This is a genomic window from Nocardia thailandica NBRC 100428 (assembly GCF_000308795.1).
GTDB lineage: Bacteria > Actinomycetota > Actinomycetes > Mycobacteriales > Mycobacteriaceae > Nocardia > Nocardia thailandica.
In genome coordinates this window covers 57539-113555 of the sequence record NZ_BAGK01000127.1, presented here as the reverse complement: position 1 = coordinate 113555, position 56017 = coordinate 57539, and the positions used below count along the sequence as shown (strand labels likewise).

Annotated in this window: 57 protein-coding genes and 1 pseudogene (2 of these 58 cut by a window edge); 39 read left to right on the top strand and 19 right to left on the bottom strand. The window is 72.6% G+C overall.

Features of this window, described 5'->3' with window-relative positions; all coding sequences use genetic code 11:
• Both ON36_RS13910 and ON36_RS13905 read right to left on the bottom strand, forming a co-directional pair.
• On the bottom strand, positions 1 to 290 hold the beginning of the coding sequence (locus tag ON36_RS13910) for an ABC1 kinase family protein (RefSeq protein WP_043652378.1). It extends 1099 nt beyond the left edge of the window; the window shows 290 of its 1389 coding nt (coding positions 1–290); the start codon lies at positions 288 to 290; its stop codon lies beyond the left edge, outside the window.
• Between the two features lie 51 nt (positions 291 to 341).
• On the bottom strand, positions 342 to 1652 hold the full coding sequence (locus ON36_RS13905) for a lipase family protein (protein WP_281004858.1): 1311 nt from the start codon (positions 1650 to 1652) through the stop codon (positions 342 to 344).
• Between the two features lie 372 nt (positions 1653 to 2024).
• Between ON36_RS13905 and ON36_RS13900 the strand changes: the two genes are divergently transcribed.
• Entirely contained in the window at positions 2025 to 2435 is a 411-nt protein-coding gene (locus ON36_RS13900; RefSeq protein WP_043652609.1) for a helix-turn-helix domain-containing protein, read from the top strand.
• On the opposite strand, the gene ON36_RS13895 is transcribed toward ON36_RS13900, so the two are convergent.
• A complete protein-coding gene (locus ON36_RS13895; protein ID WP_043652376.1) occupies positions 2436 to 3710 on the bottom strand; it encodes a hypothetical protein in 1275 nt (424 codons plus the stop codon). It lies immediately after the preceding gene.
• Positions 3703 to 3930: a hypothetical protein gene (locus ON36_RS13890; protein WP_043652373.1), complete on the bottom strand. Its 228-nt coding sequence runs from the start codon at positions 3928 to 3930 to the stop codon at positions 3703 to 3705. Before ON36_RS13890 ends, ON36_RS13895 begins: the two co-directional genes overlap by 8 nt.
• A 226-nt stretch (positions 3931 to 4156) precedes the next feature.
• Between ON36_RS13890 and ON36_RS36150 the strand changes: the two genes are divergently transcribed.
• A complete protein-coding gene (locus tag ON36_RS36150; RefSeq protein WP_043652370.1) occupies positions 4157 to 4636 on the top strand; it encodes a hypothetical protein in 480 nt (159 codons plus the stop codon).
• Positions 4637 to 4643: 7 nt separating this feature from the next.
• Here ON36_RS36150 and ON36_RS13880 read toward each other — a convergent pair whose 3' ends face one another.
• Positions 4644 to 5930 carry a diaminopimelate decarboxylase family protein gene (locus tag ON36_RS13880; protein WP_043652606.1) on the bottom strand — a complete coding sequence of 429 codons (1287 nt, stop codon included), beginning with the start codon at positions 5928 to 5930 and terminating at the stop codon, positions 4644 to 4646.
• Positions 5931 to 6161: 231 nt separating this feature from the next.
• Between ON36_RS13880 and ON36_RS13875 the strand changes: the two genes are divergently transcribed.
• Complete coding sequence (locus ON36_RS13875) at positions 6162 to 6593, top strand: hypothetical protein (protein ID WP_043652368.1); 432 nt, start codon at positions 6162 to 6164, stop codon at positions 6591 to 6593.
• A 98-nt stretch (positions 6594 to 6691) separates the two neighbouring features.
• A complete protein-coding gene (locus ON36_RS13870) occupies positions 6692 to 8893 on the top strand; it encodes a molybdopterin oxidoreductase family protein (RefSeq protein WP_052313962.1) in 2202 nt (733 codons plus the stop codon).
• A 16-nt stretch (positions 8894 to 8909) separates the two neighbouring features.
• Here ON36_RS13870 and ON36_RS13865 read toward each other — a convergent pair whose 3' ends face one another.
• The 3 genes from ON36_RS13865 to erm all read right to left on the bottom strand — a co-directional run bounded on the left by ON36_RS13865 (position 8910) and on the right by erm (position 11242).
• Positions 8910 to 9509: a YdcF family protein gene (locus ON36_RS13865; RefSeq protein ID WP_083885125.1), complete on the bottom strand. Its 600-nt coding sequence runs from the start codon at positions 9507 to 9509 to the stop codon at positions 8910 to 8912.
• A gap of 33 nt (positions 9510 to 9542) precedes the next feature.
• Positions 9543 to 10052 (bottom strand): pyridoxamine 5'-phosphate oxidase family protein, encoded by a 510-nt coding sequence (locus ON36_RS13860; RefSeq protein WP_043652365.1) that lies wholly within the window; start codon positions 10050 to 10052, stop codon positions 9543 to 9545.
• A 359-nt stretch (positions 10053 to 10411) separates the two neighbouring features.
• Positions 10412 to 11242: an ErmE/ErmH/ErmO/ErmR family 23S rRNA (adenine(2058)-N(6))-methyltransferase gene (gene erm / locus ON36_RS13855; protein WP_083885124.1), complete on the bottom strand. Its 831-nt coding sequence runs from the start codon at positions 11240 to 11242 to the stop codon at positions 10412 to 10414.
• Positions 11243 to 11511: 269 nt separating this feature from the next.
• Between erm and ON36_RS13850 the strand changes: the two genes are divergently transcribed.
• Complete coding sequence (locus ON36_RS13850; RefSeq protein ID WP_043652362.1) at positions 11512 to 12351, top strand: alpha/beta fold hydrolase; 840 nt, start codon at positions 11512 to 11514, stop codon at positions 12349 to 12351.
• On the top strand, positions 12348 to 12884 hold the full coding sequence (locus tag ON36_RS13845; RefSeq protein WP_043652359.1) for a TetR/AcrR family transcriptional regulator: 537 nt from the start codon (positions 12348 to 12350) through the stop codon (positions 12882 to 12884). The genes ON36_RS13850 and ON36_RS13845 overlap by 4 nt, the downstream gene beginning before the upstream one ends.
• Positions 12885 to 12891: 7 nt before the next feature.
• Here ON36_RS13845 and ON36_RS13840 read toward each other — a convergent pair whose 3' ends face one another.
• The gene (locus tag ON36_RS13840) at positions 12892 to 14832 is read right to left on the bottom strand and encodes a heavy metal translocating P-type ATPase (RefSeq protein WP_052313960.1); all 1941 of its coding nucleotides are present in this window, start codon (positions 14830 to 14832) and stop codon (positions 12892 to 12894) included.
• Positions 14833 to 14919: 87 nt separating this feature from the next.
• Here ON36_RS13840 and ON36_RS13835 point away from each other — a divergent pair, with 87 nt between their 5' ends.
• The 8 genes from ON36_RS13835 (at position 14920) to ON36_RS13800 (ending at position 21408) form a co-directional block, all read left to right on the top strand.
• Positions 14920 to 15282, top strand: a complete 363-nt coding sequence (locus ON36_RS13835) for an ArsR/SmtB family transcription factor (protein ID WP_043652356.1) — start codon at positions 14920 to 14922, stop codon at positions 15280 to 15282.
• A gap of 100 nt (positions 15283 to 15382) precedes the next feature.
• Entirely contained in the window at positions 15383 to 15604 is a 222-nt protein-coding gene (locus ON36_RS13830) for a hypothetical protein (protein WP_043652353.1), read from the top strand.
• 10 nt (positions 15605 to 15614) lie between these two features.
• Complete coding sequence (locus tag ON36_RS13825) at positions 15615 to 16442, top strand: NAD(P)H-binding protein (RefSeq protein WP_043652349.1); 828 nt, start codon at positions 15615 to 15617, stop codon at positions 16440 to 16442.
• A gap of 111 nt (positions 16443 to 16553) precedes the next feature.
• Positions 16554 to 17210 carry a TetR/AcrR family transcriptional regulator gene (locus tag ON36_RS13820; protein ID WP_043652347.1) on the top strand — a complete coding sequence of 219 codons (657 nt, stop codon included), beginning with the start codon at positions 16554 to 16556 and terminating at the stop codon, positions 17208 to 17210.
• A gap of 90 nt (positions 17211 to 17300) precedes the next feature.
• Entirely contained in the window at positions 17301 to 18158 is an 858-nt protein-coding gene (locus ON36_RS13815) for an SDR family oxidoreductase (protein WP_043652345.1), read from the top strand.
• Between the two features lie 54 nt (positions 18159 to 18212).
• Complete coding sequence (locus ON36_RS13810) at positions 18213 to 19118, top strand: ADP-ribosylglycohydrolase family protein (protein WP_043652342.1); 906 nt, start codon at positions 18213 to 18215, stop codon at positions 19116 to 19118.
• Between the two features lie 150 nt (positions 19119 to 19268).
• Positions 19269 to 20456: an NAD(P)/FAD-dependent oxidoreductase gene (locus ON36_RS13805; RefSeq protein WP_043652339.1), complete on the top strand. Its 1188-nt coding sequence runs from the start codon at positions 19269 to 19271 to the stop codon at positions 20454 to 20456.
• Positions 20457 to 20466: 10 nt separating this feature from the next.
• A complete protein-coding gene (locus ON36_RS13800; protein ID WP_043652336.1) occupies positions 20467 to 21408 on the top strand; it encodes a sigma-70 family RNA polymerase sigma factor in 942 nt (313 codons plus the stop codon).
• A gap of 15 nt (positions 21409 to 21423) precedes the next feature.
• On the opposite strand, the gene ON36_RS13795 is transcribed toward ON36_RS13800, so the two are convergent.
• Positions 21424 to 21945 carry an OsmC family protein gene (locus ON36_RS13795; RefSeq protein WP_043652334.1) on the bottom strand — a complete coding sequence of 174 codons (522 nt, stop codon included), beginning with the start codon at positions 21943 to 21945 and terminating at the stop codon, positions 21424 to 21426.
• Positions 21946 to 22083: 138 nt separating this feature from the next.
• On the opposite strand from ON36_RS13795, the gene ON36_RS13790 reads away from it, so the two are divergent.
• A complete protein-coding gene (locus ON36_RS13790) occupies positions 22084 to 22545 on the top strand; it encodes a VOC family protein (protein ID WP_043652332.1) in 462 nt (153 codons plus the stop codon).
• Positions 22546 to 22638: 93 nt separating this feature from the next.
• On the opposite strand, the gene ON36_RS13785 is transcribed toward ON36_RS13790, so the two are convergent.
• Positions 22639 to 23199, bottom strand: a complete 561-nt coding sequence (locus ON36_RS13785) for a TetR/AcrR family transcriptional regulator (protein ID WP_043652329.1) — start codon at positions 23197 to 23199, stop codon at positions 22639 to 22641.
• A gap of 99 nt (positions 23200 to 23298) precedes the next feature.
• On the opposite strand from ON36_RS13785, the gene ON36_RS13780 reads away from it, so the two are divergent.
• The 5 genes from ON36_RS13780 (at position 23299) to ON36_RS13760 (ending at position 27835) form a co-directional block, all read left to right on the top strand.
• Entirely contained in the window at positions 23299 to 24192 is an 894-nt protein-coding gene (locus tag ON36_RS13780) for an SAM-dependent methyltransferase (protein ID WP_052313959.1), read from the top strand.
• Between the two features lie 46 nt (positions 24193 to 24238).
• Positions 24239 to 24682: a MarR family winged helix-turn-helix transcriptional regulator gene (locus ON36_RS13775; protein WP_043652327.1), complete on the top strand. Its 444-nt coding sequence runs from the start codon at positions 24239 to 24241 to the stop codon at positions 24680 to 24682.
• A 103-nt stretch (positions 24683 to 24785) separates the two neighbouring features.
• Positions 24786 to 25229, top strand: a complete 444-nt coding sequence (locus ON36_RS13770) for a hypothetical protein (RefSeq protein ID WP_043652324.1) — start codon at positions 24786 to 24788, stop codon at positions 25227 to 25229.
• A 98-nt stretch (positions 25230 to 25327) separates the two neighbouring features.
• The gene (locus ON36_RS36610; RefSeq protein ID WP_043652321.1) at positions 25328 to 25918 is read left to right on the top strand and encodes a hypothetical protein; all 591 of its coding nucleotides are present in this window, start codon (positions 25328 to 25330) and stop codon (positions 25916 to 25918) included.
• 297 nt (positions 25919 to 26215) lie between these two features.
• On the top strand, positions 26216 to 27835 hold the full coding sequence (locus ON36_RS13760; protein WP_043652592.1) for an ABC-F family ATP-binding cassette domain-containing protein: 1620 nt from the start codon (positions 26216 to 26218) through the stop codon (positions 27833 to 27835).
• 40 nt (positions 27836 to 27875) lie between these two features.
• On the opposite strand, the gene ON36_RS13755 is transcribed toward ON36_RS13760, so the two are convergent.
• Positions 27876 to 29012 (bottom strand): epoxide hydrolase family protein, encoded by a 1137-nt coding sequence (locus tag ON36_RS13755; RefSeq protein WP_043652319.1) that lies wholly within the window; start codon positions 29010 to 29012, stop codon positions 27876 to 27878.
• Between the two features lie 165 nt (positions 29013 to 29177).
• Here ON36_RS13755 and ON36_RS13750 point away from each other — a divergent pair, with 165 nt between their 5' ends.
• Positions 29178 to 30395 (top strand): cytochrome P450 family protein, encoded by a 1218-nt coding sequence (locus tag ON36_RS13750; protein ID WP_052313958.1) that lies wholly within the window; start codon positions 29178 to 29180, stop codon positions 30393 to 30395.
• 271 nt (positions 30396 to 30666) lie between these two features.
• Here ON36_RS13750 and ON36_RS13745 read toward each other — a convergent pair whose 3' ends face one another.
• Together ON36_RS13745 and ON36_RS13740 are read right to left on the bottom strand one after the other, a co-directional pair.
• Positions 30667 to 31584 carry an MBL fold metallo-hydrolase gene (locus ON36_RS13745; protein ID WP_043652317.1) on the bottom strand — a complete coding sequence of 306 codons (918 nt, stop codon included), beginning with the start codon at positions 31582 to 31584 and terminating at the stop codon, positions 30667 to 30669.
• On the bottom strand, positions 31581 to 32195 hold the full coding sequence (locus tag ON36_RS13740) for a TetR/AcrR family transcriptional regulator (protein WP_043652314.1): 615 nt from the start codon (positions 32193 to 32195) through the stop codon (positions 31581 to 31583). The genes ON36_RS13745 and ON36_RS13740 overlap by 4 nt, the downstream gene beginning before the upstream one ends.
• Before the next feature lie 87 nt (positions 32196 to 32282).
• On the opposite strand from ON36_RS13740, the gene ON36_RS13735 reads away from it, so the two are divergent.
• Positions 32283 to 33953 carry an FAD-binding dehydrogenase gene (locus ON36_RS13735; protein WP_043652587.1) on the top strand — a complete coding sequence of 557 codons (1671 nt, stop codon included), beginning with the start codon at positions 32283 to 32285 and terminating at the stop codon, positions 33951 to 33953.
• A 127-nt stretch (positions 33954 to 34080) separates the two neighbouring features.
• Positions 34081 to 35007, top strand: a complete 927-nt coding sequence (gene hemC, locus ON36_RS13730) for a hydroxymethylbilane synthase (protein ID WP_043652584.1) — start codon at positions 34081 to 34083, stop codon at positions 35005 to 35007.
• Positions 35008 to 35053: 46 nt separating this feature from the next.
• Here hemC and ON36_RS33520 read toward each other — a convergent pair whose 3' ends face one another.
• Entirely contained in the window at positions 35054 to 35200 is a 147-nt protein-coding gene (locus ON36_RS33520) for a DUF1059 domain-containing protein (RefSeq protein WP_083885122.1), read from the bottom strand.
• 154 nt (positions 35201 to 35354) lie between these two features.
• Here ON36_RS33520 and ON36_RS13725 point away from each other — a divergent pair, with 154 nt between their 5' ends.
• The 8 genes and pseudogenes from ON36_RS13725 (at position 35355) to ON36_RS13690 (ending at position 43259) form a co-directional block, all read left to right on the top strand.
• Positions 35355 to 36827, top strand: a complete 1473-nt coding sequence (locus tag ON36_RS13725; RefSeq protein ID WP_043652311.1) for an aldehyde dehydrogenase — start codon at positions 35355 to 35357, stop codon at positions 36825 to 36827.
• Between the two features lie 31 nt (positions 36828 to 36858).
• Positions 36859 to 37608, top strand: a complete 750-nt coding sequence (locus tag ON36_RS13720) for an SDR family oxidoreductase (protein WP_043652309.1) — start codon at positions 36859 to 36861, stop codon at positions 37606 to 37608.
• Positions 37605 to 38504, top strand: a complete 900-nt coding sequence (locus tag ON36_RS13715; protein WP_043652306.1) for an NAD(P)-dependent oxidoreductase — start codon at positions 37605 to 37607, stop codon at positions 38502 to 38504. Before ON36_RS13720 ends, ON36_RS13715 begins: the two co-directional genes overlap by 4 nt.
• Complete coding sequence (locus ON36_RS13710) at positions 38501 to 38887, top strand: carboxymuconolactone decarboxylase family protein (protein ID WP_043652303.1); 387 nt, start codon at positions 38501 to 38503, stop codon at positions 38885 to 38887. The genes ON36_RS13715 and ON36_RS13710 overlap by 4 nt, the downstream gene beginning before the upstream one ends.
• Positions 38884 to 39065 (top strand): annotated as a pseudogene (locus ON36_RS33515) (FAD-dependent oxidoreductase); the annotation flags it as partial. The gene ON36_RS13710 and the pseudogene ON36_RS33515, both read left to right, overlap by 4 nt.
• Before the next feature lie 416 nt (positions 39066 to 39481).
• Positions 39482 to 40069, top strand: coding sequence for a TetR/AcrR family transcriptional regulator (locus tag ON36_RS13700; RefSeq protein WP_083885121.1), 588 nt, complete (start codon positions 39482 to 39484; stop codon positions 40067 to 40069).
• 156 nt (positions 40070 to 40225) lie between these two features.
• Positions 40226 to 41575 (top strand): lanosterol 14-alpha demethylase, encoded by a 1350-nt coding sequence (gene cyp51 / locus ON36_RS13695; protein WP_043652297.1) that lies wholly within the window; start codon positions 40226 to 40228, stop codon positions 41573 to 41575.
• Between the two features lie 10 nt (positions 41576 to 41585).
• Positions 41586 to 43259, top strand: coding sequence for an FAD-dependent oxidoreductase (locus ON36_RS13690; protein ID WP_043652294.1), 1674 nt, complete (start codon positions 41586 to 41588; stop codon positions 43257 to 43259).
• 67 nt (positions 43260 to 43326) lie between these two features.
• Here the strand turns inward: ON36_RS13690 and ON36_RS13685 are convergent, their stop codons facing one another.
• The 3 genes from ON36_RS13685 to ON36_RS13675 all read right to left on the bottom strand — a co-directional run bounded on the left by ON36_RS13685 (position 43327) and on the right by ON36_RS13675 (position 47009).
• Entirely contained in the window at positions 43327 to 44127 is an 801-nt protein-coding gene (locus ON36_RS13685) for an SDR family oxidoreductase (RefSeq protein ID WP_043652292.1), read from the bottom strand.
• 92 nt (positions 44128 to 44219) lie between these two features.
• On the bottom strand, positions 44220 to 45773 hold the full coding sequence (locus ON36_RS13680) for an aldehyde dehydrogenase family protein (RefSeq protein WP_043652289.1): 1554 nt from the start codon (positions 45771 to 45773) through the stop codon (positions 44220 to 44222).
• Between the two features lie 9 nt (positions 45774 to 45782).
• On the bottom strand, positions 45783 to 47009 hold the full coding sequence (locus ON36_RS13675; RefSeq protein WP_043652285.1) for a cytochrome P450: 1227 nt from the start codon (positions 47007 to 47009) through the stop codon (positions 45783 to 45785).
• A gap of 246 nt (positions 47010 to 47255) precedes the next feature.
• On the opposite strand from ON36_RS13675, the gene ON36_RS33510 reads away from it, so the two are divergent.
• The 3 genes from ON36_RS33510 to ON36_RS13660 all read left to right on the top strand — a co-directional run bounded on the left by ON36_RS33510 (position 47256) and on the right by ON36_RS13660 (position 49982).
• Positions 47256 to 47882: a TetR/AcrR family transcriptional regulator gene (locus ON36_RS33510; RefSeq protein WP_043652282.1), complete on the top strand. Its 627-nt coding sequence runs from the start codon at positions 47256 to 47258 to the stop codon at positions 47880 to 47882.
• Between the two features lie 27 nt (positions 47883 to 47909).
• Positions 47910 to 48851, top strand: coding sequence for an LLM class F420-dependent oxidoreductase (locus ON36_RS13665; RefSeq protein ID WP_043652279.1), 942 nt, complete (start codon positions 47910 to 47912; stop codon positions 48849 to 48851).
• A gap of 66 nt (positions 48852 to 48917) precedes the next feature.
• Positions 48918 to 49982: an NAD(P)H-dependent amine dehydrogenase family protein gene (locus ON36_RS13660; protein WP_043652276.1), complete on the top strand. Its 1065-nt coding sequence runs from the start codon at positions 48918 to 48920 to the stop codon at positions 49980 to 49982.
• A gap of 225 nt (positions 49983 to 50207) precedes the next feature.
• Here ON36_RS13660 and ON36_RS13655 read toward each other — a convergent pair whose 3' ends face one another.
• Complete coding sequence (locus ON36_RS13655) at positions 50208 to 51893, bottom strand: acyl-CoA synthetase (protein ID WP_052313956.1); 1686 nt, start codon at positions 51891 to 51893, stop codon at positions 50208 to 50210.
• Positions 51894 to 52063: 170 nt separating this feature from the next.
• On the opposite strand from ON36_RS13655, the gene ON36_RS13650 reads away from it, so the two are divergent.
• The 5 genes in view from ON36_RS13650 to ON36_RS13630 are tightly spaced (at most 4 nt apart) and all read left to right on the top strand, a layout consistent with a single transcriptional unit that may run on beyond the window.
• Positions 52064 to 52930, top strand: coding sequence for an MlaE family ABC transporter permease (locus ON36_RS13650; RefSeq protein WP_043652270.1), 867 nt, complete (start codon positions 52064 to 52066; stop codon positions 52928 to 52930).
• The gene (locus ON36_RS13645) at positions 52927 to 53778 is read left to right on the top strand and encodes an ABC transporter permease (protein ID WP_043652578.1); all 852 of its coding nucleotides are present in this window, start codon (positions 52927 to 52929) and stop codon (positions 53776 to 53778) included. The genes ON36_RS13650 and ON36_RS13645 overlap by 4 nt, the downstream gene beginning before the upstream one ends.
• A gap of 4 nt (positions 53779 to 53782) precedes the next feature.
• Entirely contained in the window at positions 53783 to 54847 is a 1065-nt protein-coding gene (locus ON36_RS13640; protein WP_043652267.1) for an MlaD family protein, read from the top strand.
• Entirely contained in the window at positions 54847 to 55854 is a 1008-nt protein-coding gene (locus tag ON36_RS13635; protein WP_052313955.1) for an MlaD family protein, read from the top strand. The genes ON36_RS13640 and ON36_RS13635 overlap by 1 nt, the downstream gene beginning before the upstream one ends.
• A protein-coding gene (locus tag ON36_RS13630) for an MlaD family protein (protein ID WP_245558071.1) crosses the window boundary here: on the top strand, positions 55842 to 56017 show its beginning. It continues 865 nt past the right edge of the window; only the first 176 of its 1041 coding nucleotides appear in the window; the start codon lies at positions 55842 to 55844; its stop codon lies beyond the right edge, outside the window. Before ON36_RS13635 ends, ON36_RS13630 begins: the two co-directional genes overlap by 13 nt.

Genomic DNA, 56017 nt, shown 5'->3' with positions numbered 1-56017 from the left:
TCGGCCAGCTTCTGCCGGAACATCTCCCGATGCGACTCGGGCACCAGATCCACATCCAGCACCGACAGCATCTGGCCCAGCTTCATCGCCGCGCCCTTCATGCTGCCCAGCACCGTCGCGATCTGCTGGGCCGCCTGCAACGAGGACCGCTCGGCCAGCGCCCGCCGCGCCGCCTCCGGCTGCCCGATCATCGCCAGCCGGGTCCCCACGCCGCGCGCGGCCTGCCCCGCCGCCAGCCTGCCCAGCCTGCTGCCGCGCGCGACACGGCCCTGCGGCACCCGAGGAGTCATGGTCGATACGCACCTTCCCGGTGGGGGTGAGACATGGGCACGCGGCGACGATCAGGCCGCGCGATCGGCCGGCGACGGCGGCACCGGATCCGGCCGCGAACGCCCACCCAGCGGGCGGCCCGCCGCCGCGGCCAGCGCCGAACCCGCCACACCGAACAGGCCACGCCAATTGGCATCCACCGTACCGATCGAGAGCACCGTGCGCGTCGACGGCGCGGGCAGCGGCGCCCCCGCCAGCCGGTCGGCCAGCCAGTTCAGGCTCGGCGCCGTCGCCAGCGGCAACATCGTGAAATGGTCGCTGAGCCGATCCCGCAGATAGGTGACGTGCGCCCCCGCCGCGCGATACCGCGCCACCTGCGCGTCGACACTCTCGACATGGATGACCTGATCGTTGACCGGCTGCACCACCAGCAACGGACACGCCGGCGCGCTACCGCCCAGACGCAGATCCGCCAGCACCGTCCGCAACCCCGGATCGGTCAGCAACTCCGCCAGCGGGCGGCGCAGGAAGTCGTCCAGGCGCATCCCCGACATCCGCAGCAGGGCGATCAGCGGCGGCGACTGCTCGGCCAGCGCCAGCATCGCCAGCCCCTCCGGCGTCGCGTTGGCCGCGATCAGCTCCTCCACCGCCGGATACAGCCGCCGCAACGCCGCGATCACCATCGCCGGAAACCCCGCGTACCTGCTGCCGTCCAACCGCACCAGCACCGAACCCGGATCACCCACGGGCGCGCCGAGCACCGCCCCGGTGATCCGCAACTCCGGCGCGTACACCGGCGCGGTCTCCACCAGCCACGACCCCGCCATCCCGCCACCGGAATAGCCCCACACCCCGATCGGGGTGTCCGCGCGCAGACCGAGCGGCTCGAACGCCAGCGCCGCCCGCGCACCGTCGAGGCCCCGATACCCCGGCTCGCGCGGCGCCCCGAAATTGCCGTTCCTGCCGCCGTGATCGGCGATCCCCACCGCCCACCCGCGCTGCAACGCGCGCGCGATCAGCAACCACTCGAACCGGGTGATCGAACCGAACGCCTTCGTGTCGCGGCGCAACGCGTACGAGGGCGCGCACCGCTCGGTCACCGCGTCGATCGCCGACTGGAACAGCAGCAGCGGACGATCCGGCTCCGGCGCGCCCGCGGGCAGCACCACCGTCGTCACCGCCACCTCCGGCCGCCCGTGCAGATCGCTGCTGCGACAGGCCAGCTGCCAGGCCCGCACCCGCTGCCGCACCATCCCGAACAACGCCAGCTCCACCGGCCTGCTGCGGATCAGCGCCCCCGGCGCCAGCGCCTCCAGCTCCGCGGGCGCCGCCCAGAACGGATCCGCCGAGGGCAGCAGCGGACGCTGCCTGCCCCGCACCATCGTTCGCGATAGTCGCCCCGCATCGGCTCCGCGCATCGTCTCTCGGCGACCTTCCCGGGATCCCCTCGACCGTGTACGCACCACGGGGTCCCAGCCGCGTCGCGCCGCGAGCTGGACGCCCACAAACTTCTGCCGTGGCAGATCGTAGGCCGCCCCGCGCCCCGCCGCCGAGACCCCCGACGCGGGATTGTGGTACTTCACAGCGGGTTTCACCTTCCACCACCGATTTTGTCAAGCCCCGTCACGGGCCGCGATACAACCCACCTGCGCAGAGTTGGTGAGCGAAACCAGAAGTTAGCCGCCGTCGTTGCGCCATGCCGCGCCGCTATCACACTCTGGTGGTAAGCCCCACCAGCAACACGAGGAGCCGTGGTGACCGAATTCGCCCCCCGCCTGAACAAACTCTTCGAGTCCACCCCCGGCATCCGGCCGCACACCAACCGCCACGTCGCCCGCGCACTGCGCGAAGCAGGCCACTCCATCTCCGCGCCCTACCTCTCGCAGCTGCGAACCGGGCTGCGCACCAACCCATCCCGCCAGACCGTGGCCGCACTCGCGCACTACTTCCAGGTCGAACCCGAGTACTTCTTCGGCGACATCGTCAACGACCCGGTCCCCGACGACCACACCATCCTGACCCGCCTGCACCTGCCCCACCCGCGCAGGCTGCTGCTCACCGTCTACGGCCTCTCCGCCGACTCCCAGGAACTGCTCATCAAGATCTCCGAACGCCTACGCGCCTCCGAGGGCCTGCCCGCCCTGCCCTGCGACACCCTGGTCTGATCACTCGCCACGATGCCGGATCCGGCGGCGCCGATGGAAATACACCTCCTCGAGCGACACCGGAACCAGCGCCTCGGTGATCCGCGCCAGCCGCGCGTCGTAGCCGTGCCGGTGGATGTGCTCGTGCAGCCCGCCGCGCCGCTCCGGCGGCAACTGCGACCACACCCGCGCCAGCCGGTCCTGCAACTGCGGATCCGACTCGGTCAGCAGCTCGAGCAACACCGGCCAGCACTGCGCGTCGGTCGCGTGCGCGGGTAATGCCGCCACGGCCTGCTCGGGCAGCTCCATCAGCAACAGCGCCACCTCCCGGCGCACCGGCTTGCTCAGCCGCGCCGCCAGCGTGAACAACCCACGCCACATCACCGCGTCCGCCTCGCCGTGCAGCGCCGCCACCATCGCCGCCAGCACCCGCCGATCGGCGAAGACCGGATTGCTCGCCAGCGACCAGTGCGCGAACGGCGACAGCATCCCCAGCACCGTCAACAGCTCCGGCACCGCCCGGCCCGCCACCGCCGTGAACACGAACCGGCCGACCGCGGGCGCCGGACCGTGCCCGAACAGGATGTCGCCCACCGCCACCGCCACGTCCGCCTCGAACCGGCAGAACACCGCCAGCATCGCGTGCTGCAACGCCGGCGGGCCCGCCAGCACCGTCTGCATCATCCCGGTCACCCGCGGACCCGCCAGCAGCCGACGCACCACCGCGCTGATCGTCTCGGTCGAATACGCGTAGGCCGCAGTGAAGATCAGGCCCGCGTCATCGGGCACCAACCGCTCCATCGCCTCGATCATCGGCGGCGTCGCCGCGGCCAGGAAGCCCGCCGCCGTCACGTAGTCGCCCCGGCGCAGGATCTCGTTCAGGATCGGCATCAACGGCTCCGGCGGCGCCTCCGAGGCCAGCTGACCGATCACCCGCGGATCCAGATACGGCGCGCAATCGGCCGCGTACACCGGGTCGAGCAGGCTCAGCGCCGCCGCGGCCTTGCGCGGATGATCCACCCCCAGCGCACCCGCCAACCTGCCCGCGATCATCGCCGGCATCCGCCGCTGCATCACCGGGATGCCGATGCCCAACGGCACCAGCGGCACCAGCGAACTCGCCCGCCGGAACGTCGCCAGATGCTGATCGAACAGCGCGCCGACCATCCGGCCCTGCAACTCGTGCAGACCCGCCGCCCCCAGCCGCGCCAACGGCTCCAGATGCCGGGGCGGCACCTGCAGCACCCGCGCCAGCACCGCCAGCTGCGTCCCGGTGACCAGATCCGCCTCAGGCATCGGCGGCCAGGTCACCGAACATGACCCGGCGCGTCAGCGCCCGCAACGGCCGCGGCAACCCGTCCAGGGTCACCTCGATCGAACGCAGCAACGCCGCGGTCTCCCGTTCGCGCGCCGCCCGGAACAGGGCGAGCAGCTCCGTGGCCTCGGCATCGGTGAGCAGTTCCAGCGCGGGCAGCGGACCGCCCAGTTCGCGGGCAAGGTCGGGTCGGGACATCATGTACAGCTCCTCGCGGCATACAACTGCGCCGCACACGACCCTGCCCGCTGTTCGCACGCCCGTCCCGGAAATCGCCGGGTTCTGTGCCCACCTACGATTCCGCCGCCGAAATGTTGTTGCCGCGCAGGAGTCCCTTCCCCCGCTCCCGGCGCGTCCTGCTGCGTCAACACGGCGACGCGGGGTAGACGGAGCCTGGGTCGGTACACAACTACAAGGAGGTAGCACCATGACCGGACGATCCATCCGTCTCGCCGCGGCAACCGCCGCCGCGGCCGCCGCCACGCTCGCCGGCGCCGGCCTGGCCGCCGCCGAGCCCGCCTCGGTCACCATCGACGGCCACCTGCAGGTACTCGGCATGAACATGCTCCACGTCCAGGCCGAAGGCACCGGCGACGGACCCGCCACCGGCACCTACGTCGCCACCGGCGAACTCGCGGGCATGCCGCTGCCGGTCCGCGTCACCGGACCCGTCACCTGCCTGACCGTACGCGGCGACACCGTCTCGCTGGTCTACCCGATCACCACCGCCGAACCGGTCATGGTCTTCGCCCCCGACAGCATGGCCATCCAGATCACCGTCACCCGCGGCACCGACGGCCAGCCCAACCGCATCGGCTACGGCACCCCCATGCCCACCGCCTCCTTCCAGGGCTGCGAACCGGGCGCCACACCGCTGATCTTCGACGGCACCATCGACATCCGCTGAGCCACGCTCAGCGATCACACACCTGGCGGGCCAGCAGATCCGCGGCCACCTCACGGCGGAGCAACACCCGGCTCCGCCCGCGCTCCACCGCGACAAGCGGCGCAGCACCGACCCCGGCGGACACCACCCCAGTCCCCGGCACCGCCAACACCTCACCCACCGCCAGATCCGCGGGCAACCGCACCGCCGCGGCCAGCGTCTGCCCGGCGCCGCGCCGCCCGCCGAGCACCGCCGCCGTCATCCGCGCACCCACCGCATGACGGCCCGCCGCCACCACCTCGTGCGGCCCGAGGCCCGCCACGTCACCGTCGACGGTCACCACCGCGGGCCCGTCCCCGTCGCGCTCCACACCCAGCACCCGATACACCGTCACCCCCGCCCGCTGCACGAGCAACCGGCCCGGCGCCAGCGTCAGCACCGGCCGTGGGAAACGATGCCGCGCGCACCCCGCGTCCAGCGCGTCCTCGAGGATCTCGGCCAGCTCCCGCAGATTCATCTCCGCGTCCCCGGATTGCGCCGCCGCCGCGAACCCCCCACCCAGATCGAGGTGCGTCATCACCACCCCGAACTCCGCGCGCATCCAAGCCATTTCGCCGATCAACCGGCGCACCGCCTCGCCGTAGTGATCCGGATCGCTGACCCCGTGCCCCAGCCGGCAGTGCAGCCCGACCGGCCACAACCGCGGATGCGCCACCAGCCGGGCCATCGCCTCCCGCGCCGCCGAGCCGCCGGGCCCGAAACCGGGCTCCCGCTCCACCGCGTGCCCGCCTACGTCGATGCCCGCGCGCATCCGCACGAGCACCGGCCGCCGATCCGTCGCCGACGCGCCGAGCCGGGTGACATCCGACAGGCAATCCAGCACGATCCGGCCCACCCCCGCCGACACCGCCGCCGCCAGATCGTCGCCGGTCTTGCCCGCCCCGTACCAGACGATGCGCGCCGGATCGGTGCCCGCCGCCCGCGCCACCGCGAGCTCCCCGGCCGAACACACCCCCACACCGAGACCCTCCTCCCCCGCCCAGCGCGCCACCGCCCCGCTCGGCAGCACCGACCCGCCGTAGACGATCTCCGCCGACGGCAGCGCACGCCGCAGCGCCCGGCACTGCCTGCGCACCTCCGCCTCGGCGAGCACCCGCACCGGCGTCCCGTACTCGTCGGCCACCTCGGCCAGCGCGAGCCCGCCCACACAGATCCGGCCCTCGCCGTCGTAGTGGGTCTCGGCCGGCCACACCGCCGGGTCGAGCCGGGGCGTGGTGGTCGAGCGCAGCGACGGAAGAATCTCCAGCAACGTCACGATGGTCTCCTGGCTACCCCCGCTTGTCCTGATCGGCGGGGCCGACTCCACACCTACGCCGTCCCCGCCCGGTTCGACCCGCCCTTGACGCCACCTTGACCACCCCGCCCCGATTCCTGACGCGGCACTGACACCGCGCGATCGAGGACCGAAGACCCCACCGCGCGCGGCGCCGATGCGACATGCTGGCAGGCACCGGCGGCCACCGTCGCCGGTGGAGAGGACCCACCCGTGAGCACCGCCGCCGCCGTCATCGCCGCCACCACCTTCTGCTGGCTCGGCATGGTCCTGGCCATCTCGTTCCTCGAAGCACCCCTGAAGTTCCGGGCACCCGAGGTCACCCTCCGCATCGGCCTCGGCATCGGGCGGCTGGTCTTCCGCGCCCTCAACATCGCCGAGGTGATCCTCGCGCTCACCGTCCTCGCCGCCCTGGTCGCGGGCGAACCGTCCACCGCGCTGACCGTCACCGCCGCGCTCACCCTGGCCGTGCTCGCCGCCCAGCTCGGTGCCGTCCGCCCCGCGCTGACCCGCCGCAGCGACGCCGTCCTCGCCGGTCTGGACGTGCCCCGCTCCCACGCCCATCACGTCTACATCGCCCTCGAGCTCGCCAAGGTGATCCTGCTGCTCGCCACCGGCATCCTCGCCCTGTCCTCGGGCGCCTGACCCCGCTGATAGATTCGAACGAATTTCCTACCAGAGACGGATCCGCCGACACCGCACCCGCGCTAGCGTTGACCCATCGCCGAACCGAAGGTGGGGACATGACCGGCAGAACCGTCGCGCGACAGTGCACCCTGTGCGAAGCACACTGCGGAATCCTCGTGACCGTCGACCACGACCGCGTCACCCGCATCGAGGGCAATCCCGACGACGTCCTGTCCAAGGGCTACATCTGCCCCAAGGCCACCGCCATGGGCGGCCTGCACCACGACCCCGACCGGCTGCGCACCCCCGTGCGCCGCGTCGGCGACACCTTCGAACCCGTCGGCTGGGACGAGGCGTTCGCCGAGATCGGCCGCCGCCTGCGCGCCCTCCGCGCCGAACACGGACCCCACGCCGTCGGCATGTACATGGGCAACCCCGCCGCGCACAGCTCCTCGGTCCTCTACGGCATCCTGCTGCGCACGGCGCTGCGCACCCGCAACTTCTTCACCGCCTCCTCGATCGACCAGATGCCCCAGGAATTCGCCGCCTGGCGCATGTTCGGGTCCAACGTGCTCATGCCCGTCGCCGACATCGACCGCACCCACCGCCTCGTCGTCCTCGGCGCCAACCCCGCCGTGTCCAACGGCTCGATCACCACCATGCCCGGCGCCAAACAACGCATCCGCGACGTCCGCGCCCGCGGCGGACGGGTCGTCGTCATCGACCCCCGCCGCACCGAAACCGCCCGCCTCGCCGACGAACACATCGCCGTGCGCCCCGGCGGCGACGTCTTCCTGCTGCTGGCCGTGCTCCACGTCCTCCTCACCGAGAACCTGTGCGACACCACCGCCGTCCGCGCCCAGAGCGCGGGCTTCGACGACCTCGCCGCCCTCGTCGCCGACACCACCCCCGAAGCCATGGCCCCGCACGCCGGCGTCGACGCCGACACCCTGCGCCGCCTCGCCCGCGACCACGCCGCCGCGCCCTCGGCCGTTGTCTACGCCCGCATCGGCGTCTGCCAGCAGACCACCGGCACCCTCACCCACTGGCTGGTCAACACCGTCAACGCCGTCACCGGCAACCTCGACCGCCCCGGCGGCCAGATGTTCACCACCCCGCCCGTGGACGCCGCCCGCTTCGGCAAGTACCTGCCCGTCGGCCACGGCTCCTGGACCGACCGCTCCGGCACCCACAAGTCCTTCCGCGGCGAACTGCCCGTCGCCGCGCTCACCGACGAGATCACCACCGAGGGCCCCGGCCGCATCCGCGCCATGATCACCTACGCGGGCAACCCCGTGCTGTCCACCCCGCAACGCGGCCGCCTCGCCGACGCCCTGCGCGGCCTGGAACTCTTTGTCGCCGTGGACATGTACGTCACCGAGACCACCCGCCACGCCGACTTCATCCTGCCGCCGGTCTCGGCCCTGGAACGCGAAGAACTCAACCTGCTCTTCCCGATCTTCAGCGTCCGCAACAACGCCCGCTTCGATGCCCGCGTCTTCGAGCCGCCCGCGGGCGCCCTCGAGGACTGGCAGATCCTGGCCCGCCTCGTCACCGAGATCACCCGTCTCCCGGCCCGCCGGCTCACCGGCCGCGTCCTCGACGCGCTGTTCGCCCAGCTCACCCCCTTGCGCCTCACCGCGGCCGCCGTCGCCACCGGACCCTACGGCCTGCTCCGGCGCGGCCGGCACGCCGTCACCATCCGCCGCCTGCGCGCCACACCCGGCGGCATCGACCTCGGACCCCTGCGCCCCCGCCTGCCCCGACTCATCGGCACCCGCGACCGCCGGGTCCACCTCGTGCCGGACGACTTCCGCGCCGCCCTCGCCAGGGTCCTCGCCGAGGCCGACCAGCCCGGCACCGAGGGCTACGACCTACAGCTCATCGGCAGGCGGCACCTGCGCAGCAACAACTCCTGGCTGCACAACATCCCCTCGATGGTCAAGGGCCGCGACCGCTGCACCGTGCTCGTCCACCCCGACGACGCCGCCCGGCGCGGCCTCACCGAGGGCGCCCGCGCCACCGTCACCTCCGCCGTCGGCACCGTCACCGTGCCGGTCGAGATCAGCACCGACATCCGGCCCGGCGTCGTCGCCATCCCGCACGGCTGGGGCCACGACGACCCCGGCGTCGGCTGGACGGTCGCCGCGGGCCATCCCGGCGTCAACGTCAACCTCCTGCACGACCCCGCCCGCACCGACTACCTCTCCGGCGCGTCCGCGGTCAACAACACCTGGGTCCGCCTGGCCCTGGCGCCCACCGATCCCGGCCCCGCCCCCGTCCCGGCCGACGAGCCCGCGGGACAACCGGTGTCGTGACCGAGCCCGCCGCCGCTCAGGATTCCCGCCGGTGCTTCCAGGCGTCGAGCAGGGCGACCACCGGCTTCAGGGGCATGGACTCGCCGAAACGGTAGTCCTCGCCACGGACCAGCCGGGCGGCCAGATCGGGACGCCGCCGCAGCAGATAGCGGCGGGCACGCGCCGCGTGCGGCGCGTCCGAGACGATCTTGATGCGGTCGGCGGACTCGAGCAGGGGCTCGACGTTGGCGATGTTCTCCCACGTCGACCGCGACTCCGTCTCCGTCTCGACCGGGCCCGTGTAACCGAGCCTGCGCGCGTAGCCCGCCATCAGCTCGGCCTCGCTGACCTCGCCCGCGACCGCGCCGCCGGTGAAGATCAGCCGGCTCGTCCGCGCGCCCGGGTCCCGCGACCGGAGTCCCGCGCGGACCCGCCCGCGGTTCACCAGGTTCGCGCGGGGCGCCTGGTTGCGGAACCCGAGGACCACGACCACCTCGTCCGGCCCCTCGGCCGCGCCCGTCAGCCTGCGCGAGGCCCGCCAGCTGGCGTACTCGCCCCACAGCAGAAGCGCCGTCACCCCCGCGACGACGGCGGTGACGGCGACGCGGGACGGCGAGCTCGGCGATGACCAGGCCATGTCGCCATCATGCCTGTTCCAGGACGTGCGCGCTCAGCGCAACGTCCACCGGGTGGCGCCGTAGGGCTCGGCCGTCGCGACACCGACGACCGATTCCGGGGTGATGAAATACAGGTGCCAGGGCGCGGGTCCGGCGCTCGGCGCGCTGTAGGGCGCGGTGAAGGCGCCGTCGCGCGCCTCCACGGGCCAGCCGTTGTCCCGGTAGTAGCGCGCGACCCGTTCCAGGGTCTCGCCGTCACGGACGACGGCGGCCGTGCCGTCGACCACCACGTCCAGATCCGCGAGCGCGAACGCGACCGTGCAGGCCGGGTTCGCCGCCAGGTTCCGGGACTTGCGGGTCTTCAGCCCGCTCACCACGTACACACCGTCGTCCAGCCACACCGCGCCGACGCCGGTGGTGTGCGGCCGCCCGTCCGGCCCCACGGTGCCGAGGAACACCGATTGCTGCGGCTGCGCGACGAAGCCGTGCAACGCCGCCCGCGCCCGCGACCACTCCAGCGGCGCGTTCCCGTAGATGTCCAGGTTCGTGGTCTCGACAGCCATGATCGTCCTTCCGTTCGCTCCGATATCAGTTCCGACGACCTCCCGCGGCGAAACTCATCGCAGGCCCGGGCTCCCCTGTCCTGAGCCGTTTTTGGGCAGGGGTGTGTTTGTGGCGGCGGCAGGTTGGTGAGAGAACTATATAGTTAGATGCGCATATCTGAGTATCAACATGGAATTTACCGAAGCGTCTTCGGTGGAGCTTTGCCGATCGCGGTACGGGCTGCGGGACGCGGGTCCGGGGTGCGCGATCCCCCTGCCCGGCATCCCGATCGCGAGCCGGCGCCCCACTCCCCCGGTTCGGCGAGGGTCGCCCCGGTGGCGCTCCTCCCCTGCCGGGAAGGAGCGCCACTTCGGTGGAATCACACCGTCAAGACCTCGGCGAGGCGAACCCACTGCTCGGGGTGTACGTGGCCGACGACCGCGTGCGGGGCGATGCCGGCGTGGGCGAGCGCCGCGTCGACGCCGCGACAGCGGGTCCGCAGGGAGGCCCGCACCGATCCCCCGATTCCGGTGAATCCGAGCCGGACCAGGCCGGTGTAGGCACGCCGGTCGGCCACCAGCGGTCGCGGCCGCCTGGTCAGGCGCAGGACGCCGGAGTCGACCGACGGCACCGGCCGGAAGCAGTCCCGGCCGACGCGGCCCGCCAGTTCCCAGTCGAACCACGGCCAGGTCGCGACCGTGCGCAGGCTCCAGCGGCCGTAGTCGCCGGTGCGCTTGCGCGCGTACTCGAGCTGGGTGACCAAGGTCGCCGAGGTGAGTCCCGGTGCGGCCAGGCACCAGTCGACGATCCCGGCCGTCGCCGAGAACGGGATGTTGCCCACCACCGCGAACGGCTCGCGCGGGGGTCGCGCCCGCAGGAAGTCGCCGCGGATCACCCGGATCCGCTCGTCCCCGCGACACCGTGCGGCCAGCGTCGCCGCCAGCCGGTGGTCGATCTCGTAGGCGGTGACCGCCGCACCGCGCCCGGCGAGCGCGCGGGTGAGGATGCCCGCCCCCGCGCCCGGCTCGAGCACGCGGCCGCGCGGATCGGCGGCCCGCACGATCAGGTCCACGGCACGGCGGTCGACGAGGAAGTTCTGGGACAGTTCGCGGCGGCGGTCGCGCGGTGCGTGACGGCCCCCGGCGGCCCCGGCCCGGGTGTGAGCGTGATGTCCGTACCCGGACCTGCGGGAGGAATGGTTGTGCGCCATGGCGGCAGCCCTTTCGGGTCTTCGAGAGGAAACAGGTCTCGAAGGGCCCTGGGCGCGCCCGCGAACGCGGGGAGAGGTGGAGTCGCCTGCGTCCGCTAGCGGGCCAGAGCCCGGCGGGTCCGCAAACGCTGGAAGCAGCTACACGACGACATGCGGACACCGTAGAGCCCGCTCCCCCGGCGCCGCCATCGATTTATCGGCGATCGCTTGACCGACCGGTCGGTCATCCGTACCCTCGGAGTGGGGACCGCACTTCTCGGGAGGCACGAATGCGGATAGTGGTGGAGACCGAACTGGGCTCGGTCGCGGTACACCTGAGCGGTCGCACGCCGGGCACCGCGCCCGGAGTGTTGCTGCTGCACGCGAATCCGGGCGACCACCGCGACTTCGCGCCGATCCTGCCCGCGCTCGGCGCGGAGTGGTCGGTCGCGGCGCTCGACTGGCCGGGCTTCGGCGACTCGCGCGTCCCCGATCCCGAGGCCGTGACCTCGCCGGCCCTGCCGGGCGTCGCGGCGCTCGTCCTGGCGGCGCTCCAGGACGAGCACGGATTCGGGCCGGTGACGGTCGTCGGCAACAGTGTCGGCGGCTACGCGGCCATCCGGCTCGCCGAGCGGGAACCACATCGGCTGCTCGGCGCGATCCTGGTGCAACCGGCCGGGTTCGTGCCGCACGGGCCGCTGGTCCGGGCGATGTCGCGGTTCATGTCCGCGGAGGCGGTGGCGAAGCGGGCCGTGGTACCGGCCGCCCGGCTGTATCTGGGCCCACCCGACCGCGGCGGGGTGCGCGACGCGCTGGCACGGGCCGGGCGGACCGCGGCCGACCCGGTGCGGCTGGCGGTGTATCGCGCGCTGTGGCGCACGATCGCCGATCCCGACCTCGATCTCGCCGCGCGGGCACCGCTGCCGGTCACGGTGCCGGTGCAGGTGGTGTGGGGCCGCCGGGATCCGATCAACCCGTGGCCGCTCAACCGCCGGGGCGTCGCGCGGGCGCTCCCCCGCGCCGAGGTCGCCGTGCTGGCGACGCGCCACGAACCCTTCTGCGAGGCACCGGATCTGTTCCTGGATACGGTGGTGCCGTTCCTGCGCGCTCGTGGAGAGGTACGTCGATGAGATCCCCCGAACCCGGCAGGCGGGCCCTGCTCGACGCGGGCCGCGCCCTGCTCGGCACGGAGAACCTCGGCAAGGTCTCCGTCAACGCCATCACCGCGGGCGCGGGCATGGCCAAGGGCAGCTTCTACCAGCACTGGCCCAGCCGCGAGGACTATCTCCTCGCCCTGCACCGGGAGTTCCACGACACGCTGTTCGCGCGGGTCCGCGATGCGATCGACGGGCTCCCGCCGGGCGCGGGGCGCCTGCGCGCGGGCATCGAGGTCTATCTCGACGGGTGCCTGGGCGACCCGGCCACCAAGGGTCTGCTGGTGCAGGCGCGCACCGACGCCGGACTGGGCGCCGAGGTGGCCTCGCGCAACGCCGCGGCCGCCGAGCTGGCCGCCGCGGACCTGGCGGCCATCGGCTGGTCCGACCCGGCGCCGGTGGCCGTGCTGCTCGTCGCCGCCGTCGCCGAGACCGCGCTGCTCGAACTCGACGCGGGCGGCGTCCGCCCGGACCTGCGCGCCGCGCTGCTGCGCCTGGCCGAGCGGTGACGAGACCCTAGTCCGGCGTCCACGCGCGGCGGCGCAGCAGGCGAAGGCCGTTGAGCCCCACGATGACCGTGGAACCCTCGTGTCCGGCGACGCCGAGCGGCAGCGGCAGGTGCCCGACGAGATCCCAGACCGACAGCACGGCGATGAACACCCCCGCGATCACCAGGTTCGCGTCGACGACGCGACGGGCGCGGCGGGCCAGGGCCAGGACGGCGGGGACGGCGGTGAGGTCGTCGCCCAGGACGACGGTGTCGGCGGTCTGCCGGGACAGGTCGGCCCCGGTGCGCCCCAGGGCGATACCGGTGCCCGCCGCGGCCAGCGCGGGCGCGTCGTTGACCCCGTCGCCGACCATGGCGACCCGCCTGCCCTGCTCCTGGAGCTCACGCACCAGCGCGACCTTGTCCACGGGCAGGAGATCCGCGTGTACCCGCGCGATGCCGACCGCCGCGGCGACGCGCGCCGAGCTCGCCGGGTTGTCCCCTGTCAGCAGGACGGTGCCGGTGATCGGCGGCCGGGCCGTCGCGGCGACCGCCCGCGCCGCGTCGGCGCGCAGCGTGTCGACGACGGACAGGATCGCCGCGGGCCGGCCGTCGCGGTGGACGACGACGGCCGTGTGACCACGCGCCGCGAGGTCCGCCACGACCGGGGCGCCTACCGGGCCGGGCGGGTACTCCCGTGGGGCGCCGACGGCGATGACCCGGCCCTCGACCGTACCGTGGACGCCGCGGCCCGGTCGGGCGGCGAAGTCCGTGACCTCGGGCAGAGTGAGCCCGCGGGACCGTGCGGTCGCGGTGATCGCCCGGGCGACGGGGTGCTCGCTGTACCGCTCGACGGCCGCCACCGCCGCCAGGAGCCGGTCGGTGTCCGATTCCGGTGCGAGGACGTGGACCTCGCCGAACGCGGGCGTCCCGTGGGTGAGGGTGCCGGTCTTGTCGAAGGCGACGGTGTCGACGGCGGCCAGGCCCTCCATCACGACGGCGGACTTCACCAGGACACCGTGCCGTCCGGCGTTGGCCATCGCCGCGAGCAGCGGCGGCATCGTCGCGAGCACGATCGCGCACGGGGAGGCCACGATCATGAAGGTCATGGCGCGCAAAAGCGCGTCGGTCACCGTCGCCCCGAAGACCAGGGGTACGGCGAAGACCGCGAGAGTCACCGCGACCATGCCGAGCGAGTAGCGCTGTTCGATCTTCTGCACGAACAGGTGGGTGCGCGACTCGGTCCGTGCCGCCTCCTCGACCAGCGCCGCGATGCGGGCGACGACCGAGTCCTCGGCCCGGCGGGTCACCCGCAGCCGCAGCGAGCCGGTGCCGTTGAGGGTGCCGGCGAACACCTCGTCGCCCGCGGTCCGGTCGACCGGCAGGGACTCGCCGGTGATGGTCGACTGGTCGACCTCGCTGCCGCCCGCGACGACACTCGCGTCGGCGGCGATGCGTTCGCCCGGCCGTACCAGGATCAGGTCGCCCACCGCGAGATCCCGTGCGGGAACGGTCTCCTCGCGGCCGTCGGGGCGCAGGCGGGTCGCGGTGTCGGGCGTGAGGTCGAGCAGGCCGCGTACCGCGTCCTCCGTGCGGGCGGTCGCGAACGCCTCGAGCGCGCCCGAGGTCGCGAAGATGACGATCAGCAGCGCGGCGTCGGTGATCTGCCCGAGCGCGACCGCGCCGGCCGCGGCCACCACCATGAGCAGGTCGACGTCGAGGGTCCGCTGCCGCAGGGCCCCGATGCCCGCGGCCGCGGGCTCCCATCCACCCGCGGCGCAGCAGCCGAGGTACAGCGCCCACCACGACCACGCGGGGGCGCCGGCGAGCTGCGCGACGCCGCCGAGCGCGAACAGGCCGAGCGCCAGCAGCGCCCAGCGCACCTCGGCGAGGGCCAGGAAGCGGGCACGCCCCGGCGGCGGCGCCGGCGGGGCGGTGCGGTGGTGGGCGACCTGCGTCGCGACTGACATCGGAACCTCCCCGGACGTGATCGACGCGGCCGACCATACCAGAACACATGAACACGTCTTCATTCGTTACTCGAGTATGCTGCCCCCATGGGACACGGAACGACCGGGCGCGACGAGGCGCTCCCGCGTCTGGACGCCGAGGCGTTGTCCCGCGTCGCCACCACCCTGCAGGCACTGGCCACCCCCAGCAGGCTCATGATCCTCATCGAGCTGGCGCGCGAGCCCATGGCGGTGTCGACCCTGGCCGAGACCATCGGCATGGAACAGTCCGCCGTCTCGCACCAGCTGCGGCTGCTGCGCAATCTCGGCCTCGTGGTCGGCACCCGCGCCGGCCGCAGCATCGTCTACAGCCTCTACGACAACCACGTGGCACAGCTGCTCGACGAGGCGATCTACCACAGCGAGCACCTGCGGCTCGGGCTGTCCGACCGGCCGGATCAAAGCGCCTGAGGCGCGCTCCCGCCCACGAAACCCGTTCTGCCGGTTAACCTTCTCTCGGTCCGAAGGATCGACCACCGTGACCTGTGACCCCGCACCGAGACGAGCCGGCATGACCACGCGCACCCGCACCGCCCTCGCGGTGCTCACCCTGTCCCTGCTCGCGGCGGGCGGCGCGACCTCGTGCGCCCGCACCGAACGCTGGTGCGAACTCGACCGCGGCGACGTCGTGGTCGACAACAGCTACTGCGAGCGCAACGTCCCCGGCTACGAGTGGGAACCCGACCACGACAAGCCGAAATACAAGAAGAAGCCCAAGAAGTCGAGCCACTGACGGAGGCCCCATGACCATCCTGGTGACCGGAGCGACCGCGAACATCGGCCGCCGGGTCGTCGACCACCTGCTGGCCGCCGGCGCCACGGGCGTGCGCGCGCTGACCACCGATCCGCGCCGGGCCGCGCTGCCCGCCGACGTGGAGGTCGTGACGGGCTACCTGCGTCGGCCGGACAGCCTGCCCGCCGCGTTCGCGGGGGTGGAGCGGGTGTACCTGGCGCCCACGCCGGACACGATCGAGGAGGTCCTCGCGGCGGCCGTGCGTGCGGGCGTGCGGCACGTGGTCGACCTGTCCGGCGAGCCCGAGAGCTGGTGGGGCACCGTCTCGACGGCGGTCGAGGCGAGCGGGATCGCCTTCACCCACCTGTGGCCGGCCGACTTCATGGAGAACACGCTGTTCTGGTCCCGGCAGATCGCCGACACCGGCGCGGTCCGCGAGCCACGCCCGGACGCGGCGAGCGCGCCGGTGGCCATGGACGACATCGCCGCGGTCGCCGCCACCGCGCTGCTGTCCGACGACCATCTCGGCCGCGCGTACCCGCTGGCGGGCCCGGAGGTCCTGCGCCGCGACGAGCTCGTCGAGCAGCTCGCGCAAGCGCTGGGCCGGCCGATCCCGTGCCTGCCCGCCACCCGGGACGAGGCGGTGGCCGCGTTCGCCCCCGCGATGGGTGACCGCGCCGCCTGGTACGTCGACAACGTGCTGCTCGGCTTCGATCCGGACCCCGACCTGCTCCCGCTCACCGCCGTCGCCGACATCACCGGCGCGCCCGCGACGACCTTCGCCCGCTGGGCGGCGGACAACGCGGGCCGCTTCACCGTCCCGGCGCCGGCGAGCTAGCGCGTAGGGGTCGCGGGACCTGCGGGCGCGGGCGCCCCGCTCGGCGCGGGCGGCGCGGAGGCCGTGGCAGAGTGGTGCCGACGTGTCCCGACCGGAAGGACCTCCCGACCCATGGCAGCCGCAGGCGGTTCCGGCACCGGACGGCGCTACTCCGGCATGTCCGCCGAGCAGCGCACCCGCGCCCGCCGCGCGGCGGTGCTCGAGGCGTCGCTCGAGCTGTTCGGTACCCAGGGCTTCGCGGCGACCTCGGTCAAGCAGATCTGCGACGCGGCCGGGTTGACCGAGCGCTACTTCTACGAGTCGTTCCGCGATCGGCGCGCCGCCCTCGCCGCGCTCTACTCCGAGCTCGTCGCCACCCTGCGCGCGGTCACCGAGGCCGCGATCACGGCGGCGGGCGACGACGACGCGGCCGCCGCCCGCGATGGTCTCGGGGCGTTCATCGCCCAGCTGACCGAGGATCCGCGCCGGGCCCGGGTCGTCCTGATCGAGGTGGTCGGCGTCTCCCCCGAGCTCGAGGAGTTGCGCCACGGCGTCCTTCGCGCGTTCGCCGATCTCATCGTCACCGTCTGGGCGAGCCGGCCGGGCATCGACGCGCGCGACGAGCAACCCCAGCTGACCGCGGTCGCCCTGTCCGGCGCGGTGAACAACCTGCTGGTGGACTGGCTCATGACCGGCATGCGGCAGTCGCCGCGGGTCCTCACCACGGTGTGCGCGCGCCTGTTCCTGGCCGCTTCGGCGAGCCTGCGCGCCCCCGGCGATCGCGACTGACCGCGCCCGCTCCCGCCCCGGCTGTGCCATACTCGACGCAACTTTTGACATGCCGACATGTCAGATAGTTCGCCGACAGGAGGAGACCCGATGGGTCGATCGGAACAGCCGCGCGGGCGGGTGATCGCCGTGACCGGCGCCGCGCGAGGAATCGGGCTGGCCGTCGCCGCGCAGCTCGCCACGGCCGGCCACCGGGTGGCCCTCGGCGACCTCGACGCGGCGGCGGCGTCCACGGCCGCGGCCGGATTGCCCGGCGAGACGGCCGGATTCGGGCTCGACGTCACCGACTCCGGCTCGTTCCGCGCCTTCCTCGACGCGGTCGAGGCGCGGTGGGGGCCGATCGACGTGCTGGTCAACAACGCCGGGGTGATGTGGGTCGGCCCCTTCGACGAGGAGTCCGACCAGGCCACGCACCGGCAGCTCGAGGTCAATCTGCACGGGGTCATCCGCGGGGTGCGCCTGGCCGCGCCGCGGATGCGCGAGCGCGGACGCGGTCACATCGTCACGGTGGCCTCGGCGGCGTCCAAGCTGGCCCCGCCCGGCGAGGCCACCTACGCCGCGACCAAACACGGGGTGTACGGCTACCTGTCCGCCGTGCGGGCCGAACTGCGCGGCAGCGGCGTCGAGCTCTCGGTGGTGATGCCGACCGTCGTCGAGACCCGGCTCGCCGCGGGGACCTCCTCCGGCGCCGTCGCGCGGCTGACCCCCGAACAGGTCGCGAGGGCGGTGGCGGCGGTGATCGAGCGGCCTCGCTTCGACGTGACCGTCCCCGGCTATGTCGGCCTCCTCGTCCGCGCCGCCGGCCTGCTGCCCGACCTGCTGCGGTCCGCGGTGTACCGCCGGATGGTGCCCGATCAGGTCGCGGCCCTGGGCACGAACAGGTCAACGCGCGCGGGCTACGAACGCGACGCGCTGCGCGATCCCGAGGATCCCAGCCAACCGCGATGACAACCGACCCGGGGCGGTGCCGTCCGCGCGCGGATATGGCACGATGACGCGGACATGCCGCGTCATCGCTCCGCCGCCCGCGACAGTCTCGACGGTCTCTCCGTCGGTGACGCGCTGGGCGCCCAGTTCTTCGTCCCGGGCAGTTCCGTGCCCGATCTCCTCGCCGGTCGTCCACCCGCCGCCCCCTGGCCGTGGACCGACGACACCGAAATGGCCGCGTCGGTCTACACCGAACTACACGATCGCGGGTCGGTCGACCGCGACGCGCTGGCTGCCGTGTTCGCCGACCGCTGCGAGCCGTATCGCGGCTACAGCGGCGGGACCGTCGCCGTACTGCACCGCATCCGGGACGGTCTCCCGTGGGCCGAGGCGGCGGGCGCGCTCTTCGACGGGCGCGGGTCGTGGGGCAACGGGGCGGCGATGCGGGTCGCGCCGCTGGGTGCCTGGTTCGCCGGGGAGCCGGATCGCGCGGCGGCCGAGGCGGCGCGCTCGGCCGAGATCACGCACCGGCACGCGGAGGCCGTGATCGGCGCCATGGCGGTCGCGGTGGCCGCCTGTCACGCCGCCGCGACCCGCGAGAGCGGATGCGACGCAGCGGAATTGCTCGACGCCGTCGACCCCTGTCTGATCGACGGCCGCACCGCGTCGGGCATCCGCCGCGCCCGGGCACTGCTCGGGGCGACGGTCGCCGAGGCCGCCTACGAGCTCGGCAACGGCGCGCAGGTGAGCGCCCAGGACACGGTGCCGTTCACGCTGTGGGCGGCCGCGACCCATCTGCGCGACTATCCGGCCGCGGTCACCGCGTGCGTGGAGGCGGGCGGGGACGCCGACACCACGGCGGCGATCGTCGGCGGGATCGTGGCCGCGCACACCGGCGTCGGCGACCGGGCGGGCGCGCGCGGAGTGCCGGCCGAGTGGCTGGCCGCGCGGGAACCGTTGCCGGACTGGTCGTTTCGCTGATCTCGTCGGCGCGGCGGCCGGGTCCGCGATCGCGCGCCGCACCGCGCCGGCCGGCGCCGATCGACCTGTGACCCACATCACGCCGAGGCGCTGTCAGGAATTCGCGCGCCGCCCCGTTCAAGGTGCACGCGAACCAGACAGGAGCGAACCATGAAGCACCGCATCGTCGTCCTCGGGGCCGGTTACGCCGGGGCCTACTCGGCCGGTTACCTGGCCCGCCGGCTCCACGCGGACGATTTCGAGATCACGGTCGTCAATGCCGATCCCGACTTCGTGGAACGGTTGCGCCTGCATCAGCTCGCCGCCGGACGCGACCTGCCGCGCAGGCCGCTGGCGGACATCTTCGCGGGCACCGGCATCCGGTTCCGGGTGGCGCGGGTGACCGGCCTCGATCCCGACCGGCGGACCGTCGCGATCACGGGCGGGCACGGCCCGGAGACCCTCGGCTACGACGCGCTGCTGTACACCCTGGGCAGCGCCGCCGCCGGGCACGACGTTCCCGGCGTGGCCGAGCACGCCTTCCCGGTGGCCGCGCGCCCGTCGGCGCTGCGCCTGCGCGCCCGCCTGGACGGCCTGCCCGACGGCGGGCGGGTCCTCGTGGTCGGCGGCAACCTGACCGCGATCGAAACCGTCACCGAGATCGCCGAAGCCCGGCCGAACCTGCGGGTGGACCTGGTGACCAGCGGCGAACTCGGGGGGTGGCTGGGCGAGCGGGCCCGTCGCCACCTCGCGCGCGCCGTCGACCGGTTCGGGATCACGGTGCGCGAGCACACCGCGATCACCCGGGTGGGCGCACACGGCGCGATCGCCGCCGACGGCACCGCCCTCGCGGCCGATGTCACGGTGTGGGCGGCCGGTTTCGCCGCGCACCCGATCGCCGCGGCCGCCGGGCTCGCGGTGGCCGAGGACGGCCGGATCCGGGTCGACCGGCAGATGCGGTCGGTCTCGCACCCCGACGTCTACGTCGCCGGGGACGCCGTGTTCGTCGTCGGCGACAACGGGCGCCCGCTGCCGATGTCGTGCGCGTCGGCCGGTTTCACCGGCATGCAGGCCACCGCCGCGATCATCGGCGACCGGACCGGCCGGACCGTCCGTACGACCTCGCTGGCCTACGTCGGCAACCACATCTCGCTCGGCCGCCGGGACGCGATCTTCCAGCTCGTCGACGGCGCGGCGGAGTCGACGTGGTCGCTGCGCGGCAGGCCCGCGGCGTGGGTGAAGGCCGCGATCCTGCGCGGCGCCGCCTGGAACGTGGGGCATCCCGGCGTCGGCACGCTGCGGCGCGCCCATCGCCTCGACGCCGCGGCGCCTGCCCGACCGGGCGCGGTCGCCGCCTAGAGTCGTGCGCGTGGACACTGCCACCGTGGCGCGTTTCGAGGCCAGCCGGCACCGGCTGGCCTCCCTGGCCTACCGTCTGCTCGGCTCGGCCGCTGACGCCGAGGACACGGTCCAGGACGCGTTCCTGCGGTGGCAGGCCGCCGACCGTGAGCACATCGCGGTCCCCGAGGCGTGGCTGACCACGATCGTCACCCACCTCGCGCTGGACCGGCTCCGGTCGGCCCGCGCGCGGCACGAGCGGGCCGTCGGCGCGTGGATGCCCGAACCGCTGCTCGACGGCGACCCCATGCTCGGCCCCGCCGACACCGCCGAACAGCGCGAGTCGGTGACCCTGGCCGTGCTGCTGCTCATGGAACGCCTCACCCCCACCGAGCGGGCGGTCTACGTTCTGCGCGAGGCGTTCTCGTACTCCCACGCCGAGATCGCGGCCATCCTCGGCATCACCGAGTCGGCCAGTCAGCAGCACGCGCACCGGGCCCGGCGTCGCGTCGCGGCCGCCCGCCACGACACCGATGTCGACCGCGCGGAGGCGCGGCGCATCGTCGAAGCCTTCGTCGCCGCCGCGTCCTCGGGCCGCACCGACCGCCTGGTCGCCCTGCTCACCGAGGACGCGACCGGCACCTCCGACGGGGCCGGTCTCGGCGGGCTCCGCCGGCTGCTCCGCTACGACACCCCGGGCCGGATCGCTCGCGCCGTCCGCGCGGGCTTCGCCCCGACCCCCGCCAAACGCGCGCTCGCCGGCGGCACCGCGACGATGCACGCCGCGCTGGTCAACGGTTCGCCCGCGATGATCGCCCTCGTCGACCGGCGCGTCCGGGGCATCCTCGTGCTCGAGACGCGGGCGGGCCGGATCGCCGCCGTCCGTGGCATCGCGACCCCCGCCCGCCTGCACCGCCTCACCGAGCGGTGGGACCTGCACGACCCCGGCACGCCGATCATCGAGGCCTGGTGACGGCTGCCCGGGCGCCTATCCCGCGACGATCTCCAGCGGCACCGCGTGCCGCAGCGTGTGCCCGACCGGCGAGCTGGCCGCGACCTTGGCGTGCAGGTCGGCCAGCTGCTCCGGCGTCGCGTCGGAGTCCAGGCGCACCGTGGCCGTGATGGTCTCGAAACCGGCGTGCCCCTCGGACAATCCGAGGAAGACCTGCAGGTCGAGGTCGCCGCGCAGGTCGATGCGCAGGTCCTCGATCGCGATCCCCGCGACCGTGGCGTTCGCGGCGTAGCCCACGGCGAGGCAGTTGCCCAGCGCGGCGAGCAGCTGCTCGACGGGGTTGGGCGCGGTGTCGCCGCCGCCGAGGGCGGGCGGCTCGTCGGACGGGACGGGGTCGAACGAGCGGATCGTCGCCGAGGAGGCGAACGCGCCGTTCCACCGCACGTGCGCCGCCCAGGTGGTGTGTCCCTTGGCCGGATCGGTCCGGACGGCCTCGATCAGGCCGCCCACGGCGTCGATGTCGACCTCATTCAGGGTGGTACGGGTTTCGGTGGTCATCGCGCGTCTCCCTCGCGTCAGTGACGAACTCTCCAACGCGGGCCAGTGTGCGGACGCGAAGGGCCGGCGAACACCCTTCGGCTCACCGTGAGCGGGACCGTCCGGGATCTGTCGGACCGCGCGCCTAGCATCACGAGCATGAGCCGAGAGATCCAGATCACCTTCGATGCCCACGACCCGCGGGCCCTGTCGACGTTCTGGCGCGACGCCCTGGGATACGTGCACCCGGGCCCGCCCGGCGTCGACGTTCCCGAGGGCACCGACCCCCTCGACGCCTGGGATCGGTTCCTCGCACAGGTCGGCGTGCCGCCCGAGCAGCGCAACACCAACTCCGCGGTGGAGGACCCGGAGGGCCGGGGGCCGCGCCTGTTCTTCCAGCAGGTCCCCGAGGACAAGGTCGCCAAGAACCGCGTGCATCTCGACGTCCGCGCCGCCCCCGGCCTGCACGGCGAGGACCGGATGGCCGCCCTCGAGGCCGAGTGCGCCCGCCTCGTCGGCCTCGGCGCGTCCCGGGTGCGCCGCTTCGAACCGGCGCCGCCGATGAGCGCGGGCTTCATCGTCATGGCCGACCCGGAAGGCAACGAGTTCTGCCTCGACTGAACCCGTTCGGGCCCTGTCCGTCCTCGACACCGGCACGCCACCGCCTGTCGTCCGCACGACGACCGGGCCGGCCCCTTCGTGGAGGACCGGCGGTCACTCGCCGGGTGATCCGAGGATGCCGGTGCCGATCCGCACCGCCTCCCGGTGCAGGACGTCGTCGTCGAGCTCGAGATCGCCCATCATCGACAGGCTCCAGCTGATCGCCAGCAGCGCCTGCCGCGCCCGGTAGATCGCCAGCGGGTCCCGGCTCGGGGCGACCATCAGGTCGGCGAGGACCCGGAACTGGTAGCGCAGGCTCGTCCCGAAGCCGAGGTCGCGGAACGCGGGCTGGTTCTCGTGCCAGAAGCGGATCATGTCCCGGCCGAGCCCGTGCAGCAGCGCGCTGTAGCGCAGCAGGATCTGCCGGGCGCGGTCGGGACCGGGTGGCGCCTCCTGCGCCCAGGTCACGATGTCGTCCACGCCCCGGCGCAGGTCGTCGGACAGGCTCGCGACGATGTCCTCCTTGGTCCGGAAGTGGTAGTACAGCGCCGCTTTGGTGACGCCGAGGCGTTCGGCGATCTCGCGCAGCGAGGTCTTGTCGTAGCCGCGCTCGGAGAACAGCTCCATCGCGACGGCGCGGATGCGCTCCCTGGTGTCACTGCGACGTCCGTCCACGCCTCTTCCTTTTACTTGACGACCGGCTAGGAGAAGCATAGCGTCGTGGCCGTGACCGGAATCACTAGCCGGTCGGCAAGTCAGTTTGGGGAGGCAATCATGACCGAGTCCAGCCCGTCGGGCACGTCCGGCACGTCCGGCACGTCCGGCACACACGTTCCCGTCGCCGGGGTCGCCCTCACCGCGGTCGGCGTCGCCGTCATCCGCGCGACCGAGTCGGCCCGCCCGGATCGCCTCTACGACGATCCGCTCGCCGCGGCCTTCGTCGCGGCGGCCCGCACCGACTTCGCCCGGCTGCCCGGCGGCCCCGAACGCTGGGCGCGGGTCGAGGCGCTGGCCGAGCAGTTCTTCGCCGGGCGCAGCGTCGGGGTGCGGCTGGTCGACGACCGGGTCGCCGAAGCGGTCGAGCGGGGGCTGCGCCAGATCGTCGTGGTCGGCGCGGGACTCGACACGCGCGCCTTCCGCATGGGGCTGCCCCCGGAGGTCACCGTCTTCGAACTCGACCTGCCCGAGCTGTTCGCGTTCAAGGAGCCCGTGCTCCGCGCCGGCGGCGCCGTGCCCACCTGCGCCCGCCGGGTGATTCCGGTCGACCTGCGGGCCGACTGGGTCGAGGCGTTGCGGGCGGCGGGTTTCCGGGACGATCTGCCGACGCACTGGGTCGACGAGGGCGCGCTCCCCTACCTGCCGCCGGCGCACCGCCTGCGGGTGTACGCGGACCTCACCGCATGCTCGGCGCCCGGAAGCCGTTTCGGCACCGGACGGTTCGCGGTCGATCCGCACTCGCCCGCCTACACCGAACTGCGAGCGCTGGTCACCGGCGACGGCGCCGCGCCGATCGCGCCGGAGGAATCCGCCCCACCGCTGGAGACCTGGCTGGCCGAACACGGCTGGCGGACCGGTTTCCATGCCTGGGACGATCTCGTCGCCCCGCTCGGGCGCCCCGTCCAGGTGGGCGATCCGGCCGTCGGACTCGTCCTGGCCGAACGCACCTGACGGCCACCTTCCCCGCCCGCGCGCCGCGGTGCGGGAAAATGGGCCGGTGACCGCCGACCGAGAACGCCCCGCCCCGCCTCCCGTCAGCGCGTCGGTCCTGGTGCTGACGCTGGCGCATCGCGTGGAGGCCGAACTGGGCGCGGCGCTGGCCCCGCTCGGCCTGACGATCTCGCGGCTGGCCCTGCTCGGGCACATCGCCAGCGTGCCGGGCGCCTCGTTCAGCGACCTGGCCCGCATGGGCGCGATCAGCGTCCAGAGCGTGCACACCGGCGTGAAGTCGATGCTCGCCGCCGGCCTGGTGCGCGACCGCACGGCACGGGCGGGGTCGGCCTCGACGATCGAGCTCACCGCGGCCGGTCACCGCCTGCTCCGCTCCGCCGAGGGGGTCATCGCCGAGGTCGACGCGCGCCTGTTCGGGCCGGGCGCCGATCCCGTCCACCGCGAGATCGGCACGGCGGTGACCGCCGCGTTCACCCGCGTCCGCCGCTGAGCCGGGCGGGCTCCGGCCGCGCGCACCGGTGATGTCACCCACAACCTTCAACACAACTGAAGCTCGCCGCTATGCTTCAACCACACTGAAGGTTGGAGGAGTAGTGGAGAAAATCCTGCTGTCGGCGCACGTCCTGGCCGGCATCGTCTTCATCGGCGGGTCGGCGGTCGCGGCCAGCCTGTTCCCGCGCTACGCGCCGGTCACCACGGCGCCGGGAGCCGGCGACGTGCGCGACGCCGCGGCGGCCAGGGCCTTCCACCGGATCACCGGGAGCTACGCGCTGCTCGCGGTGCTCGTCCCGGTGCTCGGGATCGCTCTGGCGACGATCCAGGGCCGCATGAGCGAGATCTGGATCTTCGCCGCGATGGCGCTGACCTTCCTGGCAGGCGCGCTGCTGGCCGTGGTCATCCACCCGCTGCAACGCGAGGCCCTCGACTCGCCCGACGACGGTGCCCGGCTGCGCAGGCTGTCGATGCTGGCCGGGATCTACAACCTGCTCTGGACCGTCGTGGTGATCCTCATGATCGTGCGACCCGGGGCGCGATGAGTTGTCCCGCGCCCCAACGGGATCCGGCGGAGTAACCTGTCACACACGACAACCCGAAATTGCGAATCCCGTTGGTTTCACAATGGTTGAATGTCGCGATGCAGATGCACCCGATCGGGATCCATGCCCGGACGACCGGCCTGATCCGGCAATGCCTGACCGTCACCGAGCGGCTGTCGGCGGGCCTGCGACATCTCGATACCGCGGTCGACGGTCTCCTCGCCGCCGACCCCGACGCCACCGGCACCTTCGACACCTACCTCGACGCGGCCCGGCGCTGGATCACCGCCGTGGAGATCGGCGGCGGGCGCGTCCTGGCCGACCTCGACGGGTTCGCCGAGCGCGTCGAGGCCGACCTGCGCTCCCCCGCCACACCGCCGTCCGCGCCCGCCGCCCTCGCCTCGGGCATCGTGCTCGACCAACGGCACCTCGACGCCGCGACCACGTTGCGCGGCCGCCTGGCCGACCACCTCACCGACCTGGTCGCCCTGCGCGACCGCAGCTCCGGCGCGGGACTGGCGGCCGTCCGGGGCGCGGCGCGGGGAGCCGCGGACGGCAGGCTCCTGCGGGCACGGATGGCGGACACCCGGGCCCTGGCCGAGGAATACCGGGACGTGGCGGCCGGCCTGCTCTCGGTCGCCGACCGGATCCGCGCCCGAGGCTGCCGCCCGGGCACCGTCCTCGCCTGAGCCCCGCCGGGCCGCGGCGCGCCGGGGGCCACCGGTCGCCGCGGCCCGGCTGGTACCGTGGCCGATGTGCTGATCGAGGTCGACAGAATCTAGCCACCGAACCCCGGTGGCTTCCCGTCGGTGCGCGCCACCCGGCCCGCACCGGCCGTTCCGACCGCAATCTCCGACTGCGTGTCCCCCACCGGCGTGTTCGTTCCGCGTCGGCCCGCCCCTCCCGGTGAGGATGTGCTGTGGCCGGAAGTCACCCGAACCACCGTGACGCCCGTCGCCGCGACGGGCGGAAGGAAGACGACCAGCATGTCCACCAAACCCACTGTCACGCTGCGCGATCTGAGCTACGAATGGCCCGACGGCACCGTCGCGCTGTCCTCGGTCGACGGCACCTTCACCACCGGCCGCACCGGACTGGTCGGCCGCAACGGCGCGGGCAAGTCCACCCTGCTGCGCCTGATCGCCGGCGAACTGCGGCCCACCTCCGGACGGATCGACACCGAGGGCGAGGTCGGCTACCTGCCCCAGACGCTCACCCTGCGCCGCGACACGACCGTCGCCGCGCTGCTCGGCATCGACCCGATCCTGCGCGCGCTGGCCGCCATCTCGGCGGGCGATGCCGACGAGCGGCACTTCGAGACCATCGGCGACGACTGGGACATCGAGGCCCGCGCCGAACAGACCCTGCACCGGATCGGCTTCGGCGCGGGCGATCTCGGCAGGCGGGTGGCCGAGCTCTCCGGCGGCGAGGCCATGCTGGTCGCCCTCACCGGGCTGCGGCTGCGGCGCACCCCGATCACCCTGCTGGACGAACCGACCAACAACCTGGACCGGCCGACGCGGGCCCGGCTGGCCGAGTTCGTCGACGACTGGCCCGGCACCCTGGTGGTGGTCAGCCACGACCTCGAGCTCCTCGAGCACATGGACACCACCACCGAGCTGCACGCGGGCAGCCTCACCGCCTTCGGCGGCCCCTACAGCGCCTGGCGGGCGCATCTCGACCAGGAACAGGCCGCCGCCGCGCAGGCCGCCCGCGCGGCGCAGCAGACCCTCAAGGCCGAGAAACGCCAGCGTGTCGAGGCCGAGACCACCCTGGCCCGCCGCGAACGCACCGCCCGCAAGACCGCGCGCGACGGCGGGATCCCGAAGATCCTGGCGGGCAACCGGGCCAGCCGCGCCCAGAACTCGGCGGGCGCGCTGCGCGGCACCCTCGACGAGAAGGTCCGCTCGGCACAGGCCGCGGTGGATGCCGCCGACGCGCGGGTGCGCGCCGACGAGCACATCCACCTGACCCTGCCCGACCCGGACGTCCCGCGCGGCCGGCGGCTGGCCGAACTGCGCGGGGGCGGGCACACGGTGGTGATCCAGGGGCCGGAACGGGTGGCGCTGGTCGGGCCGAACGGGTCGGGCAAGTCGACCCTGCTCGCACAGCTCGTGCACGGCCGCCCCGCCGAGCCGGGCAGGCCGTCGGGGACCCTCGAGACCGACCGGGTCGGCTACCTGCCCCAGCGCCTGGACGGGCTCGACGACCACGCCGGCGCGCTGGACAACGTGCGCGCGGTGGCGCCCGGCGCCACGCCCAACACGGTCCGCAACCAGCTGGCCCGGTTGCTGCTGCGCGGCGACGCCGCCGACCGTCCGGTGGGCAGCCTGTCCGGCGGCGAACGGTTCCGGGTCGCGCTGGCCAAGCTGCTGCTGGCCGAACCACCCGCCCAGCTGCTCGTCCTCGACGAGCCGACCAACAACCTCGACATCGCCAGTGTCGAGCATCTGGCCGAGGCCCTCGACGCCTACCGGGGCGCGCTGCTCGTGGTCAGCCACGACCACGCGTTCCTCGCGCGGCTCGGGATCGACGTCGTCCTCGAGCTCGACGCCGAGGGCCGCCTGCACAGGCACGCGAGCCTGGACGACGTCACCGCGCGCTGACCGGCGGCGGGGCCGGGTCGCGACGCCCCGGCCCCGCCGCTCAGCGCAGGTCGCGGAAGAACGCGCGGATGTCGCCGACCAGCAGGTCCGGCGCCTCCATCGCGGCGAAGTGCCCGCCGCGACCGAACTCGGTCCAGCGCACCAGGTTGTTCTGTTTCGCGGCGAGCCCGCGGATGGTCGAATCGCCGGGGAAGCGCGCCACCGCGGTCGGCACTCCCGAACTCGGCAGGTCGGCGCCCCACTGCCCGGACTCCTTGTACAGGCGCAACGAGGACCCCGCGGTACCCGTCAGCCACAGGACCGTGATCTCGGCCAGCAGGGCGTCGCGATCCAGGGAGTCCTCGGGCAGCGCGGCGGCGGGATCCTTGTAGGTGTTGACCACGTCGACGATCCAGGCCAGCAGCCCGGCGGGCGAGTCGGTGAGGGCGTGCGCGAGGGTCTGGGGGCGCGTGCCGTGCACCGCGGCGTAGGCGGAGGTGTCGCGGCTGCTCCAGTCCCGCAGGGCGGCGAGCTGCTCGCGGTCGGCGTCGCTGTACCCGGCGCCGTCGTCGTCCCAGGCGGGAATGGTGAGGGCCGCGTTGAGATGCACGCCCGCGACGCGCTCGGGGTCGAGGCGGCCGAGCTGGGGCGCCACGAAGGACCCGGCGTCCCCGCCCTGGGCGCCGTAGCGCGCGTAGCCCAGCCGCCGCATCAGCTCGGCGACGAGTTCCGCGGCGTGCTCGGTCGCCGCCTGCCCGGCCCGCCGGGTCGGCCCGGAGAACCCGAACCCGGGCAGCGTGGGCACGACCACGTCGAAGGCGTCGGCCGGATCCCCGCCGTGGGCGCGGGGATCGGTGAGCGGGCCGATGGTCGCGCCGAAGTCGGTGAAGGGCCAGCCGTGCACCAGCACCAGCGGCAGCGCGTCCGGCTCGGGCGAGCGGACATGGGTGAAATGCAGCAGCTGCCCGTCGATCACGGTCCGGAACTGGGGCCGGGCGTTGCGCGCGGATTCGGCGGCGCGCCAATCGAACCCGTCGCACCAGTACCCGGCGAGCGCGCGCAGGTACCCGGTCGGCACCCCGTAGCTCCAGCCGGTGTCGGGCAGGTCGGGCGCCCACCGGGTACGCGCGAGCCGGTCCCGCAGGTCGTCGAGCTCGGCCTGCGGGACATCGATACGGAAGGGCTGGATATCGCTCATGCCGGCCACCCTAGGAATCGATGCGGCCAGTTTCCGTCCGCGATCGGCCGTGCACGCGGTGTGCCCTCCGGAAGACCTCTCCCTGAACGCGGCAGAGACACCAAACATGGTGCACTCCAGGAATATTCATCTCCTGGTCACTTCCGGCGGCAGTAGCCTGGAGGAATGGTGGCGAACAACTCTGTCCTCGGCACGGTCCGGACCATCGACGACGACTTCTTCGACGACCCCCACGCCTACTATCGCCGCTGGCGGGAGGACGGCATCGTGCACCGGGTGCGCTTTCCCGACGGCACCGTGCGGTGGGTGGTCGTCGATCACGCGGCGGGGCGGGCGGTGCTCGCCGATCCGCGGCTGCACAAGAACGCCGAGGAGCTCGCCGCGGCCACCGCCGCGCACACCGGGTGCCCGGTGGATCCGCGGGCCATGGCGCTGTCGGATCACATGCTCAACACCGACGAGCCGGGTCACACCCGGCTGCGCAAACTGGTGAACAAGGCGTTCACCAGCAAGCAGGTCGCGGTGCTGCGCCCACGCATCCAGCAGATCACCGACGAACTGCTCGACGCGCTGTCGGGCGAGGAGGCCGATCTGCTCGCCGAGTTCGCCAATCCCCTGCCGGTGGCGGTGATCTGCGAACTGCTGGGCATCCCGTTCGATGATCGCGACCGCTTCCAGGCCTGGACGCGGCTGCTGGTCGGCGTGCACCGGCTGAAGGAGGACGGCGCCGTCGCGGCGTCCTCGATGCACGCCTATCTCACCGACCTGGTGCGCGCCAAGCGGGCCGAGCCCACCGACGACCTGCTCTCGCAGCTCGCGCTGGCCGACGTCGACGGCGACCGGCTCACCGAGCAGGAACTGGTCTCCATGGCCTTCCTGCTGCTGGTCGCCGGGCACGAGACCACCGTCAACCTCATCGCCAACGGCACCCTGGCCCTGCTGCGCGCCCCGGGCCGGTGGCAGGCGCTGGTGGCCGATCCCGGCGCCGTCCCCGCCGCGGTCGAGGAACTGCTGCGTTTCGACGGGCCGGTCAACATGTCGACCGAGCGGGTCACCGCCGCGCCGATCACGGTGGGCGAGGTCGAGATTCCGGCGGGCGAGTTCGTCTATGTGGCGCTCATCGCGGCCAACCGCGACCCGCGGCGCTTCCCCGCCGCGGACGACCTGCGGTTCGACGACGCGTCCACCGGCCACCTGGCCTTCGGCCACGGCATCCACTTCTGCGTGGGCGCGCCGCTGGCCCGGCTCGAGGCCGAGATCGCCTTCACGGCGCTGACCGGCCGGTTCCCCGGCCTGTCCCTGGTGCCGGAGGCACGCGAGCCCGGCTACCAGGCCAGCACGCTCATCCGCGGACTGAACGCGTTGCCGGTGCGGCTGGGCTGACCCCGGTCGGGGATGGCTGGCAGTTGCCGGAGGCGGGCGCCTGGACCGCGCCCCTACCGATGAGCACACGCTCGCCTCCGGCAACCGCCGTCCCGTCGGTCCGGAAGAGACGTCATCCCGTCCCCGGCGGTTGGTGGTCCGCCCGAACGAGCGGAACCCGATGCCTGGTTACCCCCGGGCGCACCCACCAAACACGGACCCGCGCCGCCGGCGGCGCCGCAGGGGCATCGCCCGGCCGGACGGCACCGAGCGGCAACCGGCCGGCGTCCACTCAGGGGAAGGCGGCCGGGGAGGTCGCCACCCACGGCACCGGCAGCTGGAGTTCCACGCCCTGTTCCCCGGCGAGGACCGTCAGGCGCGCGAGGGTGCGGCCCAGGTCGTCCATCGGGTAGCGCAGCGGCCGCAGCGGACGGTCGAGGGAGACGAAGAAGTCGTCCCAGTGCACGAGGACGACCCGCCGCGCGCCGGTCGCGGTCACCACCTCGCGCCAGTAGTCGGCGACGAACGCGTCGTCGCGCCTGCCCAGCGCCCCGACCCCGAGATACACGACGTCGGCGCGCAGGCCGGCCAGGGCGCCGGGACGGTGATTCGCGCTGGCGTGCACCAGGATCCGGCCCCGCGGGTGCGCCACCAGCACCGAGTAGCAGGCCCCGGTCCGCCAGGCGCTCGCGCGCGCGGGCGGGACCACCGGCTCGGCGATGTCGCCCGGAAAGCGGTCGCCGTGACTGTGCGGCATCTCGACGAAGGTGAGCGTGAACTCCCCGTAGGTCAGCGGCGTGCCCTCGGCCACGACCCGAAGGGACGACTCGGGAACGTCGAGACCGCGCCCCACCGCCGCCGTCGAGGGCGAGCCGATCAGGTCGGCGCCGGTCTGCAGCGCCCACACCGGCGCGTCGAGCGCGTGGTCGAAGTGGCTGTGCGCGCAGAACACCGCGGCGAGGTCGGTGGCGTCGAGCCGGGCGTGGGCCGCGGCGACCCGGTCCCGGTCGGGGGCGATCCGCCCGAGCAGGACCCGGGCGAGGCCGGGGCGGGTGACGAAGCCGTCGGCGAGCACGGAGGTCCGGCCGTCGCGGATCAGGAGCGAGGAGACGCCGAGGAAGTGCGCGGTGAGCCCGGCGCCCGGCGCCGCGGGCGGCTGGAACAGGGCCCGGTGGCGGTCGAGCGCCGGGCGGGTGAGCGGGAACCTCATCGGCCGGTCACGCCCAGCTGGAGGATCAGGCGCGCCAGCCAGTCCCGCGCGGCCGCCTGATCGCCGTCGAGCAGCAGCTGGACGGTCACCCCGTCGTAGGCGGCCACCACGGCGTGGGCCGCGTCGGCGATGGAGCCCAGTTCCGCGGGCAGCCGGAACGCCGCCTCGGTCAGCTTGCCCTCGATGGCGGTGCGCAGCTGCGCGCGGTGCTCGATCAGGCGGGCCGCGACCTCGGGCCTGCGGGCGGCGTGGGTGAGGAAGTCGGTCTTGACCAGCAGCCAGTCGCGGTCCAGCAGCAGGGTGGCCGAGAGTCGTTCGACGAACGCGGACAGGTCCGCCGGGTCGGCCACCGCGTCGAGGGCGGCCCTGACCTGCTCGGTGATCAGGGTGGCCCGCTGGTCGTAGAGCACGAAGAACAGTTCCTCGAGGCTGGCGAACTGCGAGTAGAACGCGCCGCGCGTGTAGCCGGCGGCGGCGCAGACGTCCTCGATGCGGACCTGCCCGAATCCCTTCTCGGCGAACACCCCGAACGCGGCCTCGAGCAGGCGCGCGCGGGTCTCGGCCCGGCGGCGGGTGACGCGCGGCGGCTTGGTCGTCTCGGTCGGTGGCACCCGATGACCATACCTCCGCGCATTCGATGCACTAATGTATCCGATACAGAGTTGAAGCCGTACGAGGAGAATGTGGAGGTCGGCGCTATGGATGCCGATGTCATCGTGGTCGGCGCGGGCCTGGCGGGCCTGGTCGCCACCCACGAACTGACCCGCCGCGGCAAGCGGGTGATCGTGGTCGACCAGGAGAACGCCGCCAACCTCGGCGGACAGGCCTACTGGTCCTTCGGCGGGATCTTCCTCGTGGACAGCCCCGAGCAGCGCAGGCTCGGCATCCACGACTCCGCCGAACTCGCCTGGAACGACTGGTCGGGCAGCGCCGCCTTCGACCGGCTCGACGACGAGGACAGCTGGGCCCAGCGCTGGGCGCGCGCCTACGTCGAGTTCGCCGCGGGCGAGAAGCGGTCCTATCTCACCGGTCTCGGCATCGGCTTCCTGCCCTCGGTCGGCTGGGCCGAGCGCGGCGACCTGCGCGCCGACGGGCACGGAAACTCGGTCCCCCGCTTCCACATCGCCTGGGGCACCGGCACGGGGGTGGTCGGGCCCTTCACCGACTCGGCACTGGCCGCGGCGCGGACGGGGCTCGTGAGCTTCCGGCACCGGCACCGCGTGGACGAGCTGGTGCGCACCGACGGCGCCGTGACCGGCGTGCGCGGCACGGTCCTTGCCCCCGACGACGCCGAGCGCGGCGCGCCGTCCAACCGCCAGGCCGTCGGCGAGTTCGAGCTCTCGGCCGCCGCGGTCGTGCTGGCCACCGGCGGCATCGGCGGCAACCACGACCTCGTGCGCAGGCACTGGCCCGAACGCCTCGGCACCCCGCCGGCCGAGATGATCACCGGCGTGCCCGCCTACGTCGACGGCCGCATGCTCGACATCGCCGCCGACGCCGGGGTCCGCCTGGTCAACCGGGATCGCATGTGGCACTACACCGAAGGCATCCAGAACTGGAATCCGGTCTGGCCGCGCCACGCCATCCGCATCCTGCCCGGCCCGTCCTCGTTCTGGATCGACGCGCTGGGCCGCCGGCTGCCCGCGCCCTACCTGCCGGGCTACGACACCCTGGGCACCCTGCGTCATCTGCGCACCACCCCGGACCTGGCCGCACACGACCACTCCTGGTTCATCACCAATCAGCGGATCATCGCCAAGGAATTCGCCCTGTCGGGCTCCGAACAGAACCCCGACATCACCGCCCGCGACCGCAAGGCCATTGTCACCGAACGCGTGTTCGGCCGCGGCGCGCCCGCCCCGGTCGAGGCGTTCACGCGCCACGGCGCGGACTTCGTCGTCGCGGGCACTCTCGAGGAACTGGTGGCGAAGATGAACGCGCTCACCCCCGAACCGCTCCTCGACCCCGCCGACGTCCGCGACCAGCTGCGTGCGCGAGACCTGCAGGTGGACAACGCCTTCAGCAAAGACGCCCAGATCCAGGGCATCCGCAACTCGCGCCGCTACCTCGGCGACCGGCTCATGCGCACCGCCGCACCGCACCGGCTGCTCGACCCGGCCGCCGGCCCGCTCATCGGCGTGAAGCTGCACATCCTGACCCGCAAGTCCCTGGGCGGCATCCAGACCGACCTCGGCTCGCGCGCCCTCGGCCACGACGGCGCGCCGATTCCCGGTCTCTACGCGGCGGGCGAGGCGGCCGGTTTCGGCGGCGGCGGCGTGCACGGCTACAACTCGCTCGAGGGCACCTTCCTCGGCGGCTGCGTCTTCTCCGGCCGGGCGGCCGGGCGGGCCGCCGCCGACGCGGTCTGACCGGGCCGCGTCCGAAAAGCCGCCGGGCGCCGTCGATTTCATGATCGGCGCGCCCGGCGGGTGTCCACACGGCGACACGCCGCCACCGCCGGAACACGTCCACGGCGGCGCGCGTAGAGTGCCGGACATGCCAGAGCGCGTCATCCGACTCTCCACGCGGTCCAGCCCGATGGCCGTCCACCAGGCCGAGCAGGTCGCGGCGGCCCTCGAACGGCTCGGTGCCGCCACCGAACTGGTCAAGCTCACCACCGCGGGCGACCGCTGGATGGGCGACCTCGCCGCCCTCGGCGGCAAGGGCGCGTTCGTCAAGGAGATCGATGCCGCGCTGCTCACCGGCGAGGCCGACCTGGCGGTGCACTGCCTCAAGGACATCCCCGGCGACATCCCGATCCCGGCCGGGCTGGCGTTCGCGGCCTACCTCGAACGCGAGGACGTCCACGACGCGGTGATCAGCCGAACCGGCACGCCGCTGGCCGAGCTCCCCGCGGGCGCGATCGTCGGCACCAGCTCGGTGCGCCGGGCCGCCCAGCTGCGCCTGCACCACCCGCAGCTCGACATCAAGCCGCTGCGCGGCAACGTCAACACGCGGCTGGACCGCCTCGACGCCGGGCACTTCGACGCCATCATCGCCGCGGTCTCGGGCCTGCACCGGGTCGGGCACCAGCACCGCATCACCGAGACCCTGTCCGTGGAGCGGATGTGCCCGCCGGTCGGCGCGGGCATCATCGTCCTGCAGTGCCGCGAGGACGACACCGAACTCCTGGAACTGGCCGCCCGGCTCGACCATCCGGGCACCCGCCGCCACGCGGCGGCGGAGCGTGCCATGCTGCACGCGCTGCAAGGTCACTGCAACTCCCCCATCGCGGGTTTGTGCACCGACGCCCCGGGCGACCGGCTCGTGCTGCGCGGCACCGTGTTCTCCCCCGACGGCACCCAGTGGCTCGACGCACAGGACTGGGGCGTCGCCGACGATCCGGAGGCCCTCGGCTTCTACATCGGCGCCAACCTGCTGCGCCAGGGCGGCCGCAAACTCATCGACAGCATCCCGCACTGAGTTCGCGGCGCCCCGGCGCCGCCCTCGTCTCCCCTCCGGCCACGGCTCAATACGCGAAGAGCAGGATCTCCTCCCGCGTGTAGTCGTGGCCGGAGTGGTTCGCGGCCAGATGTTCCTGCGTGCGCGCGACCAGATCGTCCTCGTTCTCGCCGACGATCAGATCCCCACAGGGGCACCGCAGCCTGGTCTTCATCTCCCACGTCCTCTCCCGGCCGGATCCCCGGCCGCACTGGCGATCTCCGCACCCGCCGAGGCGGGCATGGACACGTGTCCGAACAGTACCCTTGCCGAGTCCAGCCGCGGTGAAATATAGTCCAGACACCTGTCCAGACATCGAGGGAGACGCGGTGACGAGCGACCTACGGCCCAGTGACGGCACCCCATTGCTCATCGACGGAAAACTGGTCGGCGGGTCGGCGGGCGTCTTCGCCACGACCTCGCCCACCACGGGGGAACGGATCGGCTGGGCCGCCGACGGGTCCGCCGAGGACATGGGCGCGGCCATCGCCGCGGCCCGCACCGCCTTCGACGAGACCGGCTGGTCCACCGACCCCGGCCTGCGCGCGCGGTGCGTCCGCCAGCTGCGCGACGCCATGCTCGACCACATCGAGCAGCTGCGCGAGATCACCATCGCCGAGGCGGGCGCCCCACGCCTGCTGACCTCGGGCCCCCACCTCGAGGGGCCGGTGCACGACCTCGGCTGGTTCGCCGAGCTGGCCGAGAACTACGCCTGGCGCACCGACCTGCCCATCGCCGAACCGCTGGGCATGCGCACCGCGCGGGTGCTGCGGCGCGAGGCGGCCGGGGTGGTCGGGGCGATCACGCCCTGGAACTTCCCGCACCAGATCAACCTCGCCAAACTCGGCCCGGCCCTGGCCGCGGGCAACACGGTGGTGCTCAAGCCCGCCCCCGACACGCCGTGGTGCGCGGCGGCCCTCGGCATCCTCGCGGCCGAGCACACCGATATCCCGCCGGGTGTGCTCAACGTCGTGACCTCCTCCGACCATCTCGTCGGCGCCCTGCTCGCCGAGGATCCTCGGGTGGATCTGGTCTCGTTCACCGGATCGACCCGCACCGGCAAGTCGGTCATGGCCGCGGCGGCGAACACGGTCAAGAAGGTGTTCCTCGAGCTCGGCGGCAAGTCCGCGTTCGTGGTCCTCGAGGACGCGGACCTGCGCGCGGCCTGCTCGATGGCCGCCTTCTCGGTGTGCGTGCACGCGGGCCAGGGCTGCGCCCTGTCGACCCGGTTGCTGGTGCCGCGCTCGAAGTACGAAGAGGCCGTGGCCATCACGGCCAAGACGATGGGCGGTGTGCGCCCCGGCGACCCGAACGACGCCGGCACCGTGTGCGGGCCATTGATCTCCGAACGGCAGCGGCAGCGGGTCGAGAGCTACCTCGAGCTGGCGCGGCGCGACGGCGGGGAGATCCTCGTCGGCGGCGGCAGACCCGCGGGCCGCGACGAGGGCTGGTTCGTCGAACCCACCCTGATCACGGGCCTGCCGACGACCTCGGCGGTCGTGCGGGAAGAGATCTTCGGCCCCGTGCTGGTCGTCCTGCCCTACGACGACGACGCCGACGCCGTCCGCATCGCCAACGACTCCCCCTACGGCCTGTCCGGCGCGGTCTGGGGCACCGACCCCGAGCGCGTCGACAAGGTCGTCTCGGGCATCCGCACCGGCACCCTGTCGGTCAACGGCGGCACCTGGTACTCGGTCGACGCGCCGTTCGGCGGCTACAAGCAGTCCGGCATCGGCCGGGAGATGGGTGTGGCCGGTTTCGAGGAGTACCTCGAGACCAAGCTCGTCGCCTACCCGGCCTGACACTTCCCACCCGCTTCACCCAGGAGTTCCCATGACACGTTTCACCGAACGGACCGCCATCGTCACCGGCGCCGCGCAGGGCATCGGCGCCGCCTACGCCAAGGCCCTCGCCGCCGAAGGCGCCCGGGTCGTCATCGCCGACCTCAACACCGAGGCGGGTGACACCGTGGTGAAGGAGATCGCCGAGGCGGGCGGCATCGCGGCATTCCACCGGACCGATGTCGCCGACCCGGACTCGGCAACGTCGCTGGCCGAGTTCACCGTCGCGGAGTTCGGCGGCATCGACCACCTGGTCAACAACGCCGCGATCTACGGCGACATGAAGCTGAACCTGCTGCTCACCGTGCCGTGGGATTACTACAAGAAGTTCATGGGCGTCAACATGGACGGCGCGCTGAACGTCACCCGCGCGGTCTGGCCGCACATGCGCAAGAAGGGCGGTTCGATCGTGAACCAGTCCTCCACCGCGGCCTGGACCTACTCCAGCTTCTACGGGCTGGCCAAGGTCGGCGTCAACGGCCTGACCCAGCAGCTGGCCTTCGAGCTGGGCGGCAACAACATCCGCATCAACGCCATCGCCCCCGGCCCGATCGACACCGCCGCCACCAAGGCGGTCACTCCGGACGAGATCGTGGCCGATATGGTCAACCGGCTGCCGCTCAAGCGCATGGGCACCCCGCAGGACCTCGTCGGCGCCTGCCTCTATCTCCTCTCCGACGACGCGAGCTGGGTCACCGGCCAGATCTTCAACATCGACGGCGGGCAGGTGTTCCGCTCGTGAGTGCTCGCGAACCGCGCCTGGGATACATCGGCCTCGGCAACATGGGCGCGCCGATGGCGCAGCGCCTGCTGGACTGGCCCGGCGGCCTGGTCGTCTGCGACGCCAGGGGGACCGCGACGGCCCCGTTCGCCGACAAGGGCGCGAGCGTGGCGGCCACGCCCGCGGACGTCGCCGCCGACGCGACGGTCATCTCGATCACCGTCCTCGACGACGCGCAGGTGCGCGACGTCGTCACCGGCGACAACGGGATCCTGCGCACCGCGCGCCCCGGCACGGTCGTCGCCGTGCACTCCACCATCTCCGACGCCACGGCCGTCGAGCTCGCCGAACGGTGTCGCGCGCAGCAGGTCGACCTGGTCGACGCACCGGTCAGCGGCGGCGCGCCGGGCGCCGAGCAGGGCAGGCTCGCGGTGATGGTCGGCGGCAGCGACGACGCCTTCGCCGCGGTGAAGGCGCCCTTCTCCCGCTTCTCCGATCTCGTGGTGCACGCCGGCCCCGTCGGCGCGGGCACCCGGATGAAGCTGGCGCGCAACCTGGTGCACTTCGTCGCGTTCACCGCCGCGACCGAGGCCGCGCGACTCGCCGAGGCGGCCGGGCTCGATCTGCGCCGTCTCGGTCAGGTCGTGCGGCACTCCGACGCGGTCACCGGCGGGCCCGGCGCCATCCTCTGGCGTGAGACCAGCGCGCGGATCGAACTCGGCGATCCCTGGCTGCCGATCATGTCGCACGTCCGGGATCTCGGTGAGAAGGACCTCTCCCTCGCACTGTCCCTCGGCGACGACCTCGGCGTCGAACTGCCGCTGGCGCACCAGGCTCTGCGGCATCTGGCCGCCGGCCTCGGACTCGCCCACTCCGCCGTGACCGCCACGGCCGACACCGACAGGAGCCGTTCATGACCGACGACGCCCGCACCCGTGGCCTGGACCGTATGCAGGAGGTCTACGGCTGGCGGCCGCCGGAGATCGACTCCGCGCATTTCGCCACCACCGTCGACCATCTCTTCGCCGACATCTGGACCCGCCCCGGACTCTCCGACCGCGACCGGCGGCTGCTGCTGATCGGCGCGCTGACCGCCCAGGGGCGGATGGAGACCATCGAGATCCAGCTCCAGGGCGCCCTCCACAACACGGAGTTCACCGAGGAGCAGCTGCGGGAGATCGCGTTGTTCCTGTGCCACTACGTCGGCTGGCCCAACGGCACCCGCCTCGACGCGGCGATCAGCACGGTCACCCAGCGTCTGAGCGCCGACGGCGAACCCAGGATGCGCAGGCTGAAATGAGCGACACGACCGACTACCGGCCCATCGAGGCCGCGCTGTCGACCGGTGGGACCTCGAGGCCGACGTGGTGATCGCCGGTTACGGCGTCGCGGGCGCGGCCGCCGCGGTGGAGGCGGCCCGCGCCGGGTCCCAGGTGCTGGTGCTCGAACGCACCGGAGGCTGGGGCGGCGCGGCCGCACCTGGTCGGGCGCCCCGGCGCACGATGCTGCGCGAGTACCTGGCGGCCGTGCGGGCCGCACCACGTGTCATCGCGCTCGACGGCACGCCCGTCCCCGAACGCCTGCGCGCCTGGGCGGAGGTCGGGGTCACCGATGTCCTCTACGGACCGCCCGACGACTCCGAACAGACCCTGGTCGCGTACCTCGGGCGACTGCGCGGCGAGCTCGCCGCCACCGGCCTGCTCGACGACGCGACGCCGGCGGTCGCCGCGCCCTGACGGCCGAGGTCCACGACAACGGAACGACGCCACGGCGGTCGTCCGCGTCCCGACGAGGCACCGGACGACGGCCGCCGTTTCGTGCCGTGAATTGTGGAAATTCGACACACATTGCGTGAATGTTGCTGTATTCTACGCGCTCCACGTAACATGGACTGGTGTCCGAAACCAATTCTGATTCCGCGATTCTCGAAGCCACTCGCCGTCGCCTGACCGAGAAGCAGGCCGACACCGTGGACCGGCTGACGAAGGCCGCGGTCGAGGTGATCACCAGGGAGGGCTACGCCGCAACCACCGTGCGGATGGTCGCCGCGGCCGCGGGCGTGGGCACCGCAACGGCCTACACGTACTTCTCGTCCAAGGAGCACCTGGTCGCCGAGGTCTTCTGGCGCAGGCTGGTCCAGCTCCCCGCCGCCGAACTCGCCGAGGACCAGACCACCGCCGAGCGCGTGGTCGGCACCCTGCGGCAGGTCTCGCTCATCGTCGGCGGCGAGACCGAACTCGCGGGCGCGGTCACCAGCGCATTGCTGGGCCAGGACCCCGATGTCGCGCATCTCCGCCTGCGCATCGGCCTGGAGATCCGCAATCGCATCGCGCGGGCACTCGGCCCCGATCCCGACCTCGACATCCTCGAATCCTTCGAGATGCTCTACGCGGGCGCGCTGGTGCGCGCCGGCATGGGCTACGGCACCTACGCCGAGATGGCCGACCGGATCGAGAAGTCTGTCCATCTGATCCTCGGCTGACCCGGACCGCAGACGAGGCCGACCGCTCCCAGTTCGGGGGCGGTTTTCTCGTTTCCGGAGCCGGTCGTCTCATTGCGACGCGCGCGGCAACTGTAGTACCGTCTGGACACGTGTCTATACACGCGGCCAGCAGTGGCCCGGATTGAGAGGTCTTCGATGACACTTCTGAAGCCACGGCGGGTTTCCGGCGGCGAGCACGAGCACGGCCACCTCGAGGAGATGCGGACCGACCCGATCGCCCTCATGCGCCGGGTGCGCGCCGAGTGCGGCGACGTCGGGGTCTTCGAGCTCGCCGGCCGCGACGTGGTGCTGCTGACCGGAGCCGAGGCCAACGAATTCTTCTTCCGCGCCGCCGACGAGGATCTCGACCAGCAGGCCGCCTACCCGTTCATGAAGCCGATCTTCGGCGAGGGCGTGGTCTTCGACGCCAGCCCCGAGCGCCGCAAGGAGATGCTGCACAATCAGGCGCTACGCGCCGATTACATGCGCGGACACGCGGCGACGATCTCGCACGAGGTCGACCGGATGGTGGCGGGCTGGGGGGAATCCGGGGAGATCGATCTCCTCGACTTCTTCGCCGAGCTGACCATCTACACCTCCTCGGCCTGCCTGATCGGTCCCAAGTTCCGCGAGGAGCTCGACGTCCGGTTCGCGCACCTCTACCACGACCTCGAGCGCGGCACCGACGCCCTGGCCTACGTCGATCCGTACCTGCCGATCGAGAGCTTCCGCAAGCGCGACGAATCCCGTGCCGAACTGGTCGGGCTCATGGAGCAGATCATGGCCGGACGCATCGCCGCCCCGCCCACCGGCAAGGAGGAGCGCGATCTCCTCGACGTCCTGGTCTCGATCCGCGACGAGCAGGGCGAGCCCCGCTTCTCCGCCTCGGTGGTCACCGGCATCTTCATCTCCCTGATGTTCGCCGGCCACCACACCACCTCGGGCACCTCGGCCTGGACGCTGATCGAGCTGCTGCGCCACCCCGAACACCTGAGGAACGTGGTCGACGAGCTCGACCAGCTGTTCGCCGAGGACACCGAGGTGAGTTTCCGCGCGCTGCGCCGGATCCCGCAGCTCGAGGCCGCACTCAAGGAGACGCTGCGGCTGCATCCGCCGCTGATCGTGCTCATGCGGGTCGCGCGCGGCGAGTTCGAGGTGTGCGGACATCAGATCACCGACGGCGACATGGTCGCGGCCTCCCCCGCCGTCTCCAACCGGCTGCCCGAGGACTTCCCGAACCCCGACCTCTTCGATCCGGGCCGCTACATCGACCCCGAGCAGGCCGATATCGTCAATCGCTGGACCTGGATCCCGTTCGGCGCGGGCCGCCACCGCTGTGTCGGCGCGGCGTTCGCGCTCATGCAGATGAAGGCGATCTTCTCGATCCTGCTGCGCGACTGGGAGTTCGAGATGGCCCAGCCCGCCGAGAGCTACCGCAACGATCACTCCAAGATGGTCGTCCAGCTCCAGCAGCCGTGCCTGGTGCGCTACCGCAGGCGCAAGTGAGCGGCCCGCCATGACCTATGTGATCACGCAGCGCTGCTGCAACGACGCGAGCTGTGTCGCCGAGTGCCCGGTCGACTGCATCCGGCCGCGCCCCGAGGACCCCGAGTTCGCCACCGCCGAGATGCTCTACATCGACCCCGGCACCTGCATCGACTGCGGTGCCTGCTTCGAGGCGTGCCCGGTCGACGCCGTCTACGCCGAGGACGAGCTCCCCGCCGGGCTCGAGCAGTTCAGCGCGATCAACGCCGGCTGGTTCCAGCGGCATCCGCTCTCCCTCGACATCACCCCCGTCGCCACCCCCGCCCGCCTCGAGCGCGGCCGGGGGCCGCTGCGGGTCGCCATCGTCGGCACCGGCCCCGCCGCCTGCTACACCGCCGAACAGCTCCTCGCGCGCGGTGAGGTCGAGATCGACATGATCGACCGGCTGCCCACCCCGTGGGGCCTGCTGCGCCACGGTGTCGCGCCCGACCACGACCGCACCCGCGGCGTGGCCGAGACCTTCACCGCGGCGTTCGAACGCGACGCGGTCCGCTTCCACCTCGGCGCCGAGGTCGGCACCCACATCACCCATGCCGAACTCGCCGAGCGCTGCCACGCGGTCGTCTACGCCGTCGGCGCCTCCGGAAACAAGGCCCTCGGCATCCCGGGCGAGAACCTGGCGGGCAGTGTCGCGGCGACCGAGTTCGTCGCCTGGTACAACGGGCATCCCGACTACGCCGACCGGAGCTTCGACCTGAGCGCCGAGCGGGCCGTGGTGGTCGGCAACGGCAACGTCGCCCTGGACGTGGCCCGTATCCTCACCCTGCCCCCGGACCGGCTGGCCCGCACCGACATCGCCGATCACGCCCTGGAAGCCCTGCGCGACAGCGCGATCCGCGAAGTCGTCGTGCTGGGCAGGCGCGGACCGCTGCAGGCCGGATACACCGGCGCCGAACTGCTCTCGCTCGGCGGACTGCCCGGCGTCGACCTCGTCGTCGACCCGGCCGATCTGGTCCTCGACCCCGCCGACGAGGAATTCCTGGCGAGCGAGGACGCCTCCTATGCGGCACAGACGAAGTGGCGCATCCTCACCGAGCTCGCCGGGCGCCCACCGCGCGAGGGTGATCGGCGCATCGTCCTGCGCTTCTGGACTGCGCCGACCGCCCTCACCGGCCCCGACCGGGTGACCGGCCTCGAGGTCGTGCGCACCGAAGCGGTCCGCACCGACGGCGTTGTCGGCGCACGGGCGACCGAGGACGTCGACAGCCTCGAGACCGGCCTCGTCCTGCGAGCCGTCGGCTATCGGGGCAACCCCGTTCCCGGCCTCCCGTTCGACACCGAGCGCGGCGTCCTGCCCACCGACGGCGCCCGAGTCCTCGACGACGCGGGCACCCCGCTCCCGGGCGTCTACGCGACGGGCTGGATCAAGCGCGGCGCCCGCGGCGTCATCGGCACCAACCGCACCGACGCCACCGACACCGTCACCGCCCTGGTCGACGACTTCCGGGCCGGCCTGCTCCCGCCCCCCGCGGCCCCGGCCGGTGCGCTCACCGAGCTCCTGCGCGAACGCCGCCCCGACCTCGTCGACCGCAGCGGCTGGGCCGCCGTCGACCGCGCCGAACGCGCGGCGGGCGCGACCGACAAGCGGTCGCGCCGCAAGTTCACCACCGTGGCGGAGGTCGTCCGGGCCGCTCGAGGTGAATGACCTCGGCAGGAGAACCGGTGTGGCATCACCGTTCGGGATGCCACACCGGTTTCGCGTCCCGGGACGGCTACTGCTGCGTGGGCGCCGGTTTGGGATGGCGCAAAGGCGCCTCGGGCTGGACCTCGCTGATGATGATGTGGGCGCCGCGGGGAGTGCTCACCACGGCGGACACGGCGGCGGCCATATCGGAGGCGCGCAGCATATAGGGGTGGCGGGCGAAACCCCAGCGGGACCAGTCCTCGAGGAGGGGGCCCACGTCCTCGACGGTGGCGTCGGTGCCCATCTCGGTCTGGGTGGGGCCGGGGCGCACCATCGAGACGCGGACGCCGGTGCCCTCGAGTTCCTGGCGCATCTGGACCGACAGCGCCTCGAGGCCGGACTTGGCCGCGTTGTAGGCGCCCATGCGGGGCCGCGGAGACAGCGCGCAGTCGGAACCGATGAGGACCACGTCGCCGCGCTGACGTTCGACCATGCCGGGAACCAGGCGGCGGACCATGCGGTGCGGGCCGGCCAGGTGCAGGTCGAGCTGGCGGACGAAGTCCGGTGAGGACATCTCGTGCGCGGCGCCGAACCGCACGACACCGGCGGCCGAGACCAGGATCTCGATATCGCCGAGTTCCTTCTCCGCGGCGGTGACGAATTCCTCGACCGAATCGTCGTCGGTGACATCGAGCCGGTGCGCGAAGGCGACGCCACCCTTGTCCCGGATGCGCGCGGCCAGTGCCTCGCACGTGGGCACCCGGCGCGCGCCGAGGGCCACCGGGTGGCCCAGCTCGGCCAGCGCGACCGCGGTGGCCGCGCCGATGCCGGAGGACGCTCCGGTGACGATCGCGGGCCGTACCACCGGATGCGGTTCGAATCGTGGCATGGTCGTCCCTTTCCAGCTCGCCCAGATCTCATTTCTGGACACCTGTCTGGACAATACTACGGACGTCGCCTCGGCAACAGGGACCCGGGGACTCAGGCCAGCAATCTCCGCAGGATCCGGCGGCCGAAACCGACCCGGACCAGCCGATCGAGCTGCTTCTCCTGCGCGTCGGTGTAGGGGTAGCGGATGGTCTGACCGCGACCGAGCCGCCGGGCAAGCAGCAGCGGCTGGGCATGGGTGAACCCGCGCAACCCCTCACGGCCACCGTTGACGCGGCCGAGTCCGCTGCTCCTGCGGCCGCCGAAGGGCGCTTCCGGAACGCCGTAGACGACCGCGGCGTCGTTGTGCACGACCGACCCGGTGACCAGGCGCGCGGCGATCTCCCGCATCCGCGCCGGGTCGGCGGTGAACACCGATCCGCTCAGGCCGTACGGGCTGTCGTTGGCGAGGCGGATGGCCTCGTCCTCGTCGCGAACCCGTTCGATCGCCACGATCGGGCCGAAGGTCTCCTCGGTCATGACCGCCATGTCATGGGTGACCCCGGTGAGCACGGTGGGCGTGAAATGCAGTCCACCACCGCCGTTCTCGCCGCCGCCCACCAGGACCGTCGCGCCGCGGGCGCGCGCGTCGTCGAGATGGCGGCGCACGATCGCCCGCTGCCGTTCGGAGGTGAACGGCCCCATGTCGACCTCGGCACCCGGCCCCGCCACGGACCGGTGACGCACCGCCGCGGCGATCTCGGCGACCCGCGCCTCGAACGCGTCGGCCACGCTGTCGACGACATAGACCCGTTCGACGCTCAGGCACACCTGCCCGCAGTTGAACATCGACAGGTAGACCGCGCCCGCCGCCGCTTCCTCGAGATCGGCGTCGGCACACACGATCATGGCGTCCTTGCCGCCGAGTTCGAGGGTGCACGGGATGAGCGCGGCCCCGCAGGCGGCGCCGATCACCCGTCCGGTGGCCACGCTGCCGGTGAAGCTGATCTTGTCGACGCCGGCATCGACCAGCGCGGCGCCGGTCTGTCCGTCGCCGTGCACGACGGCGACGACGTCGGCGGGCACCCCCGCCTCGCGCAGGATCCGCACCGCCCACTCCCCCGAACGCGGCGCCACCTCGGACGGTTTGAGCACCACGGCGTTTCCGGCCAGCAGGGCCTGCACCAGCGGGTTCAGCGCCAGCACGAACGGCCCGTTCCACGGCGTGATCACGCCGACGACACCGAGCGGCCGGTACGCCACGACCAGCTTCTTCGACGGCCGCAGATAGCCGTGCAGCGCACGGCGTTCCGCCCGCAACGCGCGCGGGGCCAGGGCGGTCCAGTAGTTGAGGAAGTCGCAGGAGGGCACGATCTCCATGGTCAGCGCTTCCACGGGCGGCTTGCCGGTCTCGGCGTGGAGGGTGTCGATGACCTCCGCCCGGCGCCGGACCAGGACGTCGAGGGCGCGCGCGACGATCCGCGCGCGTTCACGGACCGGGCGGGCCGCCCACGCCGGTTGCGCGGCCCGGGCCCGGTCCACCGCCGCCCGCACGTCGTCGGCGGTGGCGACGACGATCTCGCCGAGAGGCTCGTTGTCGACCGGTCCGGTCAGGGCCAGTCGGCGCCTGCCCTCCTCGGTCTCGGGCAGCGCCGCGATGACGGCCATGGGTGCTCCTCACTCGTAGCGGACGGGCCAGTGCTTGATGCCGTTGATGAAACTCGAGCGCAGCCGTTCGGGCTCACCCAGCTGGCGCAGGTTCGGCATGACGTCGGCGATGGCGCCGAAGATCAGTTCCAGTTGCAGGCGGGCGAGATTCGCGCCGAGGCAGTAGTGCGGTCCGGTACCGCCGAAGCCGAGGTGCGGATTGGGATCGCGGGTGATGTCGAAGGTAAACGGGTTCTCGAAGGCTTCCTCGTCATAGTTGGCCGAGCTGTAGAACATGGCCACCCGCTCGCCCGCGCGGATCATCTGCCCGCTCAGTTCGGTGTCCTCGGTCGCGGTGCGCTGGAAGGCGATGACCGGGGTCGCCCAGCGCACGATCTCGTCGGCGGTGGTGCGCGGACGGGTCTCCTTGAACAGCGCCCACTGTTCGGGGTGGTCGACGAACGCCTTCATGCCGTGGGTGGTGGCGTTGCGGGCGGTCTCGTTGCCCGCGATGGTGAGCAGGATGACGAAGAAGCCGAATTCGTCGGGGGTCAGCGATTGCCCGTCGATGTCGGCGGTGACCAGCGTGGAGACGAGGTCGTCGCCGGGGTCGGCGCGGCGGGTCTCGGCCATCTGCCAGGCGTAGCCGAGCAGACCCGCGGTGGCGCCGATCGGATCGCCGTATTCGGGATCGTCGAAGTTGAGCATCTGGTTGGACCAGTCGAACAGGCGCAGCCGGTCCTCCTGGGGGACGCCGAACAGTTCGGCGATCGCCTGCAGCGGCAGTTCGCGCGCGACCTGGTCGACGAAATCGCCGCCGCCGGTGTCGCGGGCCGCCCGCACGATGGCCTCGGCGCGCACCGCGAGCGCGCCCCGCAGGGCCTCGACCGCCCGGGGCGTGAAGCCGCGCGCGACGATGCGCCGGAGCTGGGAATGCTTGGGCGGGTCCATGTTCAGCAGCAGCGCCTTGGTCGACTCGAAGGCGTCGCCGGTGACCATGGCGGGAAAGCGCACCACCGCGCCCTTGGCGTTGGCGGAGAACAGGCCGGGGTCGCGGGAGATCTCGCGCACGTCCTCGTGCCGGGTGACGACCCAGAAGCCGCCGTCGGCGTGCGGGACGCACATGTCGTCGGCCTGGCTGTTCCACCACACCGGCGCGGTCTTGCGCAACACGGCGAATTCCTCGACCGGAGTGCGGTCGGCCCACAGGCCGGGATCGGAGAAGTCCAGTCCGGCGGGCAGCGCTGTCGGGGACACGTTTACCTCCTGATGCCCGGTCACGGGCGGGGTGTCGTGGGAGAGCCAACGCGTGCGACGACCACTGACGAGCGCGGGGAGCACACCGGCGCAAGACACAGCCTGAGCTGCAACACGTTCCAAACAGTGCCCAGTACTCGCTGGTACACAGGCTTCAATCATACATTCGAGCCAAATGTGTATGACGGATTTCGCAGGATCGCTCCGCCCGGGACAGCGGCGGCGCCCGTCCCGCACACTGGAGGGATGAGACGACCGGCGTGGCACGGCACACCGCCGCGGGACGCGCGCGAGGCGCGGGCCCGCATCATCGATACGGCCATGCGCACCATCGACACCCGCGGCGCGGGCGGCACCAGCATCAGCAGCGTCGCCCTCGCCCTCGGCGTCACCCGCCAGACCGTGTACCGCCACTTCCCCAGCACCGAGGAACTGTTCACCGCGGTCGGCTACGCCGCCGTGGACCGCTATGTGACCGCCCTGCTGACGCATCTCGGCGACGTCGACGATCCCGCCGACTTCGTCGTCGAGGCCATGGCCTACACCATCGAGCGGCTGCCCGACGACCGGTACCTGACGGTACTGCTGGCGGCGGGCGAGGCGGCGGCGTTCTCCCGCCGCGCGACGACCGAGCAGGCCTTCGCCGCGTGCCGGGCGGTCCTGGAACACTCGCGCGTCGACTGGCCCGGGCGTGGCTGGACCGGCGCCGACCTCGACGGTCTCAGCGAATTCCTGGTCCGGGTGATGCTCTCGTTCCTCGCCGAGGCCGCACCCACCCGCCACGATCCGGCCGCGCTGCGGGTGTTCCTGCGACGCTGGGTCGGACCCGCGATCCACGTGGCGGCCGATCCGGTCGCCGTGCGCCACGATTGACCCATCCGCACCGAACGAGGAGGACCCTTGCGTATCGGCATCATGCTCAACGACCGGCCCGGCCCCGACGCTCTCGATCGGCTCACCGACGATCTGGCCGAGGTCGCGGCCGAGGGCTTCACCTCGGCGTGGCTGTCGCAGATCTTCGCCCTCGACGCGCTCACCGCGTTGACGGTGATCGGCAGCCGGGTACCCGATATCGAACTGGGCACCGCCGTGGTCCCGAGTTATCCGCGCCATCCCGCCGTGCTGGCCCAGCAGGCCAGGACCACCGCGCTGGCGATCGGCCCCGGCCGCCTGACCCTCGGCGTAGGGCTGTCGCATCAGCGGGTGGTCGAGGACATCTACGGCTACGACTACGGCCGCCCGGCCCGGCACATGACCGAGTACCTCTCGGTGCTGCTGCCGCTGCTCGACGGGGAGAGCGTCTCGTTCCGTGGCGAGACGCTCTCGGCCGAGATCGGGCTCACCGTGCCCAACACCGACCGGGTACCGGTGCTGCTGGCCGCGCTCGGGCCGAAGATGTTGCGCCTGGCGGGGCAGCGCACCGCGGGCACGACCCTCTGGATGACCGGTCCGCGCACCGTGGCCGAGCACATCACCCCCACCATCACCGCCGCCGCGAGCGAGGCGGGCCGCCCCGCGCCGCGGATCGTGTGCGCGCTGCCGGTGTGTGTCACCGACGATCCCGACGACGCCCGTGCCCGCGCGACGAAGGCGTTCGGCTTCTACGGCGGGCTGCCCTCCTATCGCGCCATGCTCGATCGCGAAGGGGTCGAGAGCCCGATCGATCTGGCGATCATCGGCACCGAGGACCAGGTGGCCGAGCGCGTCGCGGCGGTCGAGGCGGCGGGCGCGACCGATTTCGTCGCGGTGCCCTTCACCCGGGGCGACAGCGCCAAGCGCACCCGCGCGCTGTTGATGTCGCTGGGCCGAGCGGAGCGTCCTTGTGCCGCCGGTCGCGACTGAACTATTGTCCGAACACCTGTCCAGGTAGGGTCGCACGGGGCGATCCGGTGTCGACGGAGGTGTCTCGTGCACAAGGTGATCCAGTGGGCGACCGGCGGTGTCGGCCAGGCCGCGATCCGGGCGGTTCTCGACCATCCCGATCTCGACCTCGTCGGGTGCTGGGTGAGCTCGGCGGCCAAGCGCGGCACCGACGCCGGGGTGATCGCCGGGCGTGACCCGATCGGCGTCCTCGCCACCGACGACGTCGACGCGCTGCTCGCGCTCGACGCCGACGCCGTGATCTACGCGCCGCTGGTCGCCGATCCCGGTGTGGTCGCCCGGATTCTGCGGTCGGGCAAGAACGTGGTGACCCCGGTGGGCTGGTTCCGGCCCGGCCCTCGCGACGAGCCGCTGTGGCAGGCGTGCGCCGAGGCCGGAGTCACCCTGCACGGCATCGGGATCAATCCCGGCGGGGTGACCGACCTGCATCCGATCGTGTTCTCGGCCATGACCTCCGGGGTGCGCGGGGTCCGGGCCGAGGAGTTCTCCGACATGCGCACCTACAACGCCCCGGACATGCTGGGCCTGATGGGTTTCGGCGCCACCCCGGACGAGGCCGCGCGGAGCCCGATGTTCGCGATCCTGTCGGCCGGTTTCCGCCAGTCGGCTCGGCTGTGCCTCGAGGCGCTCGGCGCCCCGGCCGACACCCCGATCGAGTCGGCGCAGGAGGTGGCCGTGGCCACCGCCCCCATCGACTCGCCCATGGGGGTCATCGCCCCGGGAACCGTCGCCGCGCTGCGGTTCCGGTGGGACGCGATCCTGGCGGGCCGGCCCGCGGTCCGGATCGCGGTCAACTGGCTCATGGGCACCGAGAACCTCGATCCGCCCTGGACGTTCGGCGCGGGCGGAGAACGCTACGAGATCGAGATCGACGCCGAACCGCCCACCCTGGTCACCATCACCGGCTGGCAACCCGAGACGGTGGCCGAGGGCATGGTCCGCAACCCGGGCGTGGTGGCGACCGCCGCGCACTGCGTCAACTCGGTGCCCGCGGTGTGCGCGGCCGAGCCGGGCATCCGCACCTGTACGGAACTGCCGGTGATCGCGGGCCGTTTCCACCCCGATCTCATCGGACCGCGGCCGGATCACTGACCTCGGTGTCGTGCCGGGAGCGAGCTCCCGGCGCAGAGCACACCGTCGCCGGCGGCCGGCCCCTGCACCTGGAGCGTGCGCTCGGGGACCTCATCGGTCGCCGTCGCGGGCAGGTCGGGTGGCGCCGGTGTCGACGAGCTCCCCGATCGCTGCGGCGGGGTTGGCGAGGGTCCCGTCGGCGTCGAACACGGCCGGGGTACCCCTTGCCGACCGAGCCGGTCCTCCTCAGGCTTCGACCGCGCGGTCGTGGGCCCACCGGTAGTCGGCCTTGCCCGCGGGCGAGCGCAGGATCTCCGGGCAGCGCACGATCAGTTTGGGCAGTTTGTAGCGGGCGATGTGGACAGCGCACTCGGCGAGGAGTTCCTCGTCGCTGATGGTGTCGTCGCCGAGCTGGACCAGGGCGACCACCTCGCTGCCCCACCGTTCGGACGGTCGGCCGACGACCACCACGTCCAGCACGCCGGGATGGGCGGCGACCGCGCGTTCGACCTCCTCGACGTAGATCTTCTCGCCACCGGAGTTGACGGTGAGGTTGTCGCGGCCGAGCAGCTCGATCTGCCCGTCGGCGCGGACATTCGCGCGATCGCCGGCCAGCGACCAGCGCACGCCGTCCACGACCGGGAAGGTCCGCGCGGTCTTCTGCGCGTCGCCGAGGTAGCCGAGCGGGATGCGACCCTTGCGGCCGAGCCAGCCGTGCGCGCCCGGCTCGTCGAGGACCCGGCTCAGGTCCTCGTCGATGACGGCGGTGTCCCCACCCGCGGGCACGAAGTCGCCACCGGCGGAGTCGGCACCGGTGAACACGCGGGTCATCTGGATGCCCGATTCCGAGGAGCCGACCGAGTCGACGACCAGGACCGGTTTGCCGAAGGCGGCGACCAGGCGCTCGCGCACCGCCGGGGTCAGCGGGGCGCCCGCGTTGTGGACGGCGGCCAGGGATTCCAGGCGGTAGGACCCCCGTTCGAGCTCGGCGGCGACCGGACGCGCCATCGCGTCACCGACCAGCGGCAGGGCGATCACGCGCTCCCGATCCACGACGTCGAGCAGCGCCGCGGCGTCGAAGCGGTCGACCACCGGCGCCAGGACCAGGGTGCCGCCGTTGGTGACGGTCTGGAACAGCAGCCACTGCGCGGCGCCGTGCATGAACGGGGCGGCCACCGCCAGCCGGTACATGCCCGCGGTCGCCGTGGCGGAACCGGCCAGTTCCTCGTAGGAGGCGATCTCGTCGGCGGTACCGAAGCGGGTGCCACCCATCGCGGCGAAGTACACGTCCTCCTGCCGCCACAGCACCCCCTTCGGCATACCGGTGGTGCCGCCGGTGTAGAGCAGATAGAGATCCTCGCCGCGCGTGGCCGGCAGCCCGCCCTCGGGGGCGGGGGTGGTGACGACGTCCTCGTAGCGGACCGCGCCGGGCAGCAGCGCGTTGCCGCTGTTGTCGGCCACCTGGATCAGCAGGACCGGTCCGGTCAGGTCGGGCAGGACCGCGGCGACCCGAGGGGCGAAGTCGTCCTGGTACACCAGCACCCGTACCCGCGCGTCGCGCAGCAGGTAGCTCAGTTCCTCGGCCACGTAGCGGTAGTTGACGTTGAACGGGACCGCCCGGGCCCGGTAGGCGCCGATCAGCACCTCGGGGTACTCGGTGCAGTTGCGCAGGTAGACGCCGACATGGTCCTGTCCCGACACGTAGCCGGCCAGCGCACTCCGCTCGATGTGACAGCCGATTCCCCGGCGCGCCAGGTAGTTGGCGAAACCGCTACTGCGACGGTCGGTCTCGCCATAGGTCACCCGCCGGTCGCGCCACACCAGGAACTCCCGGTCCGGATTCGCGGCGGCCACCGTCGCGAAGACGTTCGACAACGTGAATGTCACTGTTCCCACACCTCGATCACTCGGCCCGGTTCCCGTCGGCGGCATCCAGCGGCCGGGGCTCGCCCGGCAACCCGGATAATCGTCCAGACAGGTGTCCACTATACGAACTCCGCGCCGGTGCGTGGCCGAATCCGCCGTCGCGCCTCGCGTGCTTGTAGTACCGTCCAGACTCGTGTCCAGATTGCTGATCGGACATAGATACCGAGGGGTTCGCGATGACGCCGGACATATCCGTGCGTCCGCCGGAGACACCGGCCGACGACGCACCGACCGCGGGCGCGATCCTGCGCCGCAACTTCACCGACACGATCCTGGCCGCCCTGGCCACCTTCGGCCGCGCGCTGCGCATGGGCGCCGCCGCACTCCGCATCGGCCTGCGCGATGCGGTCACGCTGCGATTCCGGCTGCGCGAGACCCTGGAGCAGGCATGGTTCCTGCTCCGGGTCACCGCGATCCCCGCCGTGCTCATGGCCATCCCCTTCGGGGTGATCCTGTCCGCGCAGGTCGGCAATATCGTCTCCCAGCTCGGCGCCACCTCGATGATCGGCGCGGCGGGCGGGCTCGGCGTGATCAAACAGGGCGCCCCCATGGCCGCCGGCATCCTGCTCGGCGGCGCGGGCGCGGCGGCCATAGCGGCCGACCTCGGCGCCCGCACCGTCCGCGAGGAGGTCGACGCGCTGCGGGTCATGGCCATCGATCCGGTGCAGCGCCTGGTCGTCCCGCGCATGGCGGCGATGATGCTCGTCGCGCCGATCCTCGACGTCGTCATCATCGTCGTCGGCATCGCCGCGGGATACGCGGTCGCCGTGGCCGCGCTCGACGTCACCCCGGGCAGCTACTGGGATTCGTTCGGGTCCTTCACCACGTCGCTCGACGTGTGGATGTCGCTGGTGAAATCTCTCCTGTTCGGCTTCCTCGTGGTGATCATCGCCTGTCAGCGCGGACTCGAGGCCGGTGGCGGGCCGCGCGGGGTCGCCGACGGAGTCAACGCCGCGGTCATCATGTCGGTGGCGGCCATCACGGTCCTCAACACCGTCGTCACCCAGGTGGTCACCATGCTCGTGCCGATGCGGGCGGCCTGATGGCCACCCGCTACCTGCCCTACGGCCTGCGCTGGACACGCAAGTCCCCACCCCTCGCCCCGATCGAATCCCTCGGATTCGCCCTGGGATTCACCTGGCAGGTGGTGTCCTCGATCCCCTTCACGCTGATGCACTACCGCCGCCAGACGCTGTCCGCGGTCACCGACATGACCTGGGGCCGTGGCTCGGTCGTCGTCGGCGGCGGGGTCGTGCCGCTGATGCTGCTGATGGGCGCCGCCATGGGCGCCTCCATCGGCATCGAGGCCTACCACGCGCTCGACGCGCTGGCCCTCGGCCGGCTCAGCGGCCTGATCTCCGCGTTCGGTGTGACCAGGGAGCTGGCGCCCATCGCCGCCGGAGTCGGGTTCGCCGCGCAGGCGGGCTGCCGGATGACCGCCGAGATCGGGTCCATGCGCATCTCCGAGGAGATCGACGCGCTGGAATCCCTCGGCATCCGGTCGGTCCCGTTCGTGGTGACCACCCGGGTCATCGCCGGGATCATCGCGGTGGCACCGGCTTTCGTCGTCGCGCTGATCCTGAGCTACCTGTCGTGCCAGTTCGTCGTCACCACCGTGCACGGTGTGCCCGCCGGCACCTACGACCACTATTTCGACCAGTTCGTCCTCGGCTGGGATGTCACCGCCGCGACGATCAAGGTGGTCGTGTTCGCGGTGGCCGTGGTCCTGATCCACTGCTATCAGGGCTATTTCGCCACCGGCGGGCCCGAGGGTGTCGGCATCGGCTCCGGCCGCGCCATCCGCGCCAGTCTGGTGGCGATCGTCGCCCTCGACATGGTCGCCACCATCGTCCTGTGGGGCTTCCGCTCCCCGATCACGTTCACCGGGTGATCCCATGCCACCGCCCTACACACTGCCCGGCACCGAGGTCGGTCCCTGGCGCGCCCGCATCCTCGGCGCCTGCGCCGTACTGCTCACCCTGGCCGGGGTCACCGCCTGGCAGCTTCGCCCGGACACCACCGATCCCGGTGACATCCGGGTGGTCCTGCGTACCGAGCACGTGGGCGCGGGCGTGCGTCCCGGCACCGATGTGCGACTGTCCGGGGTACGGGTCGGCACGGTCGACGACATCGCCCCCGCGGGCGACGGACGCGAGGACCTCACCCTGGTCCTGCGGCGCGCCGACCTCTACGGGCTCACCGACCGCATCCGGGTGGAGTTCGCCCCCGACAACCTGTTCGGCATCACCACGCTCCGGCTCGTCCCCGGCGCGGGCGGCACCGAACTCGCCGACGGCGCCACCGTCGACCTCGGTGGGGACGCGGCGAGCCGGGTCTCCGACGCCACCCTGTCGGCGCTGCTGCGCTCGACCGGTGAACTCACCGACGAGGTGCTGACCACGAAACTGGCCGAACTGCTGCACACGGTCTCCGGCGATCTGCGCGCCTTCAGCCCGCTGTTGCAGGCCGTCGGTGCCACCGTGCGCGCCTACGCCGACACCCGGCAGCGGCCCGTCTCGGACCTGGTTGCCGCCTTCGGCTCGGTGCTGGCGGGCACGCCACCCATGCTCACCGGCGCGGTGGACGTCCTGAACGCCGCCTACACCAACGAATACCTGCGCTCCCCCGACAATCTCGCCCGCTTCGCCACCTTCTGGGACGACATGCAATACCAGCTCCTCCCCATGGTCACCCGGACCATGACCACCGCGGACACCCACTTCGGCGGAGTGATGCCGATGGCGACCACGATCCTGAACGAGGTGGCCACGACGGTCGGCCCGCCCGGGCGCTCCGCCGAACTCCTGACGCTGCTGCTCGACCGGCTCGGCGCGGCCTTCGTCGACACCCCGGCCGGACCGGTGCTGCGGGTCTCCGCCGAACTCGACGTGGTGCCCGGCCTGGCCGCGCCGCTGCGGGGCGTGCTCGGCACGGCGGCCGTGCAGCCGGGGGGCCGCTGATGCCCTCGACCAGGATGCTGCTGCTGCGGGTGGGTGTGGCCACCGTCGCCGCCCTGGTGGCGCTGGCCGGGGTGTTCCGGCTCATCGACCGCCCGGTCGCCGGTGACACCGACACCTACTCGGCCCTGTTCACCGACGCCAACGGCCTGCGCGCCGGTGACGACGTCCGCCTCCACGGCGTGCCGGTCGGCAAGGTCACCGCGATCGGCCTGGACGGCATCCTGGCCCGGGTGAGGTTCACCGTCCGGCGCGATCACCCGGTCTCCGCCGGTGCCACCCTGGCGGTCCGGTTCCAGAACCTCACCGGCTTCCGCTACCTGGACCTGCACCAGCCCGACACCCCGGGCGAACGCCGTTCCCCCGGCAGCGAGTTCGGCACCGCCGAGACGGTGCCCGCGTTCGACATCACCACCCTGTTCAAGGGCCTGCAACCCGTGCTCGCCCAGCTCTCCCCCGACGAGATCAACCGGTTCACCACCAGCATGCTCGCCGTCGTCGACGGTGACGGCGCCGGCCTCGGCCCCGCGCTCGACGCCGTGGACACCCTGAGCCGCTACGCCTCCGACCGGCAGGCGGTGCTGTCGATCCTGGTGCGCAACCTGGGCGAGATCGGCACCCGGCTCGGCGGCAAGTCCGGGCAGGCGGTGCAGCTGCTGACCAACCTCACCGCCCTCTTCACCGCCATCGCCGAGAAACTGCCCGGCCTGGTCGACTTCTCGATCGCCATCCCGCCGGTCATCCAGCCGATCCGGCACATGCTCCAGGTCGCCGGGATCACCGGTGACGAAGGCACCGACCTCGATACCGCCCTGCGCAACGCCTTTCCCGATCCGCAGGTCGCCACCGCCGTGTTCGGCAGACTGCCCGGCCTGATCCAGACCATGGCCGCCGCGGTGCCCGCCGCCGGGGACGGCCGGCCCATGACCTGCCGCTTCGGCGCCGTCACCGCGCCCGAGCCGCTGCGGGTCCTCCTCGCCGGACAGGGGGTCACCTTGTGTCACGCCTGACAGCCCGTCTGCGGGCTCTCACCACGAAGTCCCGCGCGTCCACGGACTCGGAAGGGCCGCGCGCGGGCGATCTGCGCTGGGGCATCGCCGGTCTGGCCGGCGCCGTGGTGCTCGCGGCCGCGATCGGCGTGGTCGCCACCGTCGGCACCACCGCCGAGCACAC

Bases quoted from the DNA above. Each gene is read 5' to 3' on its own strand.
- ON36_RS13845 (WP_043652359.1), top strand. From the start codon at position 12,348: ATGAGATCCCCCGAACCCGGCAGGCGGGCCCTGCTCGACGCGGGCCGC.
- ON36_RS13790 (WP_043652332.1), top strand. From the start codon at position 22,084: ATGAGCCGAGAGATCCAGATCACCTTCGATGCCCACGACCCGCGGGCC.
- cyp51 (WP_043652297.1), top strand. From the start codon at position 40,226: ATGACACTTCTGAAGCCACGGCGGGTTTCCGGCGGCGAGCACGAGCAC.
- ON36_RS36610 (WP_043652321.1), top strand. From the start codon at position 25,328: ATGCAGATGCACCCGATCGGGATCCATGCCCGGACGACCGGCCTGATC.
- ON36_RS13690 (WP_043652294.1), top strand. From the start codon at position 41,586: ATGACCTATGTGATCACGCAGCGCTGCTGCAACGACGCGAGCTGTGTC.
- ON36_RS13840 (WP_052313960.1), bottom strand. From the start codon at position 14,832: ATGTCAGTCGCGACGCAGGTCGCCCACCACCGCACCGCCCCGCCGGCG.
- ON36_RS13865 (WP_083885125.1), bottom strand. From the start codon at position 9,509: ATGGCCTGGTCATCGCCGAGCTCGCCGTCCCGCGTCGCCGTCACCGCC.
- ON36_RS13820 (WP_043652347.1), top strand. From the start codon at position 16,554: ATGGCAGCCGCAGGCGGTTCCGGCACCGGACGGCGCTACTCCGGCATG.
- ON36_RS13755 (WP_043652319.1), bottom strand. From the start codon at position 29,012: ATGAGCGATATCCAGCCCTTCCGTATCGATGTCCCGCAGGCCGAGCTC.
- ON36_RS13890 (WP_043652373.1), bottom strand. From the start codon at position 3,930: ATGATGTCCCGACCCGACCTTGCCCGCGAACTGGGCGGTCCGCTGCCC.
- ON36_RS13895 (WP_043652376.1), bottom strand. From the start codon at position 3,710: ATGCCTGAGGCGGATCTGGTCACCGGGACGCAGCTGGCGGTGCTGGCG.
- ON36_RS13685 (WP_043652292.1), bottom strand. From the start codon at position 44,127: ATGCCACGATTCGAACCGCATCCGGTGGTACGGCCCGCGATCGTCACC.
- ON36_RS13745 (WP_043652317.1), bottom strand. From the start codon at position 31,584: ATGAGGTTCCCGCTCACCCGCCCGGCGCTCGACCGCCACCGGGCCCTG.
- ON36_RS33520 (WP_083885122.1), bottom strand. From the start codon at position 35,200: ATGAAGACCAGGCTGCGGTGCCCCTGTGGGGATCTGATCGTCGGCGAG.
- hemC (WP_043652584.1), top strand. From the start codon at position 34,081: ATGCCAGAGCGCGTCATCCGACTCTCCACGCGGTCCAGCCCGATGGCC.
- ON36_RS13650 (WP_043652270.1), top strand. From the start codon at position 52,064: ATGACGCCGGACATATCCGTGCGTCCGCCGGAGACACCGGCCGACGAC.
- ON36_RS13750 (WP_052313958.1), top strand. From the start codon at position 29,178: ATGGTGGCGAACAACTCTGTCCTCGGCACGGTCCGGACCATCGACGAC.
- ON36_RS33510 (WP_043652282.1), top strand. From the start codon at position 47,256: ATGAGACGACCGGCGTGGCACGGCACACCGCCGCGGGACGCGCGCGAG.
- ON36_RS13710 (WP_043652303.1), top strand. From the start codon at position 38,501: ATGACCGACGACGCCCGCACCCGTGGCCTGGACCGTATGCAGGAGGTC.
- ON36_RS13760 (WP_043652592.1), top strand. From the start codon at position 26,216: ATGTCCACCAAACCCACTGTCACGCTGCGCGATCTGAGCTACGAATGG.
- ON36_RS13870 (WP_052313962.1), top strand. From the start codon at position 6,692: ATGACCGGCAGAACCGTCGCGCGACAGTGCACCCTGTGCGAAGCACAC.
- ON36_RS13635 (WP_052313955.1), top strand. From the start codon at position 54,847: ATGCCCTCGACCAGGATGCTGCTGCTGCGGGTGGGTGTGGCCACCGTC.
- ON36_RS13640 (WP_043652267.1), top strand. From the start codon at position 53,783: ATGCCACCGCCCTACACACTGCCCGGCACCGAGGTCGGTCCCTGGCGC.
- ON36_RS13835 (WP_043652356.1), top strand. From the start codon at position 14,920: ATGGGACACGGAACGACCGGGCGCGACGAGGCGCTCCCGCGTCTGGAC.
- ON36_RS13860 (WP_043652365.1), bottom strand. From the start codon at position 10,052: ATGGCTGTCGAGACCACGAACCTGGACATCTACGGGAACGCGCCGCTG.
- ON36_RS13830 (WP_043652353.1), top strand. From the start codon at position 15,383: ATGACCACGCGCACCCGCACCGCCCTCGCGGTGCTCACCCTGTCCCTG.
- ON36_RS13810 (WP_043652342.1), top strand. From the start codon at position 18,213: ATGCCGCGTCATCGCTCCGCCGCCCGCGACAGTCTCGACGGTCTCTCC.
- ON36_RS13735 (WP_043652587.1), top strand. From the start codon at position 32,283: ATGGATGCCGATGTCATCGTGGTCGGCGCGGGCCTGGCGGGCCTGGTC.
- ON36_RS13720 (WP_043652309.1), top strand. From the start codon at position 36,859: ATGACACGTTTCACCGAACGGACCGCCATCGTCACCGGCGCCGCGCAG.
- ON36_RS13805 (WP_043652339.1), top strand. From the start codon at position 19,269: ATGAAGCACCGCATCGTCGTCCTCGGGGCCGGTTACGCCGGGGCCTAC.
- ON36_RS13680 (WP_043652289.1), bottom strand. From the start codon at position 45,773: ATGGCCGTCATCGCGGCGCTGCCCGAGACCGAGGAGGGCAGGCGCCGA.
- ON36_RS13815 (WP_043652345.1), top strand. From the start codon at position 17,301: ATGGGTCGATCGGAACAGCCGCGCGGGCGGGTGATCGCCGTGACCGGC.
- ON36_RS13795 (WP_043652334.1), bottom strand. From the start codon at position 21,945: ATGACCACCGAAACCCGTACCACCCTGAATGAGGTCGACATCGACGCC.
- ON36_RS13850 (WP_043652362.1), top strand. From the start codon at position 11,512: ATGCGGATAGTGGTGGAGACCGAACTGGGCTCGGTCGCGGTACACCTG.
- ON36_RS36150 (WP_043652370.1), top strand. From the start codon at position 4,157: ATGACCGGACGATCCATCCGTCTCGCCGCGGCAACCGCCGCCGCGGCC.
- erm (WP_083885124.1), bottom strand. From the start codon at position 11,242: ATGGCGCACAACCATTCCTCCCGCAGGTCCGGGTACGGACATCACGCT.
- ON36_RS13780 (WP_052313959.1), top strand. From the start codon at position 23,299: ATGACCGAGTCCAGCCCGTCGGGCACGTCCGGCACGTCCGGCACGTCC.
- ON36_RS13825 (WP_043652349.1), top strand. From the start codon at position 15,615: ATGACCATCCTGGTGACCGGAGCGACCGCGAACATCGGCCGCCGGGTC.
- ON36_RS13905 (WP_281004858.1), bottom strand. From the start codon at position 1,652: ATGGTGCGGGGCAGGCAGCGTCCGCTGCTGCCCTCGGCGGATCCGTTC.
- ON36_RS13655 (WP_052313956.1), bottom strand. From the start codon at position 51,893: ATGCCGCCGACGGGAACCGGGCCGAGTGATCGAGGTGTGGGAACAGTG.